Here is a 53,513-nt window from a genome sequence, read left to right as displayed (position 1 = left end):
CGTGGCCCAGGTGCCGGCCTCTTCGATCTGGCGGAAGATCAGGCCCTGGGTGGACCACAGGAGCCCGGCCGCAATCACCAGAACCATGCCGAGACCGTAGCGCATTCCATCCTCCTGCCCGTGGCGCCAAGGGGCCATGGGGCGGGGGCGGCGTCTGTTCCGTTCCCGACCGGGCGGGGTCGGGAAGCGGAGGGATCAGGCGAGCCGTGCGGCGGCGAAGGCGAGGGTGGCGGCCTCGGCCAGTTGCTGACTGGCGCCGAGGATGTCGCCGGTCTGGCCGCCGATGCGGGCCTTTGCGGCGCGGGCGAGGAAGGCGGTGGTGGCGGCGGCGGCGAGCGCCAGGGTGAGGACTGTCGCGCCGGTGGCGAGGAGGGCGAGGGTGAGGGCGATCCCGCAGGCGGCCAGCGCGGCGCGGCGCGGAGGCTGGCCGGTGAGGTGCGACAGGCCGGCGCCGCGTGCATTGGGCAGGGTGGCGATCAGCACCGCCATGGGGGCGCGGGACAGGGCGCCCGCCGCGATGAGGGCGGCCCAGTGCTGGCCTGCGGCGATGAGGGCGGCGAGCGCCGACCAGCGGATCAGGGTGACGAGGATCAGGGCCAGCGCGCCATAGCTGCCGATGCGGCTGTCCTTCATGATCTCGAGCCGGCGGTCCTTGTCGCGCCCGCCCAGGAGGCCGTCGGCGGTATCGGCGAGACCGTCTTCATGCAGGCCGCCGGTCAGGAGCGCGGTGAGGATCAGGGCCAGCGCGGCGGCGATGCCGGGGGCGAGGCCCAGCCAGAGCGCGGCGGATACGGCGGCTGCGGAGAGCCCGCCGAGGACGGCGCCCACAACCGGCCAGGCCCAGGCGGCGCGGGGGCTGGGGGTGAAGCTGCGTGCAGGCAGGGGCAGGCGGGTCAGAAGGCCGAAGGCCGCGACGAGATCGTCGAGCGCATGGGTGGCCATCCCGGCGGCCCCTTTGGCATCGGTGTCGCGGCTGGTCATGGATATGTCCTTTCGCGGCTGGTCATTGCCGCCCACCTTAGGTAGCCAAGCAGGGCAGACCCTTCAATGAGAGACCTCAGATGACCGCGCCCTTTGCCACGCTTTCCGACTTCCGTTCGATCCTGTCGCGGCTGCCGGGGCCGGATGCGGGGGCGCTGGCGGCGGCGGGGGCGCGCAACGGGCAGTTGACCAAGCCGCCGGGGGCGCTGGGTCGGCTGGAGGATCTGGCGATCTGGGTCGCGGGCTGGCAGGGGGTGGAGAAGCCGCGCTGCGAGCGGCCGCAGGTGGTGATCTTTGCGGGCAATCACGGGGTGGTGGCGCAGGGGGTTTCGGCGTTTCCGGCCGAGGTCACCGTGCAGATGGTGGCGAATTTCCAGCATGGCGGGGCGGCGATCAACCAGTTGAGCCGCGCCTTCGGGGCGAAGATGGCGGTCCATGCGCTGGACCTGGACCGGCCGACGGTGGATTTCACGGCCGGTCCGGCGATGAGCGAGGCAGAGGTCGTGGCGGCGCTGGCCTGCGGCTGGGAGGCGGTGGATGCATCGGCCGACCTGCTGGTGACAGGGGAAATGGGGATCGGGAACACCACGGCCGCAGCGGCGCTGGCGGCGGCGCTGTTCGGGGGCGATCCGGTGGGCTGGGTGGGGCGTGGCACGGGGGTGGACGATGCCGGGCTGAAGCGGAAGGCGGAGGCGGTGGCGCGGGGGCTTTCGCTGCATCGGGCCGCGCTGGGCGACCCGCTGGAGGTGCTGCGCTGCCTTGGCGGGCGCGAGCTGGCCGCCATGGCCGGAGCCGTCGCGCGGGCACGGGTGGAGCGGGTGCCGGTGGTGCTGGACGGGTTCATCTGCACGGCTTCGGCCGCGGTGCTGGAAAAGGCGGCGCCCGGCGCGCTGGATCATTGCGTGGCGGGGCATGTGAGCGCGGAGGGTGGCCATGCGCGGCTGCTGGCGGCGCTGGGCAAGGAGCCGCTGCTGTCGCTGGGGCTGCGGCTGGGCGAAGGATCGGGGGCGGCGCTGGCCCTGGGCGTGGTGAAGGGGGCGGTGGCCTGCCTGTCGGGCATGGCGACCTTTGCCGAGGCGGGCGTGTCGGGGGGCTGAGGCCCCACCGGCGCCCCCTCCGGCGCCCCCCCGTCAGGCGGTTTCGCCGCGTGCGGGACGGTCGGCGAGGGCGTCCTCTTCGGCCTCTTCCGCGCGGGTTTCGGTGTAGGGGGCGGGGACATCCTCGCCCGCCATCGGATTGGTTTCGTGCAATTCGTCGATCAAGGCGGTTTCCAGATCGCGGTCGAGTTGCTTGGCGCGTTCGACATAGGCGTCGTTGAGGTGGACGGGCTGGCCGGGAACCCAGAGTTCGGCCAGATCGCGCATGGCGGCGCGGTCCACCTTGAAATAGGTCTGCGAGAGTTTCGCCGCCTCGTATTCGGTGAAGCCCATGTTTTCCAGCACGTAGCGGCCGGCGCGGATGGATGAGTCGAAGGTTTCGCGGACGATGTCATTCGCCCCGGCCTGATAGAGTTCATAGACATGCACGCGGTCGCGGGCGCGGGCGACGATGTGCAGGTCGGGGCGTTCGGCGCGGGCATAGCGGACGATGCGGTTGGCATTGTCGCGGTCATCGACGGCGACGACGAGGATGGCGGCCTCCATCAGCCCGGCGGCGTGCAGCAGGGCGGGGTTGGAGGGATCGCCGAAGAAGCCCTTCACCCCGAAGCGGCGCATGGTTTCGATCGTGGCCATGTCGCTGTCGAGGACGGTGGTGGTGAGGCCCGACATGCGGACGAGGCGGTTGACCACCTGACCGAAGCGGCCGATGCCCGCGATGAGGACGCGGCCCTTCTCGTCGATCTCGTCCGGGGTCTGGCTGGGGGTGCGGGGGCGCAGGCGGCGGGCGAGGCGTTCATAGGCGATGAAGAGCGCGGGGGTGAGCAGCATCGAAAGCGAGATGACGAGGAGGGTCGTCTGGCCATGGCCGATGGAGAGGATGCCTTGCTGGCGCGCGAAGGACACGAGGACGAAGCCGAATTCCCCGGCTTGGGCGAGGCCGAGGGTGAAGAGCCAGCGGTCATGGTTGCGCAGTCTGAAGAGCAGGGCGAGGAGGTAGAGGATGGCGGCCTTGACCGCGATCAGGGCGATGGTCAGGCCAAGGATGGTGACCGGCTGGCCGAAGAGGGTGCGCGTGTCGATGCCGATGCCCACGGTCATGAAGAAGAGGCCGAGGAGCAGGCCCTTGAAGGGTTTGATATCGGCCTCGATCTGGTGGCGGAATTCCGAATTGGCCAGCACCACGCCCGCGACGAAGGTGCCGAGCGCGGGGGAAAGTCCCACCAGCATCATGAGGAAGGCGATGCCCAGCACGATGAGGAGGGAGATGAAGGTGGACATCTCGGGCAGGCGCGAGGCGTGGACGAAGCGGAAGACCGGGCGCGACAGGAAATGGCCGGCCAGCACGATGCCCGCCACGATGGCGAGGGTCAGGCCGGTGACGGCCCAGTTGGGCAGTTGTTCCACCAGGGTCAGCAGGGGTTCGGCGGCGCTTTCGGCGCCATGGGCGGCCTCTTCCACCTCGCCATTGGTGATGCCGAACTGATCGGCGGTGGGGCCGAGGATGGCGGGCAGGGCGAGAAGCGGCAGGAAGGCCAGCATCGGGATGACGGCGATATCCTGCGTCAGCAGCACCGAGAAGGAGGCCCGCCCGCCGGCGGTGCGCATCAGGCTTTTCTCTGACAGCGTCTGGAGGACGATGGCGGTGGAGGAGAGCGACAGGATCATCCCGAGCGTCAGCGCCACCTGCCAGACGAGGCCGAGCCAGACGAGGGCGGCGGCGATGGCGATGGTGGTCAGCAGGACCTGAAGCCCGCCGAGGCCGAGCAGGCGGTGGCGCATGTCCCAGAGCGTCTTTGGTTCCAGTTCCAGCCCGATGAGGAAGAGCATCAGCACGACGCCGAATTCGGCGAAATGCTGGAGATCGGCGGTATCGGCCCCGGCGAAGCCGAAGACCGGGCCGACAAGGATGCCTGCTGCCAGATAGCCCAGCACCGAGCCGAGGCCGATGCGCACCGCCAGCGGAACGACCAGAACGGCGGCGGCAAGATAGATGCTGGCTTCGAGGAGGAGTCCCTCCATCGCGGTTCCTTCGCGCTGTCCCGGTGATGGCCTGCTGACGGGCCGATTGCGGCAAGGATGCGCCGAAGCGGGGGGCGCGTGCAAGCGCCGCGCGCGGCCCGTTAGCTGTTGGGCAGTTCCAGCACCACCATCCGCCCGCGCTTCTCATAGCGCAGTTCCGAGGCGGTGATGGCCGCGACGCGGCCGCCATCGAGCCGGTCGCCCACTTCGACCTTCACGTAGCGGCCGTTGGGGTTGCGCACGAGGGCGTAGCGTTCGGCGGAGGTGCCATAGACGCCGATCAGGTTGATGTCGCGCAGGTCGATGGCGTTGCGGACGGTGGCCTGCTGGGCCACGTTGGCCGAACTGGGAATGCGCGGGGCGACGGCGGCGACTTCGGGTTCGTTCTCCTCGACCGCGTAGGGGGCGTCATCCTCGGGGACCGGGTCGAGCTGGCGGATCGCGGCGGCGACGGCCTCTTCCACGGCGCGGTTCATGTCTTCGGGACGGGCGGCGGGGCGGCGCGAGATGGCGAGGCCGAGCGGCGAAACGGCACCTTCGGGGGCGACCAGCGCGAGGCTGCCATTGTTCGAGGCGGTGGCGGGCGCGATCAGGCCGGAGGCCACGGCTTCGGCGGCGAGCGTGTCGGGGCGGGCGGCCGGGCGGACGCCGGCAAGGCGCGAGGCCAGTTCCGGCGAGAGGGCGGCATCATCGTCGGTCGCGGTTTCGGTCGGCTGCGGCGCGGGGACGAGGTTGGCGGGACGCGCCAGCGGGCGGTTGTCGGCCAGCGCCGGATCGGCGGGGATGACGAAATCTTCGCCCGTGGCGGGCGGCGCGGCGCCCGGTTCCGCCGCGTTGCGGGCGGCGAGGGCGGCGTCGATCGCGGCGGCGGCGGCGGCTTCGGCGATGGAGGCGGGGCGTTCGGGCGGCAGGCGGGGCGGCGGACCGGCGGTAAGCAGAACGCCCTCGGGGGTGACGATCCCCTCGGGCGTGGCACGGATCAGACCGTTTTCGTCGAATTGATACATGGTGCCGAAGGGCGGCGGCGGCAGTTGTGCCGCAGGCGGCGGATCGCCCTGCGCGGCAGGCAGGGGCAGGGCCACGGGATCGACGGTGCGCGGCGCGCTGTCGGCGGCGGCGAGGAAAATCTCGTCCTGCGGTTCGCTGCTGGGGGCGGTGCGGGCCGGATCGCCTGCGACCACGGTCGTCTGCGGGGCGGGTTCGGCGGGCGGTGCGGCGGCGGTCGCCGTTTCTGGTGCGGTGCTGGCGGGGAGGGTGGCGTTGGGGTCGATCGCCTCCATCACCACGCCATCGGCGGCGGCTTCGTCTTCGGGGGTGGTTGCGACCTCGGCCGGATCGACGAGATCGGCGAGCATCTCGTCCTCCGGGGCGGGGATCGCCTCTTCCGCGAAGGCGGGATCGGTGGCGGGATCTGAGGCGGGATCGGCGGCCCCTGCGGCGGCAGGGTCTGCGGCGGCGACATCGGTCACCGCTTCGTTGCCCTGGTCGCGCCAGCTTACGTAATAGGTGGAGAGCGCAGCCGCGAGGGCGAGCATGATCAGCAGAAGGCCGGTCAGGATCAGGCCCAGATGGCGCGGCTTGCCGCGAACGGGCATCGGGCGGGTGCCGAGCCCGGCGGGGCGCTTTGCCGTGGTGGTGGCGGCGGCGGCAGTGGTGGCCGTGGCGGCTGCGGCAGCAGCGGTGGCGGTGGCGACGGGGGCCACGACCTTGGCCTTGCGGCCACCCGGGATCGAGGGGGCGGTGACCAGCGCGCCGAGGCCGCGCAGCGCCTTGGGGGCGGTGGCGGCGGGTTTCTCGCCGGGGGTTTCATAGCTGAATTTCGGCGGCGGGCGGACGCCTGCGGGGCGTTCGGCCTTGCCTTCCTTGCGGGCGGGGGCTGCTGCTGCGGCGGCGACCGGCGCGGCGCGCGGCGACATGCGGTCGGCCATGGCCGGAGCCGAGGACGGCAGATCGACCGCGGCATCGCTGCCGCGCCGGTTATAGGCCGAGAGCGCCGCGCCCGAGGGCAGCGGCGGAAGGTCGTCTTCGACCGAGGGGTCGATGAGGACGGAGGTTGCCGGGCGGCGGCTGCGCGTGTCGTCGATTGTCTCTTCCGCCACGTCGATGGCCATCGGCGCCTCGTCCATGTCGGGAATGGTGCCGGCAAGGACAGAGGATGGCGCGGGCGCTTCGCTCGGGGCGAGGGTCGCGGCGATGGCGGCGGGATCGACCGGGCTTTCGGAGAGCGAGGTTTCGGGCCGGATCAGCCCGGCGAGATCGTCCTGGAGCACGCGCAGCGGGGCCGGGGCGGGTTCCTCGGCCAGCGGCGCGGTGGCCGGTTCGGGCTGCGGTTCCGGCTGCGTTTCGGGGGCGGCTTCGGGCAGTGGTTCAGCCTGCGCTTCGGGGGCGGCTTCGGCTGCGGGCGGCGGTTCCGGGGTCAGTGCAGGTGTCGGTTCGGGCTGGGCTTCGGCTGTCGCGGCCTCGGCGGGTTCCGGTTCGGCCTGGGGTTCGGCCTGCGGTTCGGGCGCAGCCTGCGCCTCGGGTTCCGGGGCGGGTTCGGGCGCCGGTTCGGGGTCCGCGTCGCCGGTTGCGGCGGGGAAGGGGGCGGCGGCGAGGCGGATCGGATCCTGGTCACGATCCACCTTCTCGCCGGGTTTCAGGATCGTCGCGGCATGGCTGGAGGGGCCGAACCAGGGTTCGCCGCCATAGGCCGCATCATCGGGGATGGCCACGAAGGAGACCGGGTTGAAGCCGTTGGCGGCGGCGAAACCTTCCGCCTCGTCCAGCGTTTCGCGGGCGAGGACGGCGACCTGAACGGTCGGCCCCTTGCCCCAGTGATCCCAGACGAGATCGGAGACGTCATAGGGGGTCTGGCCTTCCAGACCGGCCGCGATCTGGGCGCGGCGCTTGGCGGCATCGGGGCCGGGGGCGGCGATTTCCAGATATTTTATCTGGGAATTGGGGATGACGAGCTTGGTCGTGATGCCTGCGGGTTCCAGCGCCTCGGCCTTTTCGCGCAGGGTGGCGAGGGCGGCGGGGAGATCATCGACGGCGAAGGGAGTGGTGCCGATTTCGACCCAGCCACGCCGGGTGCGGTGCAGGAGCGCGATGCTGTCATCGGTGAAGTGCAGGGCGAAATTCGGCTTCATGGCGCGGGTCTAGCACAGCTTGCGGCACGGCGGGAATGACAGGCCGAGGTTGTGCAATTCTCTACAGCAGCTTTTTGCCGAAGGAAAGGCAAGGACACGATATCCTGACTGGACGGCCCGCCCCGGACGGGTGGAAAATGCAGAAATCGCATCATTGGAGTGTTCATCATGCGCGTTCTTTCGGCGGTTTTCCTTTCGGGGGCGCTTGCGGCTGTGGCCCTGCCCGTGCCGGTGCTGGCCGAGACGGCCCCGGCCACCATCACGGTGACCGGCGAGGGCACGGTGACGGCGGCACCGGACCTTGCCACGGTCAGCCTTGGCGTGACGACGCAGGGCGAGACGGCGGCCGAGGCGATGGCTGCCAATACGTCGGCGCTGACGGCGGTGCTGGACCGGGTGAAGGCGGCGGGGGTGGAGGATCGGGATATCCAGACCTCGACCCTGAACCTCAATCCCAACTGGTCGAACAGTGACGGGTCGTCGATGCCGGTGATCCAGGGCTATGTGGCGACGAATGTGTTGCAGATCCGGGTGCGCGACCTGCCGAAGCTGGGCGAGGTGCTGGATGCGGCGATCACGGACGGGGCCAATACGCTGAACGGGATCAGCTTCGGGCTGGCCGAGCCGGAACCCGCGATGGACGAGGCGCGCAAGGCGGCGGTCGCCAAGGCGCGGGCGCGGGCGGAGTTGCTGACCGGGGCGGCGGGCGTGGGGCTGGGGCGGATCGTGTCGATCAGCGAGAGCGGCTTCATGCCGCCGATGCCGATGTACCGGATGGAGGCTGCGCTGGCCGAGGCGCCGGTGCCGGTGGAGGGCGGCGAGGTCGGGGTGTCGGCCTCGGTCACGGTGACCTGGGAAATCGCGCAGTAAGGCGGATCGCCAAGGCAGGAGGGGCGCCCGGCCGGGCGCCCCTTTTTCGTTGCGGATCAGGCGGTTGCCTTGGCCAGCGCCTGATCGAGATCGGCGATGATGTCATCGGCATTCTCGATCCCGATGGAGACGCGGACGACATTGGGCGCGGCACCGGATTTGATCTGCTGCTCTTCGGTCAACTGGCGGTGGGTGGTGGAGGCCGAGTGGATGATGAGCGAGCGCGTGTCGCCGAGGTTCGCCACATGGGAGAAGAGCTTGACGTTGTCGATCAGTTTCACGCAGGCGTCATAGCCGCCCTTGACCGCGAAGGTGAAAAGCGCGCCCGCCCCTTTGGGGCAGATGCGCGCCACGCGGTGGTGATAGGGCGAGGAGGGCAGGCCCGCATAGGTGACATAGTCGATGCGGGGGTCTTTCTCCAGCCATTCCGCGACCTTGCGGGCGTTCTCGACATGCTTGTCCATGCGGAGGGAGAGGGTTTCGATGCCCATCAGGGTGTAATGCGCGCCCTGCGGGTTCATCGTCATGCCGAGGTCGCGCAGGCCGACGGCGATGGAGTGGAAGGTGAAGGCCATCGGGCCGAGGGCGGGGTGGAAGGCGAGCCCGTGATAGGCGGGTTCGGGTTCCGAGAGCGAGGGGAACTTGCCCGACTTGGACCAGTCGAACTTGCCCGAATCCACCACGATGCCGCCGGTGACGGTGCCGTTGCCGGTAAGGTATTTGGTGGCGGAATGCACCACCAGCGTCGCGCCATGTTCGATGGGGCGGCAGAGATAGGGGCTGGCCGAGGTGTTATCCACGATCAGGGGAAGACCGACCTTGTCGGCGACCTTGGCCACGGCATCGAGATCGGTGATGTAACCCCCCGGATTCGCGATGGATTCGCAGAAGATGGCGCGGGTGTCGTCATCGACGGCGGCCTCGATCGCGGCGAGGTCGTCGAAATCGACGAATTTGGTGGACCAGCCGAAGCGTTTGATGGTCTGGCTGAACTGGGTCATCGTGCCGCCATAGAGGCGGGTGGAGGCGATGATGTTCCGCCCCGGCCCCATCAGCGGGAAAAGCGCCATGATCTGGGCGGCATGGCCGGAGGAGCAGCAGATGGCCCCGGCGCCGCCTTCCAGCGCGCAGACGCGGTTGGCCAGTGCCGAGACGGTGGGGTTGGTCAGGCGGGAATAGATGTAGCCCACTTCCTGAAGGTTGAAGAGTTTGGCGGCGTGGTCGGCGTCGCGGAAGACGTACGCGGTGGTCTGGTAGATCGGCACCTGCCGGGCGCCGGTGGCGGGATCGGGGGCGGTGCCCGCGTGGATCTGGAGCGTCTCGAAGGCTAGCTGGCGGTCGTCGGACATCGGTTCCCCTCCCAAGGATTGTTGCGGGGCGGAGGGTAGGGGAAGGCGGACGGGCTGTGAAGGGGGGGCAGGAAGAAGAGAGAATTCATCCCGTTTTCCAAGGGTTTGCGAAACGGCGTTCTGCTGTGGCCCGGGCCGGGGGATTGTGCCAGCCGTCGCGCCTGTATCCGGGCGCGGGGCGGGGGAGGGAGCGGGAGGACGGGGGGGAAGGCGGCGGGGCTGCCGTGAGGGGTTTTTCCGTCAGGGCAAGGGTTTGGCCGGGAGGGGCTGTGCCGTGACCTGTGCCGCAAACTGTGCCGCAAAGTGTACATACAAATCCGGGCAGAGTGGGGCGGGGAGACATGGTTAAGGGTGCGCTGCTGCACAGGGGCGATGCCGTTGCCTCGTTGGGGCCGGTCTCTGCGGCAGTGGTTCGGGTGGGGAGGGGGAGCCCTTGTTCCATCGTCCGGGCTGGGGGTGGAGCATTGCGGCCCGGCCTTGCGCGGGGTGGCAGGCCGGGCTGTGAGTATTTGGGCCAAGATGAAGGGGCGGGCGCGTTAACCTTAATGCGAGCTTGAGCGGGAGGGGATGGGATTTGGCGTGAGCCCGGATTGCGGCGCAGGGTCGGGCCTTGGGGGCAGGCGTCAGGCGCGGTCGTCCTTGGGGCTGCCCATGACGACGAAGGTGGTGATGGATTGCACCTGCGGCAGGGTGCCGAGCACCTCGGTATGCCAATGCTTGTAGGCGGCGAGATCGGTGCATTCGACGCGCAGGAGATATTCCACCGTGCCGGTGATGTTGTGGCATTCGGTGACCTGCGGGGCGCGGGAGATGGCGCGTTCGAAGGCCTCTTGCGATGCCTTGGTATGGGTGTTGAGGCCGACGGTGACATAGGCTGTGAAGCCGATGCCGAGCTGTGCGGGGTCGAGCACGGCGCGATAGCCCTTGATGAGGCCGGTCCTTTCCATCTCTTGCACCCGGCGGAGACAGGCGGAGGGAGAGAGCCCGACCCGTTCGGCGAGGATCAGGTTGCTGACCCGGCCGTCCTGCCGGAGTTCGCGCAATATGCGGGCGTTTATGGCATCTATCTTCGTCATTTGTTGTGCAGGATGCGCCTGTGGCGCTGCATTTGCAATCCCGCAGCGCGGCTTGGGTGCTAGGAATTGCGCATGACATATGAGCTTTTCCTTGCCCTTCTGGGCTTTGCCTTCGTCACCTCGGTCACGCCGGGGCCGAACAACATGATGCTCCTGGCCTCGGGGGTGAATTTCGGGCTGCGGCGGACGGTGCCGCATATGCTGGGCATTTCCATCGGCCATTCGGTGATGGTGTTTCTGGTGGGGCTGGGGGTGGCGGGGGTGTTTCTGGCGCATCCGCTGGCGCTGACCGGGCTGAAGGTCGCGGCGGTGGGGTATATGCTGTGGCTGGCCTGGAAGATCGCGCAGGCGGGGGCGCCGGGGGCGGGCAAGGCCGGGGGGCGGCCGATGACCTTTTTTCAGGCGGCGGCGTTTCAATGGGTGAACCCGAAGGCCTGGGCGATGGCGCTGGGCGCGGTGGCGGCCTATGTGCCGGAGCCTTCGGTCGGGGCTTATGCGGCGGTGGCGGGGGTCTTTGCGCTGGTCAACCTGCCGTCGGTCGCGGTCTGGGCGGCGGCGGGGCAGGGGTTGCGGCGCTGGCTGGAGGGGCCGGGGCGGCTGCGCCTGTTCAACTGGGGGATGGCGGGGCTTCTGGTGCTGTCGTTGATCCCGGTGGTGGGGATGGAGATGTGAGACGGCCCTTCCCCGCGGGAGGGGAAGGGCTGGTGGGGAAGGGCTGGGCGTCAGTCGGTCACGACGTGATTCATGCGGAGGGCAAGGATCGCATCTTCGATGTCGGACGATTTGCCGCTCTTGATGGCGAGGATCAGTTTGCGCGCCTCGTCGCTGCCGATCGCGGTATGGTTCATGATGTCATGGTCGCGCACCTGTGAGGGGGTGAGGCGCTTGTTCGGATCCGAGCTGAGCATACCGTTCAGGAAGTTATCCAGATCCGTGCGACCGGTGCTTTCGCGCAGACCGCCCGGACCAATCGCATTGGTACCCGACTGTACCCATTTATTGATGAAGGGGGCATCTTGTCCCGTGTTGTTATTCTGGGTGAGGCGTCCGCCCAGAAAGAATTCCAGACCCGCCGATCCGAGACCGAAAGTGTCGAATGACGCCCCCACCTTGAGATCGGAGTTTGCCAAACGAGGGGCCGGTTTCTCCAGCCGGTTCTTGATGTCAGACAGGTTTGAAATGAAGTCTTCATGCACACGCGTCTTTTTTTGCAAGTCGAGGGAATTGAACACCTTGCCGAGGGAATGGAAGATCTGTGTGACGAAACCGTCCATCGTTTTGTATTCGTTCTCGAGCGTCTTTTTCTTTCTGACCTCCGCCTCGTCCTTCATTTGCCCGAATTCAGGTGCGCCGTAATCCACGTTTTGGGCGAGTCCATGGTAGTCGGGTGCGATCCGGGATGTCTCGATGCCGTCGCCAAGGTCGATCAGCACGGTCGTTCCGTCGCCGGACAGCATCATGTTGGGCGCCTTTACATCGCCGTGGGTCAGTCCCTTGCCGTTGATCATGGCGAGGCCCGTTGCTGCGTCCTTCAGGACGGTAAGGCTGATGATCCTGTGTTCGAAATCGCCGATAACTCCGTCTTCCCTCAGTTGCCGGACTTCCTTGGCAAGAGTGTCGATGTTTCCGTTCGGCATCAGGTCGCCGATCAGGGCGACGTAGCCGCCTTCAAGTTCGACATGGCTGGTGAAGCCCACGGCATTCGGGTTCTGCTCCATCATCCGGCTGGTGTTGTAAAGTTCGAGCGCCGCCTTCTTGCTCTGGTTCTCTGGCAGGGTCTCGTCGGATATGCCGCCTTTATTGGGCAACTTGACGGCCAAGGTGGTTTTGCCGTCCTCGGACGTGTAGCGGACCACAGCACCGAAACTGCCCATGCCCATGACGTTCTCGGGTTTAAACACGGTGTCGTTTATCAGCAGATTGGGGGCGTCGACGGTCAATTCCTTATTCTCCAGCGTGAATGGGAGCACGCGGGAGCCTTCGATTTGCTCGTTCCTGTTCGGCTGGAGGTCCGGGACCGTCTCGATCACGTTCATGTTGGCTTCGATCAGTTTGGTGACCCGAGTGGTGAGCGAGTCGAGATTGGAGAGAAGCCGTTGCATGGACCCAGAGTTCGAGGCGATGCCCTTATCCGCCATCGCGCCGACGAGTTCCTTGGCGCTGGCCCAGAGTTCCGAAACGGGCGCGCCGAGGTTCCACTGTTGTAATTCGCCGTTACGGTTCTTCGTGATGTTCTTGCTGTCGAGCTGTGAAAACTTCTCCTGGACCTCCTGGCCCACGGTTCCGATGAATTTCGCAAGGGTCTCGGTCGCCAGTTCGCGCTTCTTTTCGAATTTGGTGCCCCTGTGCTCGCCCTCGCCTTCAGAGCGGAGCCGATCCTTGATGTTGCGGAAGAAATCCTTGCCGGAGGTTCCGCGCGTGTAGAGGACGGTGTTGCCCTCATCGTCCTTGCGCGCGAGAACATCCTTGCCGGATCTCTGCGTTTCGAGAAAATCCTTGATGTCGCTGAGCTTGGTGTTTTGCGTGATGGTCAAAGACATGGCGTGGTCCTTCACAGGCGCATGAGGGAAGGGTCGAATTCCGGCGGCATGGTCGCGCCATCCGGTGCGGGCAGGTTCCCGGCGAGGAGGAGCGCCCAGCTTGCCGTATGGCCGGCGAGCGCGACGCAGCAGTCGGCGATGAGGCGGGGGGTGAGATCGACGGCGGCAAGGATCATGGACAGTTCGACTCCGCCGCTGTCGGGGCGAAGCGCGAAGCGCAGGCCGCCGCTGCTGCGCCAGAGCCCGTTGGCGGCCAGCATGGCCGTGTAGAGGGAGAGGAGATCGGCCGTTTCAGGGACGTCGATGACGGCGCTGAAGCCGATCAGGTCTTCCTCGGGGAGATTGACGATGAGGATGTCCAGATGCTCGAAGCGGACCGCCCAGAGCGCGGGCGCGTCTTCGATCGCGATGATTTCAAGAATGTGTTCGTCGAATTCCCCGGCCGCGCCGATGATCGGGTTGAGATCTTCGTTCCGCATGGTCCTGTCCCCGCTGTTATTGCGAGGGTCAGGCTAGCAGCGCGGGTCTTCGGGGGAGGTGCCGTTCGACACTGACGCGAGGCGCTGCCTAGCGCACCCAGAGCCCCGCGCGCTTGATGGCGTTGCGGAGGGCCTGTTCCTTGCGGGGGAGGTTGGTGCGGTCGAAGAGGGCGCGGACTTCCTGGCCCTGTCCCTTGTAGAGCATCTTCCGGAAGGGCGGGTATTGGGTGAGGACCTGCTTCACCTTCGGGTCGGCGGCGGCCTGTTCCATGGCGGCGACGGCCTGATCGCTTTCGCGGGCGAAGAAGAGGGGCAGGATGCGCCAGTGGCAGGTGAGCCCGCCATCCAGCCCGGCGAGATCGGGGCCGGGGCGGCCGCCGCCGAGGGCGTGGATCACGAGGGGCAGCGCCACCTGGTCGAGCCAGGGGTCGAGGGATTGGCAGGCCAGTTCGGGGCCGGGATTTGCCGCGATCTCGGTGGCGTATTTCAGGAAGAGCGCGCCGAAGCGGCGGGGGCTTTCATGCAGGAACCAGCCGGCGTTGAAATAGAGGTAGCGCTGCCAGTATTCATCGGGCTGCGTCAGGTCGAGGCTGGTGTCGAAATCGAGGCCGAAGCGGGTGTAGAGGCTGCGCCAGATGTCGGAGTAACCGGGGCCGTAGAGTTCGATCTGCGGCCAGGTGCCTTCGCGTTTCATCGAGGCGGAGGGGCGGGTGAAATCCGGTGACAGGGTGGCGATGTCGCCGGTGATGATCGTGTCTGTATCGAGGAAGAGGAAGGGCGCGTCGGGGATATGGGCCAGCGCCTCGATCTTGTTGCCATGGGGGTAGCGGGCGCCGAAGGCGCGGCTGTCGAAGGGGATGACCTCGGCCCCGAGATCCTGGAGGAGGGCGAGGGTCGCGGGATCGGTGATCTGGGGGTTTTCGGCCCCCCAGAGCGGGCCGGGGCGCGGGGTGGCGATCAGAAGGCGGCCCCGGAAGCCCGGCGCGTGTTTCCGCAGGGAGGCGGCGAGGAGGACGGCTTCGTATTGCAGCCGCCCCGCCTGACCGATGCAGAGGATGTTGAACGCGGGCAACGCGGAACGCCTTCGGCGATCAGGAGGGGGTGAAGCGGAGCGACAGGCAGGACATGCCGCCGTCGAGTTTCGCGCATTCGGAATTGCCGATTTCCACCACGGAGAAGCCCGCCCGTTCGATGCGCTGCTTCGTGCCGGGGAAGCCTGCGGGCATCAGCACCACGTCGTTGAAGCGGATGGTGTTGGCGGCGGCCTCTTCGCCCGGTGCGGTGTGGATGACGGTATAGCCGTCGAAGCAGCCCGAGGCGGAGAGGCGTTCGGTGGAGAGGATCGTATCGGCATCCAGAAGCGAGCAGTCGGTCTTGAAATGCAGGACGCCGGGGGGGGTGTGCACCTCGCGCAGGGCATGGCCCCAAGGGGTGACGATGGCGCGCAGTTCGGCGATGCCGGCGGCATCGGTGCGGGCGGATTGGCCGACGAGGATTTCGCGCCCCGTCACGAGGATATCGCCGCCTTCGATGGTGCCGGGGCCTTCGATGCGGGCGATGGTGCTGTAGAGGGCGCGGAGATGGGGTTCCATCTCGGCCGCCTCGCCCAGCCGGGTGGGGGCACCGGGGCGCATGATGATGGCGCCCTGGGGCAGGCAGAGGGCGGTGTCTTCGACGAAGACCGAGTCGGGATAGGCGTCGAGGGCGGGCAGTTCGATCACCGTGGCGCCGGTGGCGCGGAGGGTGGCGATATAGGCCGCATGATGGGCCTGCATCGTGGCAAGGTCGGGCGTGCCGGTATCGACGGCGCGCAGGCCCTGGATGATGGAGGCCGCGGGGCGGCGGGTGATGGCATGGGTGAAGCGGAAGGAGGCGTCTTGGGTCATGATGGGGCAGGAGTAGCAGAGGATGCGCGGCGGGGCGACAGGGGAATTGCGGGGGCGGGGTCGGCTGTGACAGGCTTTCGCCGAGGGCGCGGCCCTTGGGGGCGCGGAACGGGGGGGATGGAAATGGGATCTGGGCGCGGCGCAGTGGGCGCGTTTCTGGGGGCTGTGGTCGGGGCCGGGCTGGCGGGCTGTGTCCCGTCGATCGAGGGGGCGTGGCGGATCACGGCGGTTTGCCCGCCGCAGAGCCATTTCGGCGCGATCACCATCTTGGCGGAGGCCGAGGTGGCCGAGCGGGCGCGGGGGGAGTATTTCGGCATCATCACCAACAATCTGGGCGAGCGGGGGCAGTTCGCGGCGCAGATGGAGCGGTCGAACCTGCGGGTGCAGACGTCCTGGGAGGGGCAGTTGCCGACCGAGGCGCTGCTGGTTGCCGATCCGGGCGGGCGGTCGTTCCAGGGGATCGACAGCAATGGCTGCGACCTGACGGTGGTGCGGCCCTGAGCACGGTGAGTGATTGGGGGGAGTGGTGGGCGACCCTGGAATCGAACCAGGCATGGGTCTCCCCGGCGGAGTTACAGTCCGCTGCCGCACCTTGCAGCTCGTCGCCCGACGCGAGGCGGGGGATAGCCGAGGGGGGAAGGGGCGTCAAGGTGGAAAGCGGGGATTTGTGGCTTGCATCCGGGGCGGTTCGGGGGACATGGATGGGGGGAGGCGAGAAGGGGATGCGGGCATGAAGACCGGGGCCAAGAAACCGACCTGGGTGATCGACAAGGAACGCGCGAAGCGGGCCGAGGCGAAGGAGACGGTCTGGCTGTTCGGCATCCATGCGGTGCGGGATGCGCTGGTGAACCCGGCCCGTGAAAAGCTGCGGCTGGTGGTGACGAAGAACGCCCATGACCGGTTGGAGGCGGCGATTGCCGAAAGCGGGATGGAGGCGGAGATTGTCGATCCGCGCAAGTTCGATGTGCCCATCGACGAGGGATCGGTGCATCAGGGCGCGGCGCTGGAGGCGCGGCCGCTGAACTGGGGCAAGCTGGCCGATGTGGCAATCTCGGGCGCGGGGGCGCCCTTGGTGGTGCTGCTGGACCGGGTGACGGACCCGCACAACGTGGGGGCGGTGCTGCGGTCGGCGGAGGTGTTCGGCGCGCGGGCGGTGATCGCGCCGCGCCACCATTCCGCGCCGGAGACCGGGGCGCTGGCCAAGACGGCGAGCGGGGCGCTGGAGCGGCAGCCCTATCTGCGGGTGACGAACCTGGCCGATGCGATGGTGGAATTGAAGGAGATGGGGTTTGTCCTGATCGGGCTGGATGGCGACGGGACGGTCCCCTTGGCGGAGGCCATCGCCTCGGTCGGGACGCGGCCCGTGGGGCTGGTCCTCGGGGCGGAAGGGCCGGGGCTGCGGGACAAGACGCGCGAGACCTGTGACGTGATCGCGCGCATTCCCTTTGCCGGGGCTTTCGGGTCGCTGAACGTGTCGAACGCGGCGGCGGTGGGGCTTTATGCGGCGTCGCAGAGATAGGCGTTCAAGAGAAGGCGGTGTTCACGAATGCGGGAACAGGTCTTAAATCCCGGACTGCGCCATCTATGTCACAGGACAGGGAGCGGGTTCGGAACACCCGTGTCTCGTTCACTGTCCCTCGTTCCGCGACTTGGCGCCCGGCCGCAGAGGCCCGGGCGCCTTTTTCATTGGAGGTGAGCCATGACCGATGAGGATATCCGCCATCTGCTGCGCGAGGTGCGGACGATTGCCGTTGTCGGCTGGTCGCCGAAGCCGGAGCGGCCGAGCCATCGGGTGGCGGCCTTTCTGAAGGGCAGGGGGTTCCGGGTGATCCCGGTCAATCCGGGGCAGGCGGGGGAGATGGCGCTGGGCGAGGTGGTGCGCGCCTCGCTGGCCGAGATCGGCGGGGGGGTGGATATGGTGGACATCTTCCGGCGCAGCGAAGAGGCGGGCGCGGTGGTGGATGAGGCGCTGGCGGTTCTGCCGGGGCTGAAGGCGGTGTGGATGCAGCTTGGCGTGGTGGATGAGGCGGCGGCGGCGCGGGCGCGGGCGGCGGGCGTGGCGGCGGTGATGGACCGCTGCCCGGCGATCGAGATGCCGCGGCTGGGGATGTGAGGGGCATCCCGATCCCGAGACGGGGCCGGGATGCCGTGCGTTCCTAGCGGGACCAGGGCGGGGATTTCAGATTCCCCTTCTGCATCGCCATCATCAGCAGGATCACCCCGGTCAGGGTGCAGAAGACGAGCGCGAGGATCGACTGTTCCATGCCGAAGGTGCCGCCGGTCAGGATCGTGGGGCCGTCGATGTTGACTTGCAGCAGGCCGGGTTCGGCGACGCCGCCCGAGACGATGCCCGAATAGAGCGCCGATTGGACATAGTTCCAGCCGATGTGGAAGCCGATGCAGATCCAGAGGCGGCGGGTGACGAGATAGGCGGCGGCCAGAAGCAGCCCGGCCTCGATGCTGATGAAGAGGGCGCCGAGGAAGCTGCCGTCGGGATTGAGCAGGTGGAGGAAGCCGAAGACCGCGGAGGAGATGACGATGGCGATCCAGCTTCCGGCCATGTCCTCCAGCGATTTGAAGAGCACGCCGCGGAAGACCAGTTCCTCGAAGATGCCGGATTTGATGGCCATGGCGATGGCCGGGATCATGAAGGTGACCGGGTTCAGGCCCTGCACCTGATAGATGCCCATGAGCCAGAGGATCAGGACGCAGGCGCTGTAGAGGCCGACCCCGATCAGCAGGCCGATGCCGAATTCGCGGCCCGCGCCGGGGGTGGAGACTTCGGTCACCTCGCGCCGTTCGATGATGCGGCCCCAGGCGATGTAGAGGAGGATGGCGACCAGGCCGAGGGCGAGGGCGATGAGGGCGCCGAGGGCGGGGTTCTCTTTCGCGAGGATGAGGCGGCTTTCGGTCCAGCCCATGAAGTAGAAGAGCCCCCCGCCCAGAACGATCAGCCGGGTCAGGGGGAATTGCAGGGCGCGCAGCCAGATCGGCGCGGCGGTCGGGGATGTGTCTGCCATGGGACGGGGTCCTTTCTGCTGGCCGGTGGCGCAGCGGGGCGCGCGCGATCCGGTGGCGGAGGGAGGGGGCGTCGTTTGGCCGGGACGGGAGGCGGGTGGGTCACGCGGGCCTTCTCCATCTTGCCGTGCCGGCTGTCCGTGGCTGCGGGGCCACCGATGGCGGAGTTTAGGGGCAAGCCGTGGCGGCGGTCCATCGTTTTTGCGATGGCACAAGCGGGGCCGGACCCCTTCCCCAGGGGGGCGGGGTCAGCCCCGTGCGGCCTTTTCGGCAAGGCCCGACTGGCCCTCGCGGCGGGCGAGTTCGGCCAGCACCTCGTCCAGCGTCACGTCGCGGGCGGCGAGCATGACGAGGAGGTGGTAGAGGACATCGGCCGCCTCGGCCGTGAGGCGGTCGCGGTCGCCCTTCACGGCCTCGATGATGGCTTCGACGGCCTCTTCGCCGAATTTCTCGGCGCATTTCTCGGGGCCCTTGGAGAGGAGCTTGGCCGTCCAGGAGTTTTCGGGATCGGCCCCCTTGCGGGACTGGATCGTCGCGGCGAGACGGTGGAGGGGGGTCATGTCAGCCTCATCGGGATGCCGGCGGCGGCCATGTGATCCTTGGCCTGGCGGATGGTGTAATCGCCGAAATGGAAGATGGAGGCGGCGAGAACGGCGGAGGCCCCGCCGATGGTGACGCCTTCGACAAGGTGGTCGAGCGTGCCGACCCCCCCTGAGGCGATGACCGGAATGGGAACGGCATCGACGATGGCGCGGGTGAGGGGAAGGTTGAAACCTGCCCTTGTGCCGTCACGGTCCATCGAGGTGAGGAGGATTTCACCTGCGCCCTTTGCCGCCACGGTGCGGGCGAAAGCGACCGCGTCGATGCCGGTGGGTTTGCGCCCGCCATGGGTGAAAATCTCCCATCTGCCGGGAGAGACGGTCTTGGCGTCGATGGCGACGACGATGCATTGCGATCCGAAGCGGTCGGCGCTGCGGGCGACGACATCGGGATCGGCCACGGCGGCGGAGTTGAAGCTGACCTTGTCGGCCCCGGCAAGGAGGAGGGCGCGCACGTCTTCGGGCGTGCGGACGCCGCCGCCGACGGTGAGCGGCATGAAGCACTGTTCCGCCGTGCGGGTGACGAGGTCGAACATCGTGCCGCGGTTTTCATGGGTGGCGTGGATGTCGAGGAAGCAAAGCTCATCCGCCCCGGCGGCGTCATAGGCGCGGGCGGCCTCGACCGGGTCGCCGGCATCGCGGAGGTCGACGAAGTTGACGCCTTTCACCACGCGGCCATCGGCCACGTCGAGGCAGGGGATGATGCGGGTCTTGAGCATGGGCGCCACCGGGAGGATTGCGGCCTTCTACCCTTGCGGGGCAGAAAGGGCCAGTGGGTTGCAGGGGGGGTGCGATGCGGGAGGCCGGGGTCTATCTGCTGGCGTCGCTTGCGCTGGGTTGGATCGCGGTCTGGGCGGGGGAGAACCTGTTCTGGACGACGCCCGCGCCGGAGCTGCGGCTTTTAGAGATCGGGGTCACATGGCTGGCCTATGCGGTGGCGGCCGGGGCGGCGCTGTCGACGGTGATCTGGTCCGGGATCGGGGGATGGCGGGCGGCCTTTCTGGGCGGGGCGCTGCTGGGGTTCCAGATCGAGGGGGCGGTGGTGGGGACGATGTATGAGGCCTTTCCCCTGCAACTGGTCTGGACGCCCTTGGCGTGGCACGCCGTGGTGAGCGGGCTTTGTGTGCTGGCGGGCGGTCTGGCGCTGGCGCGCGGCGGGATCGGGCGGCAGGTGGCGGGGATGCTGGCGCTGGGGCTGTTCGGGGCGGTCTGGGGGCTCTACTGGCCGCTGGAGGGCAAGGCGCTGGCCGGGTTTGCCGGAGTGGGCGCCTATCTGGGGCTGGGCGGGATCGGGGCGGGGCTGGCGCTTGGGGTGCTGACGCGGCTGCCGACCCTGCCGCGCGGGCGGTGGTGGCTGTGGCTGATGCCGGGGGGCGTGGCGGCGCTGTGGATTGTGGGCACGGTGCTGACCCCGTCACCGCTGCGGCTGGCCGGGCCGGGGATGGTGGCGGTGACAGTCTGGGCGATGGTCCGGCTGGGGCGGGGCGGGGGGAGGGCGGCCAGGCCCGAGGCCGGGGCGAGGGGGGCCGGGCCGGGCCTGTTCGGCCCGCCGCTGCCCTGGCTGCGCTGTCTGGCCTTCGGGCTTGCCCCTTTGACGACCACGCTGCTGGTGGTGCCGGGCTGGGTCATCCTTGGCGGGGTTGCGGTGAATGTGCCGGTGGCGCTGGCGACCGGGGCGCTGGGGTTGGGGCTGTGGCTGTCGCTGCTGTGGAGGGCAGCGCGGGGGTGACGCGGTGGCCTGGCGTGGCGATGGGATCGCGCCTAGGATGCCGGGAAAGTGTCGCTGAATTGCTGGAAACCGGGGAAGATGACCAAGCTCGTTCTGCTTCACAAGGCGGACTCGATCTATGACGATGAACCGGACAGCCGCTATGACTTTCCCAAGGCCTACCTTAAGGCTGTCGAGGAGGGCATCGGGGATTGGGTCATCTATTACGAGCCGGTGAAGGCCGGTCCGCGCGGCTATTTTGCTGTGGCCCGGATCCAGCAGGTAATCCCGAAACCCGGTGAGACCGGGCGCTACCTGGCCCTGATCGAACCGGGAACCTTTCTTCCCTTCGACAAGGAGGTGCCGCGTCTGCATAAGGGGCGGGCCTGGGAGGCCGCCCTCATGGCAGAGGATGGCAGCGTCAAGTCGGGGGGCGCGCAGCAACTGGCCGTGCGGCGCCTGCCGGAGGCCGAGTTCGCCGCGATTGTGGCGGAGGGGTTGCCTGCGGACCTCGAAACAGTTGAGGCGCGGCGCTATGAGGGCGGTTGGGACGATGAGGCCGCGCCCTTTGACCGGCCCGTGATCGAGCGACTGCTGAGTAGGCCCTATCGCGACGTGGCCTTCCGGCGGAAGGTGCGCGCGGCCTATGACTACCGCTGTGCGATTTCGGGGTTGCGCCTGCGCAACGGCGGCGGACGGCCGGAGGTGCAGGCTGCGCATATCCGCCCGGTCGAGCATCGCGGGAGCGATTCCGTTCGCAACGGCCTAGCGCTGTCCGGGACCCTGCATTGGATGTTCGACCGGGGGCTGATCTCCGTTGCGGCGGATGGAACAGTGCTCGTCTCGCGAAACAAGGTGCCGGGCGAGGTGGTGGACCGGCTGATCCATCCGGGCGGGCGGCTGCTGCTGCCTGCGGAGGCGCGGTATCATCCCCATCCGGACAACCTGCGCTGGCATCGGGAAAATGTCTTCGGGCAGGTGGAGCTTGCCGGTCCTGCGCCCTGGGGGTGAGCCCGTTACCGGAACAGGCGGCGGAGGAGGTCGATCAGGGCGAGGAGGAGGAGGAGCGCGGCCAGCGCGGCGGCGATGGGCAGGGTGAAGAGGCCCAGCCAGTGCAGGGTGAGCGAGGTGGTGAGCGCCTCGGCCCAGTCGGTGCCGAGGATGCGGCAGGTGGTGAAGGTCATGCCTTCGGGGATGCATCCCGCCGCGCGGGCGATGAGCACAGCCGCCGCGGCCAGGAGGACCGGGAGAAGGCAGAGCAGCAGGAGGACACCGAGAACGAGATAGGCGACACGCATGGCGGCAGGTTAGCGGCTTCGGGGGCGGTTGTCGCGGGTCATCTGGGGGCCTTTGCGCGGCGGGATGGGAATTGTCCTGCTGTCGCTGCGGGGGGGGCGGCGCCCCTTAGCTGGCCTTGAGCGCGGCGAGCGCCGCCGCGAGGTCGATCGCGCCGTCATAGAGCGCGCGGCCGGAGATGGCCCCGGCGATGATGCCGGTGTCGCGCAGGGCGATGAGGTCCTCCATCCGGCTGACGCCACCGCTGGCGATGACGGGGATGGTCACCGCGCGGGCCAGCGCCTCGGTCGCCTCGATGTTCGGGCCGCCCATGGCCCCGTCGCGGTCGATATCGGTGTAGATCAGGGCGGCGACCCCGGCATCCTCGAAGCTGCGGGCCAGGTCGGTGGCCATGACATCCGTCTCTTCGGCCCAACCCTTGGTGGCGACGCGGCCCTTGCGGGCGTCGATGCCGACGGCGACACGGCCGGGGAAGGCGCGGGCGGCCTCGCGCACGAGGGCGGGGTTCTCGACCGCCACGGTGCCGAGGATGACGCGGGCGAGGCCCTTTTCAAGCCACATGGCGATGGTGGCCATGTCGCGGATGCCGCCGCCGAGCTGGGCCGGGACGGTGACGCGGGCGAGGATTGCCTCCACCGCAGCGGCATTGACCGGCGTTCCGGCAAAGGCGCCGTTCAGATCGACGAGATGGAGCCAGTCGCAGCCCGCTGCCTCGAACTTCGCGGCCTGGGCGGCGGGGTCGTCGCCGAAGACGGTCGCGGCGGACATCTCGCCGCGCAGAAGGCGGACGCATTGGCCGTCTTTCAGGTCGATGGCGGGGTAGAGGATCATGGGCGGGAACCTGCAATTGCTCTGTCCGGGGCTTTGGCATGGGGCGGCGGGCAGGGCAAGGGGCGGCGCGACCCAACGTCAGGCTTGATCGGCAGCGGGGCTTTGCGATGATGGCCCGAGGTTCGAGGCGTATCTGGGAGGAGTTGCCCGATGAAGCGGATGGTGATGGCGGTGGTGCTGGGCTTGGGCCTGGCGGGGGCGGCACAGGCGGCCGATCCGGTGGAAGGGGTCTGGAAGACCAAGCCGGATGACAATGGCAATTTCGGCCATATCGAGATCAAGCCCTGCGGGCCGGCCTTTTGCGGCACGCTGATCAAGGCCTTTGACAGTGCCGGGGCCGAGGTCGAGAGCCCCAATGTGGGCAAGCAGATCGTCTGGGACATGATGGCCTCGGGCGATGGCAATTACGAGGATGGCAAGGTCTGGTCGCCGGATCGGGACAAGACCTATAATTCCTACATGGTGTTGCAGGGCGATGGCCTTTCGGTGAAGGGTTGCGTGCTGGGCATCTGCCGCGACGGCGGGACCTGGACGCGGGTAGAGTGACAAGGCGCAAGCCTCGGGTCGCCTCTGCGGGCCGGGCAGGATAAGGGGGGTGCGGGGCGCGGGCCTTGCGCCCCCTTTTCACATGCCGGAGGGGCGGGGATGGGTGGGCGCAACTGGGGCTTGCTCATGGTGCTGGCGGTGCTGTGGGGCGGGTCGTTCTTCTTTGTCGAACTGGCGCTGCGGGGGATGCCGCCGCTGGCGGTGGTCTGGTGCCGGGTGGCGGGCGGGGCGGTCGTTCTGGGCCTGATGCTGCGGGCGGCGGGGGTGGCGCTGCCGCAGGGCTGGATCGAATGGCGGGCGGTTGCGGTGATGGGACTGCTGAACAATGCGCTGCCTTTCACCTTTTTCGCGCTGGCGCAGGGGCAGATCGGGGGTGGGGTGGCCGCGATCCTGAATGCGATGACCCCGCTGATGACGGTGCTGGCGCTGTTCCTGCTGGCGGGTGAAAGGCCGGGGCCGGGGCGCGTGATCGGGCTGCTGGTCGGGCTGGCCGGGGTGGCGGTGATGATGGGCGGCGCGGGAGAGGGGGAGGGTTGGGCCAAGCTCCTGTGCCTTGCTGCGGCGGGGTGCTATGCCTTGGCCTCGGTCTGGGGGCGGCGCTTGTGGCGGATGGGGATCGCGCCGATGGCGGCGGCCTTCGGGCAATGCCTGAGCGCGGCGGTGCTGCTTTTGCCCGTGGTGCTGGGGCTGCGGGTCTGGGAGGGGGTGTCGGCGGGAGCGGTGGAATGGGCGGCGGTGGCGGGGCTGGCGGTGCTGTCCACGGGGCTGGCCTATGCGATCTTCTTCCGGCTGTTTTCGGCGGTGGGGGCGGTGAATGTGCAGCTTGTGACCTTTCTGATCCCGGCGGTGGCGGTGGGGCTGGGGGTGGCTGTGCTGGGCGAAAGGCTGGAGGCGCGGCATCTGGTCGGCGCGGGGCTGATCGGGCTGGGCCTTGTCGCCATTGACGGGCGGGCCGGGGCATGGCTGCGCCGGATCAGCAGCTGATCCGGCCGCGCCTTTCGCCGCTGTCGCCCTGAAAGCTGCTGGCGACGGGCATGCAGCCGGTGGCGCGCTGGACGGCGACCAGCATCAGATCGGGAATGGCGCGGCGTTCGGCAGGGCCGGCATGGCCGTGGCGGATGACCTGCACGCGGTTTTCATCCCGGAAGATGGTGAAGCTGCGGCCCTCGACCGTGACCTCGGTCCGGGCGGCGCCGAAGAATTCCGGCGCGGGCGAGGCGCAGGCTGCAAGCACCAGCAGAAACGCCGGGACGGCGGGCGGGGGGACGCGTGCCATGGGGAACCTCTTCACTCGCATAACCAGCGCCCAGCATGCGCCGCCGGGGCTGTTCCGGCAAGGGCGCTGTGCTGCGGGCCGCCGGCCCAACAGGGGCCGGTCGCCTGCCGTGCCGATGTCGGGCGTCAGGGGGCCCAGCGGAGGAAATTGCCGATCAGCCGCAGGCCCATGGCCTGCGATTTCTCGGGGTGGAACTGGGTACCGATGATCGTGTCGCGCCCGACGATGGCGGTGATGTCGCCTGCGTAATCCACATGGGCGAGGCGATGGGCCGGGTCGGCGACGCGGAACTGGTAGCTGTGGACGAAATAGGCGTGATCGCCCGTGGCGATGCCCGCCAGCACTGGATGCGGGCGGTCGAGGATCAGGTCGTTCCAGCCCATATGCGGCACTTTCAGCGCCGGATCGGCCGGGGTGATGCGGGTGACTTCGCCGCCGATCCAGTCAAACCCGGGCGTGTCTTCGTATTCCCGCCCCCAGGTCGCCAGCATCTGCATGCCGACGCAGATGCCGAGGAAGGGCTTGCCCTGTGCCACGCCTTCGGAGATCGCCTCGAACAGCCCGCCATAGCTGCCGAGCGCGCGGCGGCAGGCCGGGAAGGCCCCGTCGCCGGGCAGGACGATCCGATCGGCGCGGGTGACATCCTCGGGGCGCGAGGTCACCAGGATGTCGCCCCCGCCCACCTCTTGCGCCATGCGCTGGAAGGCCTTTTCGGCGGAATGGAGATTGCCGCTGTCGTAATCGACGAGGACGGTCAGGGGCATGGCGGGGCTCCGGCGGGGACGAAGAATTTTCGGCGAAAATTCTTCGGGAGGGGGGAGAAGAGTTTTCGGCGAAAATTCTTCGGGGGGCGGGGGGCGAAGAATTTTCGGGTGAAAATTCTTCGCGGCCTGCGGATCAGAGCGCGCCCTTGGTGGAGGGCAGCGCGTTGCCCAGCCGCGGGTCAGGCTCTACCGCCATGCGCAGGGCGCGGGCGACGGCCTTGAAGGCGGCTTCGGCGATGTGATGGCTGTTCACGCCATGGACGAGGTCCAGATGCAGGGTGATCCCGCCATGGGTGGCCAGCGCCTGGAAGAATTCGCGCACAAGCTCGGTGTCGAAGCTGCCGATCTTCTGGGTCGGGAAGGGCAGGTTCCAGACCAGGAAGGGCCGCCCCGACAGGTCGAGCGCGCAGGCGACCTGCGCATCGTCCATGGCCAGGACGAAATGGCCATAGCGGCGGATGCCGCGCTTGTCGCCCAGCGCGGCGGCGAGGGCCTGGCCCAGCGCGATGCCGCAATCCTCGACGGTGTGGTGGTCATCGACATGCAGGTCGCCATCGGCCTTGACCGTCAGGTCGATGAGGGAGTGGCGGGCGAGCTGGTCCAGCATGTGGTCGAAGAAGCCGACGCCGCTGTGATTGTCATAGCTCCCCGTCCCGTCGAGCGCGACGGTGACGGCGATTTCGGTTTCGGCGGTCTGGCGGTGGATTTCGGCCTTGCGCATCGGGGGGCTCCGTCAGGTGTCGGGGCCTTATATGGGCTGGGGCGGGCTTTGGGAAGCGGGCGGCTCAGGCGGCGCCTTGCAGGGGATGGCGGCGCGGGCCGAAGGTGGCGGCGAGGGCGAGGAATAGGCCGGAGGTGGCGGCGATGGCGCCCGCTGCCGAGACGGCGAAGGGAAGGCCGAGGGCGAGGGGCAGGTAGCCCGCCGCAAGGGTGCCGAGGATCGCGGCGGCGGCGGCGCAGAGCAGCGAGAGGCCGACCTGGCGCGGCAGGCTGTCGGTCAGCAGCCGCGCGGTGGCGGGGGGGCAGACGAGCATGGCGATGGTCAGGATCGACCCCACGGCGGAGAAGGCCGCGACGGCGGCCAGGGCGGTGAGGCCGGTCAGCGCGGCGGAGAGGAGGCGGACGGGGATGCCCTGGGTGGCGGCGAATCCTTCGTCGAAAGTGGCGATGGTGAGCGGGCGCCAGAGCAGGGCGATGGTCGCCAGCACGGCGGCGGTGATGAGGGCGAGCTGCGGCAGTTCCGGGGGCAGGCCCGCCAGTGCCGCGGGATCGAGCAGCGAGGACCAGCCGGTCGCGTCGAGCCAGATCAGCGCCTCGAGCGAGCCATAGAGGGCGTGGTCCACGTCCAGATGGGTGCCGGAGGCGCCGGAGAGTTCAAGGAGCAGCACCCCGCCTGCGAACATGGTGGTGAAGGTGGCCCCCATGGCCGCGCCGGGATCGGCATTGGTGCTGCGCCGGATCGCCTCGATCATCAGGGCGGAGAGGGCGGCGGCGGCGAGGGCGCCGGCCAGCATCACGGGCGGGGCGGTGGAGCCGGTGAGGAGGAAGGCCGCGACGAGACCGGGCAGGACGACATGCGAGATGGCATCGCCGAGCAGCGCCTGGCGGCGCAGGAGCAGGAAGTTGCCCGGCGCGGCACATGCGAGTGCGGCGAGGGTCGCGATGACCAGCGGCGGCAGGGTGAGGGGGACGAATTCGGCGCCCATCAGTTTGGCCCCATCAGTTTGGCCCCGTTGGCAGGGCGCGGCGCAGGCGGGCGCGTGCGGCGGCCTGGGCGAGCAGGCCCTTGCCGGGGGCGACGAGGGCCGAGGCGGCGAAGAGGGTGAAGGTGATCATGACGATGGCCGGGCCGGTGGGCAGGTCGGGCAGGGCGACGGAAAGCGCCGCGCCGAGATAGCCGGCCAGGGCGCCGATGGCCCCGGCGAGGAGGGCGACCGTCTCCATCCGGTCGGACCAGAGCCGGGCGGCGAGGGCGGGGAGGATGAGCAGCGCCACGATCAGGATAAGCCCCACCACATGCAGGCCGAGGAGGACGCAGGCCAGGGTGAGGAGGAGCAGCGCGCGGTCCATCAGGGCGGTGTTCACCCCCATCAGCCGCGCATGGCCGGGGTCGAAGGCGGTCATGATCAGCGGGCGGCGCAGGATGAACAGAAGGCAGAGCGTGACCGCCGCCCCGAGGGCGAGGATGATCGCATCCCCCCGCAGCATTCCCGCCGTCGAACCCAGCAGCACCGAGTCGAGCCCGGCGGGGCGGCCGAGGGCGAGGTTCTGGATCACGGTCAGCAGCAGGATGCCTGCGCCGTAGAAGGTGGAGAGGGTCGCGCCGATGGCGGCATCCTCGGGCAGGCGGGTACGGGACAGCCGGTCGAGCCAGATCAGCCCCAGCGCGGCGGAGAGGCCCGCGCCGAGCATGAGGCCCGCCAGGTTGCGCCCGTCGCCCCCGGCGGCGGCCATGACGAGGAAGGCCAACGCGATGCCGGGCAGGGTGGCATGGGCCATGGCATCGGAGGTGAGCGCGCGGCGGCGCAGCGTCACGAAGGCCCCGATGCAGCCCGCCGCAAGCCCGAGCAGCGCCGCGCCGATGCCGACGAGGGCGGCATTGTAGCCGGCGTTGAGGATCAGGGCGTTGAGGACCGTGTCAAGCATCTGGAGGCCGGGGCCGATTCCTTCCCGTGGCGTCAGGCGGGGATGGCGGTCAGAAGCTGGTGACCATAGGCCTCGGCCACCACGGCGCGGCGGAAGGTGGCGGCGGTCGCGCCTTCGGCGATGACGCGGCGGTTCAGCAGCAGCACGCGGTCGAAATAGGCCGGGACGGTGGAAAGGTCGTGATGCACGGCGATGACGGTGCGGCCTTCAGCGCGCAGCCCGTGCAGGACGGCGATGATCGCGGCCTCGGTCGCGGCATCGACGCCGGCGAAGGGTTCGTCGAGGATCACGAGATCCGCCTCTTGCGCCAGGGCGCGGGCGAGGAAGACGCGCTGCTGCTGGCCCCCCGAGAGGGCGCCGATCTGGCGGGTGGCGAAATCGGCCATGCCGAGGCGGTCGAGCTGGGCCATTGCCTGCGCCCTGAGGCCGGGGGTGAGGCGGCCGAAAAGGCCGAGGCGGCGATAGAGGCCCATCTGCACCACGTCGATGACGCGGGCGGGGAATTCCCAGTCCACGGCGGCGCGCTGGGGGACATAGGCGATGCGGGGCATGGCGCGGGCGACCGGGTCGCCGAAGGCGCGCACCTCACCCGTCACGGCGGGGATGAGGCCGAGCGCGGCCTTGAGCAGCGTGGATTTTCCCGCGCCGTTGGGGCCGATGACGGCGGTCATCGACCCTTTGGGAAACCGGGCACTGACCGTGGCGACTACGGGGACTGAACCGTAGGCCACGGTCAGGCCTGAGATGGCGAGTGCCGTTTCCGGCATGGGGATTGGGGTTGGGCCCGCCATCATGTGCCTGTGTTACGTTCCTGCATTGAGCCGCCCCGCCATCCCGCGTTCGGGGGCGTCCCCGCCGAGGGCGCGGGCGATGGCGGTGATGTTGTGGTCGATCATCCCGGGATAGGTGCCTTCATAGGTGCCATCCGGACCCATCGCATCGGAGAAGAGTTCCGCCCCGATGGTGACATTGTGGCCGCGTGCGCCCGCCCCTTCGATCAGGGCGCGGATGGAGCGGTCGGACACGGAGCTTTCGACGAAGACCGCCGGGATTTCATTTTCGACGATCAGGGTGACCAGTTCCTCGATCCGGGCGAGGCCGGCTTCGGATTCAGTGGAGATGCCCTGGATCCCCTCCACCCGCCAGCCATAGGCGCGGCCGAAATAGGCGAAGGCGTCATGGGCGGTGACGAGGATGCGCTGGCGTTCCGGCACGGTGGCGAGGGACTGGCGGGCATAGACGTCAAGCTGCGCGATCTCTTCGAGATAGGTGGCGGCATTGTCTGCCGTGTCCACGCCTGCCCCGGTGAGCGCGGCATCCACGGCGCGGACGACATCGGACCAGAGGCGCGGATCGAACCAGACATGCGGATCGGGGCGGTCCGCATATTCGGGATCGGCCATCAGCCGGTCGCGCGGCAGGGTTTCGGCCACGGCCGCGACGGTGGTCTTGCGGGCGAGATCCTGAAGCACCTCGGTGAACTGCGCCTCGAGGTTGAGGCCGTGCCAGAGGATGACATCGGCGCGCGAGAGGGCGAGAATGTCGGTGCGGGTGGGGCGATGGCCGTGCGGATCCATCCCCGGACCCATCAGCGCCTGCACGGGCAGGCCGGACAGGCGGCGGGCGGCATCGGCGATCATGCCGGTGGTGGTGACGATGGTGGGGGTGGCACTGGCGGCCAGGGCGGGGGTGCCTGCGAAGGGGGCGAGGGCGAAGCATCCAAGCAGGGAGCGGCGGTCGATCATGGCAATCGGCTTTCGTTGCGGTGCGAGGGTGGGTTTACGCTCTGTAAGGCAAAGATGTGCGAACCGTTCTCAGAAGTCAACGGGAATGAGAAGCATTCGCAAGTTTGTGAGCGAAAAAGTGCCTGCTGCGTGATGGATTCTGCCTTTGGTTGTGCGATTTGCGGGGTTGCGGGAGGGTAAACTTTCCGTCAGCGCCTTAAACGCGAATTTTCCCTGCCGTCTTGCTCTTTCGGATGACCCCGGAATTTGGCCGGGACCGGAGGCCCCGCGATGCGCATTGTCTGTGTCGATGACGACCCGATCTTCCTGTCGATCCTGACGGAGTATCTGCGCGAGCTGAATCCGGCGGCGATCCGCACCTTCGGCGATCCGCGCGAGGCGGCGACGCTGGCGCAGGAGGGGGCGCTGTTGGCCGATGTTCTGCTGCTGGACATGGAGATGCCCGGCATGGATGGTACGGCGCTTTGCGCGGCGCTGCGGGCGACGGAACTGCATCGGAACACGCCGATCATCATGCTCTCGTCCGTGCAGGCGCGGGACCGGGTGAAGGGGGCGCTTGCGGCGGGGGCGAACGAGTTCCTGCACAAGCCGCTCGACCGGTTGGAACTGGGGGCGCGGCTGTCGATGGTGGCGCAGGTTCTTGAAGAGCGGAACCGGGCGGCGGCGCTGGCGGCCGATATCGGCAGCCTGCGGGACCAGCCGGATTTCGCCTTCCGCTTCGAGGACCCGGTCCTGCCGGGATCGGATGTGGGACTGGTGGATTTCCTTGCGCTGGAGAACCATCTGCTGGGTCTGGGCTGGGCGGGCCTGCCGGGGACGGTGGGCATGGGGTTCCGGCTGCGCAATGCGCCCTGGGCCTATGCCCATATGGACCGGCTGGAATATTGCGACTTCGTGTCGGAAGCGGCGGCGATGGTGATCCAGCATCTGTCGGGGCTGCGCTTCCACATGGCCTATGCGGGATCGGGCGATTTCATCGCCATCCTCGAACGCGGCCAATGGGTGGAGCGGGAGGAATTGCAGGTGGCGCTGGCGGCGGCGCGCGGGCCGATGTGGGCCGCCTATCGCGCGCTGGGCCTGCCGCCGCCGGATGTGGCGGCGGGGCCGCCGGTGCGGGCGCCGCTGATCGGCGCATCGGCCGGGCGTCTGTTGCAGCGGGTGCGGATGCGGCTGGATGCGGCGGTGCCGCTGATGCCGATGGGCGCCTGGGAGACGCTGCCGCCGGGATTGCCCTATTCGGGCGCGCCGGGGGGGCGGATTTCCGCCACCTTGCATTAGGTGCCACGGCGGCGCTTGACGGGCGGGCCAAGGTCATGCCCTGCTGGTGCCACAAAGAGAGGGCAGAACGCCCCGCAGTCCCCCGGTGAGGCGCCGGGAGGGTGAAGGCGAGCAAGGACAGGACATGAAGCATTTCATGAAGTTGCTGTGCGCAGGCGCAGCTTTCGCGGCAGGTGTGGGACCGGTCGCGGCGGGCGAGGTCATGTCGCGCTGGGGGGCCATCGCGATGGTTCCCGCAGCCTCGGGCGAGGGGCTCGAGGTGCGCGTGGAAAGCGTGCATGGCTGGGTCTGCGAGGGGCTTTACGCCCATCCGTCGAAGGCCGGGGCGGCGGTGGGCTTTCCGCTGACCTGTTCCGACCGGGTGGAGGGCGAGGCGCTGATGTCGGTCGAGGACGGGCTGGCCGTGATGGCCTTCAACCGCGACGACGGCACGCATGGCAGCGCGAAGCTGCGCCTGGAGTGATCCTTTCGTCAGGAAGGCAGGGGAAGGGGGCGGTGCCCCCTTTTTCGGCGTTGAGACAGGCCGAGGAGCGGGCCGTTGGCCCGGTATTGCCTGACATCTGCGCTGGAAGACTGGAGCGGGCGATGAGATTCGAACTCACGACCCTAACCTTGGCAAGGTTATGCTCTACCCCTGAGCTACGCCCGCACTCCGTGGCGGGGTGATAGTGCGGGGCGGGGGCGGGTGCAAGGGGAAAATCGGACAGGGCCCAATGCGAAAGGCCGCCCCGGAGGGCGGCCCTTTGCCTTGGTCCGACTGGAGCGGGCGATGAGATTCGAACTCACGACCCTAACCTTGGCAAGGTTATGCTCTACCCCTGAGCTACGCCCGCGCCGGTTGGACGAGGGGGATTTATTGCGCATTTCCGGGGGCCGCAAGGGGTAATTTGCGGCAGGGCAAAGTTTTTCCCTGCCCCCGGTTCGGCCGAGGGCCGCAGGAGGCCGCGCGGCGGGGCGTGCGGGCGCGCCGATAAATGTTCTTCTAATGTTCCCGCCTTCGTGGCAGACTGTCCGCAGGTCTGGCGAGGGAGGGTGGCATGGACGGGCGGGCGGATTTCGATTTCGAGGAAGGGTCCTGGACGGTGCGGCACCGGCGGCTGGGCACGCGGCTGGCGGGGGCGCAGGATTGGGAGGAGTTCTCCGGGACCAGCCGGATGCAGCGGGTGATGGGCGGGCTGGGCAATGTTGAGGACAATCTGCTGCACCTGCCGGGGGGAGAGTATCGGGCGCTGGCCCTGCGGACCTTCGATCCGGCGAGCGGGCTGTGGGCGATCTGGTGGGTGGACGGGCGGAACCCCCATATGCTGGACGTGCCGGTGAAGGGGCGCTTTGTCGAAGGCGTCGGACGGTTCCGGGCGGAGGACAGCTTTCAGGGGCTGCCCATCCTTGTGGAATTCGAATGGCGGCAGACGGCGGAGGGGCCGCGCTGGCAACAGGCCTTTTCGCCGGATGGCGGGGAAAGCTGGGAAGTGAACTGGATCATGGACTTCCGCCGCGCCTGAGGGGCGGGGTCGCCATCCTGTGCTGCGGCGGAAGGGATGGGCAGGCCTGCCCATCCTCCGGGGGGGTAGGATGGGCGATTGCGCCCATCCCGTGCGGGATCATTCCAGTTCGATCAGCAGGTCCTTCGCCTCGATCTGGCTGCCGGCATGGACATGGAGCGCCTTCACCACCGCCTCGCGGTCGGCATGGAGGCCCGTTTCCATCTTCATCGCCTCGATCGTGAGCAGGAGGTCGCCCGCGCGGACCTTGGAGCCGACGGTGACAGCCACGGAGGCGATGGAGCCGGGCATCGGCGCGCCGATATGGGCGGGGTTGCCGTCCTGCGCCTTGGGCCGTGCTGCCGTCTTGGCCTTCACGGCGCGGTTCGGCACGCGGATCACGCGGGGCTGGCCGTTGAGTTCGAAGAAGACGCGGACCTCGCCATCCTCGGTCGTTTCGCCCACGGCTTGCAGACGGATTTCAAGCTGCTTGCCGGGGTCGATCTCGGCCGTGATCTCTTCGCCGGGTTCCATGCCGTAGAAGAAGATCTTCGTCGGCAGGGCGCGCACCGGGCCGTAGAGGCGGTGGCGGCCCATGTAATCGAGGAAGACCTTGGGATACATGAGGTAGCCGTTGAGATCCTCGTCATCCACCGCCTTGCCGCCGAGTTCGGCGGAAAGCTTGGCCCGCGTTTCTTCCAGATCGACGGGGGGCAGGGTCTTGCCGGGGCGTTCGGTGAGGGGTTTTTCGCCCTTCAGCACCTTTTTCAGGATGCCGTCGGGCCAGCCGCCATGGGGTTGGCCGAGATTGCCCTTGAGCATGTCCACGACGGAGTCGGGGAAGGCCACATCGGTATTGGGGTCTTCGACCTGCGCGCGGGTCAGGCCCTGGGCCACCATCATCAGGGCCATGTCACCCACGACCTTGGACGAAGGCGTGACCTTGACGATATCGCCGAACATCTGGTTCGCGTCGGCATAGGCCTGCGCGACCTCGGGCCAGCGTTCCTCGAGCCCGAGGGAGCGGGCCTGCGCCTTGAGGTTGGTGAACTGGCCGCCGGGCATTTCGTGCAGATAGACTTCGGAGGCCGGGGCGGGCAGGCCGGATTCGAAGGCGGCATATTGCACGCGGACATGTTCCCAGTAGTTGGAAATCTCGCGGATCGCCTTGATGTCGAGCCCGGTATCACGGTCGGTGTGGCGGAGCGCCTCGACGATGGAGCCGAGGCAGGGCTGCGAGGTGCCGCCCGAGAAGGCATCCATCGCGGCATCCACGGCATCCACGCCCGCATCGCAGGCGGCGAGGATGGTGGCGGCCGCCGCACCCGAGGTGTCATGGGTGTGGAAATGGACCGGAAGGCCGATTTCCTGTTTCAGCGTCTTGACGAGGAGGCGGGCGGAGGCGGGTTTCAGAAGCCCGGCCATGTCCTTGAGGCCCAGCACATGGGCGCCTGCGGATTTCAGTTCCTTGGCGCGGTCCACATAGTATTTCAGGTCATATTTGGACCTGTTCGGATCGAGCATGTCGCCGGTATAGCAGATCGTGCCTTCGCAGACCTTGTTCGCCTCGATCACCGCATCCATGGCGACGCGCATGTTTTCGACCCAGTTGAGGCTGTCGAAGACGCGGAAGACATCGACGCCCGTCTTGGCGGCCTGAAGGACGAAGGCGCGGACGACATTGTCGGGATAGTTGGTGTAGCCGACGCCGTTCGAGGCGCGCAGCAGCATCTGGGTCATCAGGTTGGGCATGGCGGCGCGCAGGTCGCGCAGGCGCTGCCAGGGGCATTCCTGGAGGAAGCGGTAGGCCACGTCGAAGGTGGCGCCGCCCCAGCATTCGACCGAGAAGAGCTGCGGCAGGTTGGCGGCATAGGCGGGGGCCACGCGGACCATGTCGATGGAGCGCATCCGGGTGGCGAGGAGCGACTGGTGGCCGTCGCGCATGGTGGTGTCGGTGATGAGGACCTTCTTCTGCGCCTTCATCCAGTCGGCCACGGCCTGCGGGCCCTTCTGTTCTAGCAGGTTGCGGGTGCCGGTGGCGGGCGTTTCGGTCAGGAGCTTTGGCGGCTTTGGCATCTTCGCCTCGGCCGGGGGTTTGGGGCGGCCGACGGTTTCGGGATGCCCGTTCACCGTGATGTCGGCGATATAGGTGAGGATCTTCGTGGCCCGGTCGCGGCGTTTCTTGAAGGCGAAAAGCTCGGGCGTCGTGTCGATGAACTTGGTGGTGTAGCTGTCATCGAGGAAGGTGGGGTGTTTCAGGAGGTTGATGACGAATTCGATGTTCGTGGCCACCCCGCGGATGCGGAATTCGCGCAGGGCGCGGTCCATCCGCGCGATGGCCTTTTCCGGCGTCTGGGCATGGGCCGTGACCTTCACCAGCAGCGAGTCGTAATAGCGGGTGATGACGCCGCCCGCATAGGCGGTGCCGCCGTCCAGCCGGATGCCGTTCCCGGTTGCGGAGCGGTAGGCGGTCAGCCGCCCGTAATCGGGGATGAAGTTGTTGAGCGGGTCTTCGGTCGTCACCCGGCATTGCAGGGCGTGGCCGTTGAGTTTGACATCGGCCTGTGAGGGAACGCCGGTCGCTTCGGCCAGCGACTTGCCTTCCTCGATCAGGATCTGGGCCTGGACGATGTCGATCCCCGTGACCTCTTCGGTCACGGTATGTTCGACCTGCACGCGGGGGTTCACCTCGATGAAGTAGAACTTGCCCGTGTCCATATCCATCAGGAATTCCACGGTGCCCGCGCATTCGTAATCGACATGCTGGGTGATGCGCTTGGCCATGTCGCAGACCTCTTCGCGCTGGGCCTGCGTCAGGTAGGGGGCGGGGGCGCGTTCGACGACCTTCTGGTTGCGGCGCTGCACGGTGCAATCCCGTTCCCAGAGGTGCCAGACATTGCCCTGCTTGTCGCCGAGGATCTGCACTTCGACATGGCGGGCGCGCTGGATCATCTTTTCGAGATAGCCTTCGCCATTGCCGAAGGCGGCCTCGGCCTCGCGCCGGCCTTCGCGGACCTTCGATTCAAGCTCGTCTTCCGACAGGATCGGGCGCATGCCGCGCCCGCCGCCGCCCCAGCTTGCCTTGAGCATCAGGGGATAGCCCACGTCGGCGGCCTGTTTCTTGATGAGGGCCATGTCATCGCCCAGCACTTCGGTCGCCGGGATGACGGGGACGCCCGCCTCGATCGCCACGCGGCGGGCGGAGGCCTTGTCGCCCAAGGCGCGCATGGTTTCGGCGCGGGGGCCGATGAAGGTGATGCCGGCCTGATCGCAGGCTTCGACGAAATCGGGGTTTTCGGAGAGAAGGCCATAGCCGGGATGGATGGCATCCGCCCCCGACATCTTGGCCACGCGGATGATTTCCGGGATCGAGAGATAGGCGCCGACGGGCGAGAGGCCCTCGCCGATGCGATAGGCTTCGTCGGCCTTGAAGCGGTGGAGGGACAGCTTGTCTTCTTCGGCGAAGACGGCGACGGTCTTCTTGCCCATCTCATTGGCGGCGCGCATCACGCGGATGGCGATCTCGCCCCGATTGGCGACGAGGATCTTGCGGAACTCTGGCATCACTCTCTCCGGATATCGGCAGGTCAGGCGGGCTTTTCGTCTGCTCCGGGTGCGGGGGCCGGGCCAGACCGGGTCACTCTAGGCCTGCTGCAATGCAGCGCAAGGGCGGCGACCGGCGCAATATGCAAATTTTGCGAAATATGCAGGGATGGCTTTGCGGCTGCAAAGCGGGTGGGCGGCGCGGACAGGAAAAGTTGCGCCGGAACATTTGCGGAACCTTTTCCTTTGCCGCCGATGGCGCTAGGGTTTCGCGCATGAATGGTTGGGATGACGAAGCAGGGGCAGAGGCGGCGGTGGTGCCGCTGTCGCAGCGGGCCATGATGGCGGCGCGGCCTGCGCCATACCTGGATGACCTGAACCCCGCGCAGCGCGAGGCGGTGGAGGCGCTGGATGGCCCGGTGCTGATGCTGGCGGGCGCCGGGACGGGCAAGACCAAGGCGCTGACGGCGCGGATCGTGCATCTGTTGCGGATGGGCAAGGCGCGGCCGAACGAGATCCTGTCGGTGACCTTTACCAACAAGGCCGCGCGGGAGATGAAGCTGCGCGTGGGGCGGATGCTGGGCGAGGTGGCGGAGGGGATGCCCTGGATGGGCACCTTCCATTCGCTGTCGGTCAAGATCCTGCGGCGGCATGCGGAATTGGTGGGGTTGAAGTCGAACTTCACCATTCTGGATACGGATGACCAGATCCGGCTGCTGAAGCAGTTGATCGTGGCGGCGAATATCGACGAGAAGCGCTGGCCTGCGCGGATGCTGGCGGGGATGATCGATGGCTGGAAGAACCGCGCCCTGACGCCGGAGCGGGTGCCGTCCGGCGAGGCGGGCGGCTACGCCAATCGCGGGACGGAGCTTTACGCGCAGTATCAGGAGCGGTTGCGGACGCTGAACGCCTGCGATTTCGGCGATCTGCTGCTGCATTGCGTGGTGATCTTTCAGACCCATCCCGATGTGCTGGCGCAGTATCAGCGGTGGTTCCGCTACATTCTGGTGGACGAGTATCAGGACACCAACGTCTGCCAGTATCTGTGGCTGCGGCTTCTGGCGCAGGCGCATCGCAACATCTGCTGTGTGGGGGATGATGACCAGTCGATCTATGGCTGGCGGGGCGCGGAGGTGGGCAATATCCTGCGCTTCGAGAAGGATTTCCCCGGTGCCCATGTGGTGCGGCTGGAGCAGAACTACCGGTCCACCCCGCATATCCTTGCCGCCGCCTCGGGCGTGATTGCGGGGAATGCCGGGCGGTTGGGCAAGACGCTGTGGACGGATGTGAAGGAGGGCGAAAAGGTCCGTCTGATCGGCCATTGGGATGGTGAGGAAGAGGCGCGCTGGATCGGGGAAGAGATCGAGGCGCTGCTGCGCGGCGGGCGGGGGTTGGACCCTGTCGGGCTGGACGGGCAGGCGATTCTGGTGCGGGCGAGCCATCAGATGCGGGCCTTCGAGGACCGGTTCCTGACCATCGGGCTGCCCTATCGGGTGATCGGCGGGCCGAGGTTCTATGAGCGGCAGGAGATCCGCGATGCGATGGCCTATTTCCGGCTGGCGGTTTCGCCCGAGGATGATCTGGCCTTCGAGCGGGTGGTGAATGTCCCCAAGCGCGGGCTGGGCGACAAGGCGCAGGCGGATATCCAGCGCGCGGCGCGGCTGGCGGGGGTGTCGCTGCATGAGGGCGCGCGGGAACTGCTGGCCCATGGCGGGATCGGCGGCAAGGGCGCGGGGCAGTTGCGCGCCTTCGTGGAGGGGATCGACCGCTGGCACGCGCTGACGCGCGAGACGGTGCGGGTAGCGGGCGACGATGATGTGCTGGAACCGATCGCGGCGGTTGCGCCCGCGATGGATCATGTCCGGCTGGCCGAGATGATTTTGGAGGAGTCGGGCTACACGGAGATGTGGCAGAACGACAAGACGCCCGAGGCGCCGGGGCGGCTGGAGAACCTGAAGGAACTCGTCAAGGCGCTGGAGCAGTTCGACAATCTGCAAGGTTTCCTGGAACATGTCGCGTTGATCATGGACAACGAGACGGAGGAGGCGGGCGAGAAGGTGTCGATCATGACGCTGCATGCCGCCAAGGGGCTGGAATTCCCGGTGGTGTTCCTGCCGGGCTGGGAGGATGGGCTGTTCCCCAGCCAGCGGTCGATGGACGAAAGCGGGTTGAAGGGGTTGGAGGAAGAGCGGCGGCTGGCCTATGTGGGGATCACGCGGGCAGAGGAGCTCTGCACCATCTCCTTCGCCTCGAACCGCCGGGTCTATGGGCAATGGCAGAGCCAGTTGCCCAGCCGCTTCATCGACGAATTGCCGGCGGCGCATGTCGAGGTGCTGACGCCGCCCGGGCTTTATGGCGGGGGCTTTGGCGCGGCGGCGCCCTATGCGGTGTCCTCCGCGATGGATGAGCGGGTGGCGAAGGCGGATGTCTATAACTCGCCGGGATGGAAGCGGATGCAGGACCGGGTGCAGACGCGGGGCGTGTCGCAGCCGCGCGAGGCGAGGGGGGTGGTGATCGACGCGACGGCGGTGCCGGCTTTTGCCGAAGGGGACCGGGTGTTCCACCGCAAGTTCGGCTATGGGATCGTCATCGGGATCGAAGGGGGCAAGCTGGAGATCGACTTCTCCAAGGCCGGGATCAAGAAGGTCGTGGCGGGCTTTGTCGTGGATGCCGATGACGCGGATGAGGTGCCGTTCTGAGGCGCGCGGGGGGGAGCGTTTCCTGACGCAGGAAACGCGGCGATTTCTGCGCGCAGAAATCGGGATGCAGCGTTGCGCTTGCCATGCGTTTTCTGCGGGCAGAAATCGGGGCGATTTCTGCGTCAGAAATCGTCAGCGCGCGCGGTGTTCAAGGGCCCAGATCGCGAGGCCCGCCAGCAGCCCCCAGAAGGCCGCGCCGATGCCCGCGAAGGCCACGCCCGCGCCGGTGACGGCAAGGGTCATCGTGGCGGCAAAACGCTGGTCGGGGGCGGCGAAGGCCCCGGTCAGCGCGCCCGTCAGGGGGCCGAGCAGCGCCAGCGCCACCAGCGCGGTCATCAGGGCGGGGGGCAGGGCGGCGAGGATCGCGATGACGACGGGCCCGGTGAGGCCGAGGATCACCCAGACACCCGCATAGGCCAGACCGACCTTCCAGCGCTGTGCCCGGTCGGGATGCACGTCATCGCCCATGCAGATGGCCGCCGTGATCGCGGCCATGTTCACCGTATGCGCGCCGATCAGGGCGGTGGCGGCCGAGATCAGGCCGGTGACCGTCAGGGCCGGGGCGACGGGCGGCTCATAGCCTGCGGCGCGCATTGTGGCGAAGCCGGGCAGGTTCTGCGAGGCCATGGTGACGAGGTAGAGCGGCAGGCCGAGGCCGATGAGGGCGGCCCAGTGGAATTCGGGTGTGATGAGGGTGGGTGTGGGCGGAATGGGGGGCAGGAGCGGCAGAAGTGCCGCACCGCTGGCGAAGGCGGTGGCGAGGCCTGCGGCCAGGGCGGCAAGGACGGCCATGGCGGGGTTCTTGAGCCGGACAAGGGCAAAGAGCGCGACCATCGGGGCGACGAGCAGGGGGGCGGCCTGCGCTGCGCCTGCGCCTTTCAGGACGAAAGGCAGCAGGACGCCGGCCAGCATGGCGGCGGCGATGCCGTCCGGGATCTTGCCGACCAGCGTGCCGAGGGGGCGGATCAGGCCCGTGGCGGCGATCAGCAGGCCCGCCAGCAGGAAGGCCGCCACGCCTTCGGCCATGTCATAGCCTGACGACGCCGCGATCAGGGCCGCGCCGGGGGTGGACCAGGCCAGCACGACCGGCACGCGGTAGAGGCTGGAGAGGAGGGCGCTGCCAAGCGCCTTGGCGAAGCAGACGCCCATCACCCAGCTTGCGGTCTGTGCGGGCGTTGCGCCCAGTGCCTGGGCCGCAGCGAGGACGAGGGCAATGGTGGAGCCATAGCCGACGAGGGCGGCGACAAGGGCGGCGGACAGAAGGGAGGGGCGCATCGGGCCTGCCGGATGGGTGCGTTCGGCGGGGACTATCGGCGGGGGGCGGGGGGGATGCAAGCCGCGGAATGCAGAACGGCGGCGCCCGAGGGAGGGGCGCCGCCGCTTGCAGGCGTCCCGGCCAAGGGAGGAGGGGAAGGCCGGGTCGCGTCTTCGTCCCGGCCGAGGGAGGAGGGGATGGCCGGGTCCGAACCTGGCTGCGGCTTGCGAGATCGGGGAGCGGCGGTTCCCGGGAGGAGGTGGGAACCGCCGCTGGTCCGATGGCCCTCAGGGAGGAGGAGGAGGGCCTGTCGCACGCCGTTGGGGCCTTTTGGCCCCGAAACTTGGTGCGGCGACCCCAGGGAGGAGGAGGGGGTCGCCGCTGGTCCGATGGCCCCAGGGAGGAGGAGGGGGCCTGTCGCACGCCGTTGGGGTCTTGGCCCCGGAATTTGGTGCGGCGGTTCCTGGGAGGAGGAGCGGAACCGCCGCTTTTCCGTGTCCCCAGGGAGGAGGAGGGGGACTTCGGATCTGTCTGGGAAGCATACGCTGGAGCGCGGCTTCCGGATCAAAGTGCGGCGGCGCCAGGGAGGAGGAGAAGCGCCGCCGCTTTTGCTATGAACCCCGGGAGGAGGTGGGGTTCAGCAAGAAACTTACTTTCCGTAGGCGGCTTCGCGCGCCACGGTGGGGATATCGACCCGGGCGATGCCGAGATCGGCCAGTTCGCGATCGGTCAGTTGCACCAGTTCGCGGACGGTCTGGTTGTACACGGCGCGGCGAGCCATCTGCACCTTGAACTGGGCCAGGAAGCCAGAGATGCGGTCAGCCAGCGAGAAGGACGCGGCGCGGGAAGAGTTGACATAAGCCATTTCGATCAGCCTCAGTTTGTTACATCTGTTGTCAGGACAACGTTCTGTCGCGCTGTTACCGGAAACATGGGGCATATGCTGCACCTGCACAATAGACCGGGCCTGCAATGCTGCCATGCAGCAATCGCATGGCTGATTGTCACGGAAACGTCATTAATTTCAGAGGTTTCGCTGAAAACCTGAGCAATTGGTCAACTCGGTCTTGCCGAGTGCCGAAAAGATGACGAGGTTTGCCGAAAGCTTGGGCAGGAGAAGAACGCATGACGGTTACGAAAGAGGAAATCCTGCGGGCGCTTTCCGGGGTCGGCCTGCCCGGCGGGGGGGATCTTGTGTCCCGCGATCTGATTCGTGCGCTAACGGTTGAGGGCGGTCTGGTGCGCTTTGTCATCGAGGCGGAGAGCCCCGAGGCGGCCCGCGCCCTGGGCCCGGTGCCGGCGGCGGCGGAGGCGGCGGTGAAGCGGCTGGCCGGGGTGGAAACGGTGCAGGTGGTGATGACGGCGCATGGTCCGGCGGCGAAGCCTGCCGCGCCGCCGACCTTGAAGATCGGGCAGCATCCGACGCCGCAGCAGGGCGGGCCGCAGAAGGTTTCGGGGGTGGACCGGATCATCGCGGTGGCGAGCGGGAAGGGCGGCGTGGGGAAATCCACCGTGTCGTCGAACCTTGCCGTGGCGCTGGCGCGGCAGGGGCGGAAGGTGGGGTTGCTGGATGCCGATATCTATGGGCCTAGCCAGCCGCGGATGATGGGGGTTTCGAAGCGGCCGGCCAGCCCGGATGGCAAGATCATCGAGCCTTTGCAGGCACATGGCGTGACCATGATGTCGATCGGGCTGATGCTGAAGGAGGATGAGGCGGTCATCTGGCGGGGGCCGATGATCATGGGGGCCTTGCAGCAATTGCTGGGGCAGGTGGCCTGGGGGAAGCTGGACATCCTGATCATCGACCTGCCGCCGGGGACGGGCGATATCCAGTTGTCGCTGGCGCAGCGGACGCAGTTGACGGGCGCGCTGGTGGTTTCGACGCCGCAGGATGTGGCGCTGCTGGATGCGCGCAAAGCGCTGGACATGTTCAGCAAATTGAAGGTGCCGGTGCTGGGGCTGATCGAGAACATGTCCACCTTCTGCTGCCCCAATTGCGGGCATGAGACGCAGATCTTCGGCCATGGCGGGGTGAAGGCGGAGGCGGCCAAGCTGGGCCTGCCCTTCCTGGGGGAATTGCCGCTGGCGCTTTCGGTGCGGATGGCGGGGGATGCGGGAACGCCCATCGCGGCGACGGATGCGCCGGAGGCGGAGGCCTATGCGCGGTTGGCGCGGGGGTTGATCGCGGGCGGGATGGCGTAAGGATTTTCCAGCCGGAACGGGGGTTTGGGCGAAAACGGCTGTGCCGTGTTCCGTGCCGCATTCTGTGCCGCAAAGTGTACATACAAATCCCGGCAGAGATCGGGGCGGACTTATGGTTAACGGTGCGCCCGTGCAGAGGGTCTGGACGGAGGGCGCGGCGCTTCCCATCTCGGGGAGGGCGGCGCTCTGCCGCCCGGCACCGGAAAGGCCCGCGCATGAGCTTTGAACTTCCCCCCGTCCCGGATGTGGCAGCCCTGATTGCGCCGCAGGAGATCGAGAAGAAGAAGGGCGGCGGCGGCAGGGCCTCGACGGCGGCCATCGCCATCGGCACGGTGCTGATCCTGTCGGACGGATCGGAATGCGTGGTCGCGGGCTTTGACGCGGCGGGCCAGCCGATCTGCCATCCCTTGCAGAACTGACGGCACGGCGGGCGGCGCCCGGCCCCGGACTGGGCCTGCCCATGCGCCTGCCCAGGCGCCGGCCAGAGTGGCGGCGCGGCGGGATGAGGCCCGCGCCGCAGGACCTGCGCCCTTGGCGCGGGATCGGGTGGGACGGTTCGGGACCGTGCCTTGCGCCGAATCAATGAAGCGGGAAAACGTGGGATAGAGTGGTTCCCGGGGCGGAATCCGGCCCTTCCGGGCGTGATCCGACCCGTCCGGATGGAGTTTTTGGCCCTGTCCGGCTGCGGCCCGAAAAAAACTTGGGATCGCGTGGGAGACCGCGGCCATCACAAGCCATCACTAGATATTGTGATCATTTGAGGAATAGAGGCCAATCTGTTGGCTCTGGCCTGTGGATAACTCTACAAGATGCTGTGCGGTCCTGGGGGCTGAAACAAGATATGCCCGCTTCGTCCCAAAAATTCCCGTTGCGTGGGGGGAAATCCCGTGGCATCTAATGTTCACGACGATGAGGACGGGAAAACGAAAGCAGGGGCGGCACAAGACCCCGAACAGGCGAAAGCAGGCTTCATACAGGCCCCGCCTTCATCGAAACCAGAGATCCGGCGCGCGAGCGAGCAGACATCTCCCCCAGGTGGCGCGCGTAGCTGGACGCCCAGCGATGGGACAGGCGGCGGATCGAGCAGTGGCAGCAGCTCGGTCCGCCGTTTCCGTTTAAGGGCCCGGATTTCCGGGCAGGGGCCTGACGGAGCAGGGCAAACAAGCTGCGCGAGGAGGCCGGAAGGCCCATGTCGGAGGCGTTCAGAGGCGAGTTCACCCAGAAGGTGGACGGTAAGGCGCGGGTGTTGATCCCGGCGGCCTTTCGCCGTGTTCTGGAGGCCGGAGACCCTGACAGCCCCCGCAAGCGCATCGTGATCGTCTATGGTGACGAGCGCCGGAAATTCGCGGAATGCTATACGATCGCGGGCGCGCAGCGCCTTGAGGCGATGATCCGCAGGAAACCCATCGGGTCGCGCGAGCGGCGCATCCTTGAGCGCAACATGATCACCCTGTCGGCGACGGTGGAGATCGACGATGACGGGCGGATCGTGCTGCCGCCGAAGGTGCGCGAGAAGATCGGGATGACGGCATCGGAGGGCGGCGAGGCGGTGCTGGCCGGGTCGCTGGACACGTTCCAGCTCTGGAAGGCCGATATCTACGAGGACGATATCCTGGGCGCGGCCGAGGCCGATCTGGCGGCGCTGCCGGAGGACATGGACATCCTGTCGCTGTTGGGCGACCTGCCGGAGGTGTGAGCCTTGGCCGCCCGCGATCAGGAGATCGGTCGCATCCCCCATATCCCGGTGCTCCTGGGCCCGTTGCTGGCGGCGGTTGCCCCGGTGGAGGGCAACTGGCTGGACGGCACTTTCGGTGCGGGCGGCTATGCGCGGGGGCTTCTGGAGGCGGGGGCGGCGCGGGTGACGGGGGTGGACCGCGACCCGCTGGCCTTGCAGATGGCGGCGGACTGGGCGGGGGCCTATGGCGACCGGCTTCGGCTGGTGGCGGGGAACTTCGCAGAGCTTGACGCCCATGCGGACGGGCCGCTGGACGGGGTCGTGCTGGATCTGGGCGTGTCGTCGATGCAGCTTGATCGGGCGGAGCGGGGTTTTTCCTTCCAGAAGGACGGGCCTCTGGACATGCGGATGAGCCAGGAGGGGGAGAGTGCCGCCGATCTGGTGAATTCGGCGGGTGAGGGGCTGCTGGCGGATATCCTTTATCATTACGGCGAGGAGCGGGCCTCGGGGCGGATCGCGCGGGCCATCGTGGAGGCGCGGGCGGTGGAGCAGATCACCACGACGCTGCGGCTGGCCGAGATCGTGGCGAAATGCCTGCCGCGCCCGAAGCCGGGACAGAGCCATCCGGCGACGCGGAGTTTCCAGGCGATCCGGATTGCGGTGAACACGGAGTTCGACAGTCTGGCCGAAGGGTTGCAGGCGGCGGAGCGGGCGCTGAAGCCCGGCGGGCGGCTGGCGGTGGTGACGTTTCACAGCCTTGAGGACCGGATCGTGAAGCGGTTCTTCCAGATCGCCAGCGGGGCGGAGGCGAATGCCAACCGCTATGCGCCCGCGCGGGCCGACAGTGCGGCGCGGTTCGAGATGATCACCCGAAAGGCGGTGGGGCCGGATGCGGCGGAACTGGCCGCCAATCCGCGCGCCCGCAGTGCCAAGCTGCGCGTGGCGCGGCGGACGGCGGTGCCTGCGGCCCGGATCGCGCCTGCCGCGCTGGGCCTGCCCGAGTTTCAACCGAAGAAAGGACGCCGCTGATGCGCCCGGTGTTTTTCGTCTTTTCCTTCCTGGCCGTGATGGGGCTGGCCTTCTGGGCCTATCGCGAGAATTACGCCACCCAGGCGGCGCTGCGCGAGATGACGAAATTGCAGAACGAGATCGCGTCCTTGCGCGAGGCGCTGACGCTGCAACGGGCGGAATGGGCCTATCTGAACCGGCCGGAGCGGCTGCGCGAGCTGGCGACGCTGAATTTCGACCGGCTGGGTCTCTTGCCGCTGGAACCGGTGCAGTTCGGGGCGGCGGCGCAGGTGACCTATCCGGCGCCGACCATCCTGCCCGGGATGGAGGGTTTTCCCGATATCGACGCGCCGGTTTCGGTGACCGGACAGACCGATCCCCTGACCGGGGCGGAGATCGCCCCTTCCCCTGTTGACGGACAATTCCCATGATCCGCACACCCCTGCGCCCGCTGGCCCGCATCCTTTCGGCCCGTCAGAAGGGCGAGAATCCCGATACGATCGAGCGCGAGAACCTGCGCCTGCGGCATGAGGAGATTCGCGACAAGTCCCGCGCGCGGGCGGAGGTGCGGCTTCTGTTCCTGAGCCTGGGGTTCCTTGCGGCCTTTGCCACCATCGGGGCGCGGATGGGGCTCTTGGCCGCGACCGAGCCGATGGAGCCGCGCACGGCGGCGGCGGGGGCCGAGATCGTGGCGACGCGGGCCGATATCACGGATCGCAACGGGCGGATTCTGGCGACCAACATGCAGACCTATGCGCTTTATGCGCAGCCGCGGGACATGGTCGATCCGGGCCGGGTGGCGCGGGAATTGGCGAAGATCTTCCCCGAGATCGACCCTGTGGCGCTGGAACGGCGGCTGACCGACGGGCGGTCCTTCCTGTGGATCCGGCGGGTGATGAGCCCCGAGCAGATGCAGCGGGTGCATGAGATCGGCGATCCAGGGCTTTTGTTCGGGCCGCGCGAGATGCGGCTTTATCCCAATGGGCAGTTGGCGGCGCATGTGCTGGGCGGGGCGAGTTTCGGGGCCGAGGGCGTGTCTTCGGCGGAGGTGATCGGGACGGCGGGGATCGAGAAGGCGCTGGATGCGCGGCTGCGCGATCCGGCGCAGTCGGGCACGCCCTTGGCGCTGTCCATCGACCTGACCTTGCAGGCGACGATTGAAGAGGTGCTGGCCACCGGCAAGACGATGCTGAACGCCAAGGGGGCGGCGGCGATCCTGATGGATGTGCGGACGGGGGAGATCCTGTCGCTGGCCTCGCTGCCGGCCTTCGATCCGAATGACCGGCCCAATCCGCTTGTGAAAGGCGATCCCGGGGATAGCCCGCTGTTCAACCGTGCGGTGCAGGGGGTGTATGAGCTGGGGTCCACCTTCAAGATTTTTACCGTGGCCAATGCGCTTGAGCAGGGGCTGGTGGAGATGGATACGATGGTGGATGCCAATGCGCCCAAGCGTTGGGGCCGGTTCACCATCAAGGAATTCCAGAACAAGAACTATGGTCCGCTGCTGTCGGTCGAGGATGTGATCGTGAAGTCGTCCAATGTCGGCACGGCGAACCTTGCGCTGATGATCGGGGCGGAGCGGCAGGCGGCGTTCTTCCAGTCGCTGGGGTTCTTTGAGCCGACGACCATCGAACTGGTGGAGGCGCCGGGGGCGCGGCCCATCGTGCCGAAACGCTGGCCCGACATCACCACGATCACCACGAGCTATGGGCATGGCATTTCGGCCAGCCCGATGCATCTGGCGGTGGCCTATGCGGCGATTGCCAATGGCGGGGTGATGGTGAAGCCGACGCTGTTGCAGGGCGGCGTGCCGCAGAACGGGCCGCGCGTCATGTCGGAGCAGACGGCGGCGGCGTCCATCCGCATGTTGCGGCGCGTGGTGGGCGAGGGGACGGCGACGCTGGGCGATGTGCCGGGCTATCAGGTGGCGGGCAAGACCGGGACGGCGGAAAAGCCCAATGCGCAGGGCGGCTATGACACCGACAAGGTGGTGAACACCTTCGCCAGCCTGTTTCCGGCGGACAATCCGAAATATGTGCTTGTCGTGACGCTGGACGAGCCGGTGGAAACCTCGGGCAGCGAGCCGCGCCGGACGGCGGGCTGGACGGCGGTGCCGGTGGCGGGCGAGATCATCCGGCGCACGGCCCCGCTGATGGGGTTGCGACCGGTGGTTGAACCCCCGCCGGTGGATGAGCTAACAGCCGTCTCGAACTGAGGCGGGGGTCTGGGGCAGATGGCCGGGGCGAAGAAACTGTCGGAACTCGGCCTGACGGCGCGGGGGGGCGCGGACCCGGTGCTTTCGGGCGTGACGGTGGACAGCCGGGCGGTGAAGCCCGGCTTTCTGTTTGCCGCCCTGCCCGGCGCGCGGCTGCATGGGGCGGAGTTCATCGGGCCGGCGCTGCGGATGGGTGCGGCGGCGGTTCTGACGGATGCGGCGGGCGCGCGGATCGCGGGCGAGGCGCTGGCCGGATCGGGGGCGGCGCTGGTGGTGGCGGAGGATGCGCGGGCGGCCCTGTCGGGGGCAGCGGCCCTGTGGTTCGGGGCGCAGCCGGGGGTGATGGTTGCCGTCACCGGGACCAATGGCAAGACATCCGTCGCCACCTTCACCCGGCAGATCTGGGCCGCGCTGGGGCATGAGGCGATCAATATCGGCACGACGGGGGTGGAGGGGGCCTGGTCGGCGCCGTCGTCCCACACCACGCCGGATGCGATAACCCTGCATGCGATGCTGGCGCAGGCGGTGGCGGCGGGGGTGACCCATGCGGCGATGGAAGCCTCGTCCCATGGTCTTGACCAGCGGCGGATGGACGGGGTGCGGCTGGCGGCGGCGGGCTTCACCAATTTCACGCAGGATCATCTGGATTATCACGGCACGATGGAGGCCTATTTCGCCGCCAAGGCAGAGCTGTTCGGGCGGGTGCTCCCCGATGACGGCGTGGCGGTGGTGAACCTGAACGATCCGAACGGCGCGCGGATGGCCGAGGTGGCGCGGGCGCGGGGGCAGCGGGTGCTGACCGTGGGGCATGGGGCCGGTTGCGATCTGCGGATCACGGGGCAGAGGGCCGAGGCGACGGGGCAGGAGGTGCGTTTCGTCTGGCAGGGGGTGCAGGCGCATCAGGTGAAGCTGGCGCTGATCGGCGGGTTTCAGGCGGAGAATGTGGCGCTGGCGGCGGGGCTGGTGATCGCGGCGGGCGAGGAGCCTGCGGCGGTCTTTGGCGTGCTGCCGAAGCTGACGGGGGTGCGGGGCCGGATGCAACTGGCCGCGACGCGGGCGAATGGGGCGGCGGTCTTTGTCGATTACGCCCATACGCCGGATGCGATTGCGACGGCATTGAAGGCGCTGCGCCCGCATGTGATGGGGCGGATCGTCATCGTCTTTGGGGCGGGCGGGGACCGGGACCGGTTGAAGCGCCCGCTGATGGGGGCGGCGGCGCGGGAGTTTGCCGATGTTCTGTTCGTGACAGACGACAACCCGCGCAGCGAGGAGCCCGAGGTCATCCGTGCCGAGATTTTGCAAGCCTGCCCCGAGGCGAATGAGGTGGGCGACCGGGCGGAGGCCATCTTGCGCGGGGTGGATGCGCTGGGCCCGGGCGATGCGCTGCTGATCGCGGGAAAGGGGCATGAGACGGGGCAGATCATCAAGGGCGATGTCTATCCTTTCGACGATGTGGAACAGGCGAGCATCGCGGTTGCGGCGCTGGACGGGGTGATCTGATGGTGCTGTGGCGGTCCGAGGATGCGGCGCGGGCGACGGGGGGGCGGGTCACGCGGGCCTGGTCTGCGACGGGGGTGTCGATCGACACGCGGACCCTGCGGGCGGGCGAATTGTTCGTGGCGCTGAAGGATCTGCGCGACGGGCATGATTTCGTGGCGGCGGCGCTGGAGAAGGGGGCGGCGGCGGCGCTGGTGTCGCGCATCCCCGAGGGGGTGGCGGCGGATGCGCCGCTTCTGGTGGTGCCGGATGTGCTGCGCGCGCTGGAGGATCTGGGCCGGGCGGCGCGGGCGCGGACGCGGGCAAAGGTGGTGGGGATCACCGGATCGGTCGGCAAGACATCGACGAAGGAGATGCTGCGCGCGGTGCTGGGCGGGCAGGGGCGCGTCCATGCGGCGGAGGCGAGTTACAACAACCATTGGGGCGTGCCCCTGACGCTGGCGCGGATGCCGGAGGAGACGGAATTCGCGGTGATCGAGATCGGGATGAACCATCCCGGCGAGATCGCGCCGCTGGCACGGATGGCCGATCTGGATGTGGCGATGGTGACGACGGTGGCGCCGGCGCATCTGGAGGCCTTCGAGAGCGTGGAAGGTATCGCGCGGGAGAAGGCGTCGATCCTTGACGGTTTGCGGCCGGGGGGCGTGGCGGTGCTGAACGCCGATATCGAGACCGCGCCGATCCTGCGGGCAAAGGCCGAGGCGGTGGGTGCGCGGGTGGTGGGCTTTGGTGCGTCGGAAGCCGCGGATTGGCGCATCCAGTCGGTCAGCCTGTCGGACGGGGCGACGGTGGTGCGGGCGGTGCGGGGCGGCGAGCCGCTGCTGTTCAAGGTGCTGTCGCCGGGGCGGCATTTCGCGGCCAATGCCCTTGGCGCGCTGGCGGTGGCCGAGGCTCTGGGCTGCGATGCGGCGATTGCGGCCTGCGACATCGGGCGCTGGTCGCCGCCGGCTGGGCGCGGGACGCGCGAGCGGATCGTGATGGATACGCTGGAGGAGACGGGGTTTGACCTGATCGACGATGCCTTCAATGCCAATCCGGCCAGCCTTGCGGCGGCGCTGGATGTGCTGATCGCGGCGGAGCCGGAGAACGGCATCGGGCGGCTGGCGACGGGGCGGCGGATCGCGGTGCTGGGCGACATGCTGGAACTGGGGCCGCGCGAGGCCGAGTTGCATGCCGCCATCGCGCGGCATCCGGGGCTGGAGCGGGTGGCGGTGATCCATTGCGTCGGGCCGCGGATGAAGGCGCTGTGGCAGGTGCTGCCACGGGCGCAGCGCGGCGAGTGGGTGGAGACGGCGGCAGAGCTTGCGCCGCGGGCGCGGTCGATCATCGACGCCGGGGATATCGTGCTGGTGAAGGGATCGAAGGGGTCCAAGGTCAGTCAGGTCGTTGACGGCCTGCGCAAACTGGGGCAGGCGGTGGCGCCCAAGAACAAGGGGACGGACTGATGTTCTACTGGCTGAGCGCCTTTTCGGACGGGGGCGACGTGTTCAACCTGTTCCGCTATCAGACGGTGCGGGCGGGGGGGGCCTTCCTCACCGCGCTGATCTTCGGTTTCGTCTTCGGGCGGCCGCTGATTGATTTCCTGCGCCGCAAGCAGAAGAAGGGCCAGCCGATCCGCGATGACGGGCCGCAGAGCCATTTCGCCAAGGCGGGGACGCCGACGATGGGGGGGCTGTTGATCCTGTCGGCGCTGATGGTGTCCACGCTGCTTTGGGCGCGGTGGGACAATCCTTATGTCTGGATCGTGCTTCTGGTGACGCTGGCCTTCGGGTTGATCGGCTTTGCCGATGATTATGCGAAGGTCACGAAGCAGAACACCAAGGGCGTGCCGGGGAAGGTGCGCTTTGGCGCGGGGCTGGTGATCGCGGCGCTGGCCTCTTATGCGGCGTCGAGCTTTCATCCCGGCGACCTGACCCATCAGCTTGCCTTTCCCTTCTTCAAGGACCTTCTGCTGAACCTGTGGTGGTTCTTCATCCCCTTCGGCATGGTGGTGATCGTGGGGGCGGCCAATGCGGTGAACCTGACGGATGGTCTGGATGGCCTTGCCATCATGCCGGTGATGATCGCGGCCGGCACATTCGGGGTGATCGCCTATGTGGTGGGGAATGCGAATTACACCGAATATCTGGGCGTGCATTTCGTGCCCGGCACAGGGGAGTTGCTGATCTTCTGCGCGGCGCTGTTCGGGGGGGGCATGGGCTTCCTGTGGTACAACGCGCCGCCGGCGGCGGTGTTCATGGGCGATACCGGGTCGCTGGCGCTGGGGGGCGCGCTGGGGGCGATTGCCGTCTGCACCAAGCATGAGATCGTGCTGGCCATCGTGGGCGGGCTGTTCGTCGTCGAGGCGATGAGCGTGATCATCCAGGTCGCCTATTTCAAGCGGACCGGGAAACGCGTCTTCCTGATGGCGCCGATCCACCATCATTTCGAGAAGAAGGGCTGGGCCGAGCCGCAGATCGTGATCCGGTTCTGGATCATCTCGCTGATCCTGGCGCTGATCGGGCTGGCGACGCTGAAGGTGCGGTGAGGATCGCGGGATGGGCGGTATCGCCCATCCTACGGGGTGCCGCGCCCCCGGAAGGGCGCGGGCAGGCCGAAGGCCTTGGTCGCCGTGCCGCTGCGGAGGGCTTCCGTCCACCGCTCTTCCAGCGCGAGTTTGGCGCGGGCGGGGGCGAGGCCCGTCTGCCATGTCTCGGGCGGCAGGCAGACGAGGCCGTCATCATCGCCGAGGATGAGGTCGCCCGGATGAATGGTGATGCCGCCGAAGGCGACGGGACCGTTCACGCCGCCTGCCTCGGCCCCGGTCGGACCGCAGGGAGTGACGTGGCGGGCGAAGGCGGCGAAATCGTCCCAGCGGCCGAGGGTTCCCGTGTCGCGGATCGCGCCATCGACGATGACGCCCGCCGCGCCCTTGTCGCGCAGATGGCCGGACAGGATATCGCCGATCATGGCATGGTCGCGGTGGCCGCGGGCGGCAATGACCAGAACCTCGCCCCGTTGCACGAGATCGAGCGCGTGCAGCACCGCGCCGAAATCCGGGGCGTGACAGTCCACGGTGACGGCGCGGCCCGTGAGGCGGGGCTGCTGTCCTGCCGGGCGCAGGGGGCGGATGGCCGGGTCGATCTGGTGCGCGCCGGGGACGCAATCCACCGCCACGGCGACGGGGATCGCGCCCCAGTCGGAAAGATCGGGGGCCGGGGGAAGGCTGCTGCGGTGCAGGGTGACGTGGTGCTGGGGGTCGGCCATCACAGATGATCCTTCAGGCAGGCGCCGAGGGCGGCGATGCCCTGGCGGATGCGGTCTTCGGATTGGGCGGAGAAGTTGATCCGGGCGTGATTGGGGCGGGGATGCGTGGCAAAGAAGGTCCCGCCCGGGACATAGGCCACGCGCGCCTCGGGAAGTGCATGGTCGCGCAGGAAGGCGGTGGCGTCGAAGCCTTCGGGAAAGCGCGCCCAGGTGAAGAGCCCGCCATCGGGATCGGTCACCGTCACCTCTTGCGGGAAATGCTGGCGGATGGCGTCGAGCATCACCTCTTTCTTCCGGCGATAGGCGGCGCGCAGGGTGGCGATATGGGCCTGGAGGTCGTGGCGGTCGAGGAAGAGCGAGGTGGCGGCCATGTTGAGGGTGGAGGTCTGGGTATCGGCCGCGACCTTGAGGAGCGAGAGCCGTTCGAGGAGCGGGGGCGCGGCCACGGCCCAGCCGAGGCGGAGCGCGGGGACGAGGATCTTGGAGAAACTGCCCAGATGGATGACGCGGCCTTCGGTATCGAGGGATTTCAGCGTGGGCAGGCTGTCGCCTGCGAAGCGTATGTGGCGGTAGGGGGTATCCTCCAGCAGGATCAGGTCGTGGCGGTTGGCGAGGTCGATCAGCCGGTGGCGGCGGGGGAGGGAGAGGGTGGCCCCGGTCGGGTTCTGGAAATCGGGCACGGTGTAGAGAAGGCGGGCATCGGGGGTTTCCGCGAGCGTCCTTTCCAGAGCGTCGAGATCCATGCCCTCCGCGTCCATCGGGATGGCGGCGTAGCGGGGCTGGGCCGGGGCGAAGGCGATCAGCGCGCCGAGGAAGGTGGGGTCTTCGACGAGGATCGTCTCGCCGGGGTTCACCAGCATCTTCGCCGCGAAGTCGAGCCCCTGCTGGGAGCCTTGCAGGATGAGCACCTCGTCAGGGGTGGTGGGGGTGCCATCAGCCGTCATCAGGGCGGCGATCTGGGCGCGGAGGCGTGGCAGGCCGTCGGAGGGGGCATATTGCAGCGGATCGCCGGAGGGATCGGCAATGGCGTCGCGGAAGACGCCTTGCAGGAGGTCGCGCGGGAAGAGCGCGGCATCGGGATAGCCGCCGCCGAAGGAGAGGATCGACGGGTCGGCCCCGAGGGCGAGGAGATCGCGGATGGCGGAGGGGCGGACCATGTCCATCCGGCGCGCGAAGGGGGGGAGCGTGTTCGGCATGGGCGAAGGAGATACCGGAACGGGGCGGGGCGCAAGTCTTGGGCCGGGTGGGTGAGCCGGAGCGGGGGGCTGTCCCCGGCTTTCGGGATCGCGGGGGGGTGTCTGTCTGGCGGGGCGCGGGGTGGAGGCGGCGGAGGGGGGGGGGGGCCCCCCCCCCCCCCCCCCGGCGGGGGGAGGAAGGAGGGGGGGGGGGGGGGGGGGGGGGGGGGGGGTGGGGGGGGGGGGGGGGGTGGGGGGGGGGGGGGGGGGGGGGGGGGGGGGGGGCGGCCCCGGGGGCGGGGGCGGGGGGGGCCGGGCCGGGCCTGTTCGGCCCGCCGCTGCCCTGGCTGCGCTGTCTGGCCTTCGGGCTTGCCCCTTTGAC

The 53,513-nt window shown here is 68.3% G+C and carries 50 protein-coding genes and 3 tRNA genes (1 of these 53 running past the window's edge); 23 read left to right on the top strand and 30 right to left on the bottom strand.

The genetic code is table 11. The features are described 5' to 3' along the window. A protein-coding gene (locus C0V75_RS17055) for a DMT family transporter (RefSeq protein WP_101922184.1) crosses the window boundary here: on the bottom strand, positions 1 to 105 show its beginning. Its footprint begins 765 nt before the window's first position; only the first 105 of its 870 coding nucleotides appear in the window; the start codon lies at positions 103 to 105; the stop codon falls past the left edge of the window. 90 nt (positions 106 to 195) lie between these two features. Further along, the gene (gene cobS / locus C0V75_RS17050) at positions 196 to 981 is read right to left on the bottom strand and encodes an adenosylcobinamide-GDP ribazoletransferase (protein ID WP_371410699.1); all 786 of its coding nucleotides are present in this window, start codon (positions 979 to 981) and stop codon (positions 196 to 198) included. Positions 982 to 1,061: 80 nt separating this feature from the next. Here cobS and cobT point away from each other — a divergent pair, with 80 nt between their 5' ends. Further along, positions 1,062 to 2,078: a nicotinate-nucleotide--dimethylbenzimidazole phosphoribosyltransferase gene (gene cobT, locus C0V75_RS17045; RefSeq protein WP_101922183.1), complete on the top strand. Its 1,017-nt coding sequence runs from the start codon at positions 1,062 to 1,064 to the stop codon at positions 2,076 to 2,078. A gap of 33 nt (positions 2,079 to 2,111) precedes the next feature. Here cobT and C0V75_RS17040 read toward each other — a convergent pair whose 3' ends face one another. Next, entirely contained in the window at positions 2,112 to 4,100 is a 1,989-nt protein-coding gene (locus tag C0V75_RS17040) for a cation:proton antiporter (RefSeq protein ID WP_101922182.1), read from the bottom strand. A 101-nt stretch (positions 4,101 to 4,201) separates the two neighbouring features. Continuing rightward, a complete protein-coding gene (locus tag C0V75_RS17035) occupies positions 4,202 to 7,228 on the bottom strand; it encodes a translation initiation factor 2 (protein ID WP_101922181.1) in 3,027 nt (1,008 codons plus the stop codon). 168 nt (positions 7,229 to 7,396) lie between these two features. On the opposite strand from C0V75_RS17035, the gene C0V75_RS17030 reads away from it, so the two are divergent. Further along, a complete protein-coding gene (locus C0V75_RS17030; RefSeq protein ID WP_101922453.1) occupies positions 7,397 to 8,098 on the top strand; it encodes an SIMPL domain-containing protein in 702 nt (233 codons plus the stop codon). A 56-nt stretch (positions 8,099 to 8,154) separates the two neighbouring features. Here C0V75_RS17030 and C0V75_RS17025 read toward each other — a convergent pair whose 3' ends face one another. Continuing rightward, positions 8,155 to 9,447, bottom strand: coding sequence for an O-acetylhomoserine aminocarboxypropyltransferase/cysteine synthase family protein (locus C0V75_RS17025; RefSeq protein WP_101922180.1), 1,293 nt, complete (start codon positions 9,445 to 9,447; stop codon positions 8,155 to 8,157). Between the two features lie 623 nt (positions 9,448 to 10,070). Continuing rightward, entirely contained in the window at positions 10,071 to 10,523 is a 453-nt protein-coding gene (locus tag C0V75_RS17020; protein ID WP_101922179.1) for an Lrp/AsnC family transcriptional regulator, read from the bottom strand. Between the two features lie 72 nt (positions 10,524 to 10,595). On the opposite strand from C0V75_RS17020, the gene C0V75_RS17015 reads away from it, so the two are divergent. After that, positions 10,596 to 11,195, top strand: coding sequence for a LysE family translocator (locus C0V75_RS17015; RefSeq protein ID WP_101922178.1), 600 nt, complete (start codon positions 10,596 to 10,598; stop codon positions 11,193 to 11,195). 50 nt (positions 11,196 to 11,245) lie between these two features. Here C0V75_RS17015 and C0V75_RS17010 read toward each other — a convergent pair whose 3' ends face one another. From C0V75_RS17010 to C0V75_RS16995, 4 genes are all read right to left on the bottom strand, one after another. Beyond that, a complete protein-coding gene (locus tag C0V75_RS17010) occupies positions 11,246 to 13,063 on the bottom strand; it encodes a protein kinase (RefSeq protein WP_101922177.1) in 1,818 nt (605 codons plus the stop codon). 11 nt (positions 13,064 to 13,074) lie between these two features. Further along, a complete protein-coding gene (locus C0V75_RS17005) occupies positions 13,075 to 13,542 on the bottom strand; it encodes a type III secretion system chaperone (protein WP_101922176.1) in 468 nt (155 codons plus the stop codon). 88 nt (positions 13,543 to 13,630) lie between these two features. Further along, positions 13,631 to 14,614 carry a hypothetical protein gene (locus C0V75_RS17000; protein WP_101922175.1) on the bottom strand — a complete coding sequence of 328 codons (984 nt, stop codon included), beginning with the start codon at positions 14,612 to 14,614 and terminating at the stop codon, positions 13,631 to 13,633. Positions 14,615 to 14,633: 19 nt separating this feature from the next. Further along, positions 14,634 to 15,428, bottom strand: a complete 795-nt coding sequence (locus C0V75_RS16995; RefSeq protein WP_101922174.1) for a dimethylarginine dimethylaminohydrolase family protein — start codon at positions 15,426 to 15,428, stop codon at positions 14,634 to 14,636. Positions 15,429 to 15,545: 117 nt separating this feature from the next. Here C0V75_RS16995 and C0V75_RS16990 point away from each other — a divergent pair, with 117 nt between their 5' ends. Next, positions 15,546 to 15,929, top strand: coding sequence for a hypothetical protein (locus C0V75_RS16990; RefSeq protein WP_101922173.1), 384 nt, complete (start codon positions 15,546 to 15,548; stop codon positions 15,927 to 15,929). 23 nt (positions 15,930 to 15,952) lie between these two features. Here the strand turns inward: C0V75_RS16990 and C0V75_RS23040 are convergent. Continuing rightward, a tRNA-Tyr gene (locus C0V75_RS23040) sits at positions 15,953 to 16,036 on the bottom strand. A gap of 122 nt (positions 16,037 to 16,158) precedes the next feature. Here C0V75_RS23040 and rlmB point away from each other — a divergent pair. Together rlmB and C0V75_RS16980 are read left to right on the top strand one after the other, a co-directional pair. After that, on the top strand, positions 16,159 to 16,947 hold the full coding sequence (gene rlmB, locus C0V75_RS16985) for a 23S rRNA (guanosine(2251)-2'-O)-methyltransferase RlmB (protein ID WP_101922172.1): 789 nt from the start codon (positions 16,159 to 16,161) through the stop codon (positions 16,945 to 16,947). 180 nt (positions 16,948 to 17,127) lie between these two features. Further along, a complete protein-coding gene (locus C0V75_RS16980) occupies positions 17,128 to 17,541 on the top strand; it encodes a CoA-binding protein (protein WP_101922171.1) in 414 nt (137 codons plus the stop codon). A 43-nt stretch (positions 17,542 to 17,584) separates the two neighbouring features. Here the strand turns inward: C0V75_RS16980 and C0V75_RS16975 are convergent, their stop codons facing one another. From C0V75_RS16975 to hisF, 3 genes are all read right to left on the bottom strand, one after another. Beyond that, complete coding sequence (locus C0V75_RS16975) at positions 17,585 to 18,448, bottom strand: CPBP family intramembrane glutamic endopeptidase (RefSeq protein ID WP_101922170.1); 864 nt, start codon at positions 18,446 to 18,448, stop codon at positions 17,585 to 17,587. Positions 18,449 to 18,694: 246 nt separating this feature from the next. Beyond that, positions 18,695 to 19,006, bottom strand: coding sequence for a phosphoribosyl-ATP diphosphatase (locus C0V75_RS16970; protein WP_101922169.1), 312 nt, complete (start codon positions 19,004 to 19,006; stop codon positions 18,695 to 18,697). Continuing rightward, positions 19,003 to 19,764 carry an imidazole glycerol phosphate synthase subunit HisF gene (hisF, locus tag C0V75_RS16965; protein ID WP_101922168.1) on the bottom strand — a complete coding sequence of 254 codons (762 nt, stop codon included), beginning with the start codon at positions 19,762 to 19,764 and terminating at the stop codon, positions 19,003 to 19,005. Before hisF ends, C0V75_RS16970 begins: the two co-directional genes overlap by 4 nt. A gap of 74 nt (positions 19,765 to 19,838) precedes the next feature. Between hisF and C0V75_RS23035 the strand changes: the two genes are divergently transcribed. Beyond that, positions 19,839 to 20,774 (top strand): hypothetical protein, encoded by a 936-nt coding sequence (locus tag C0V75_RS23035; RefSeq protein WP_101922167.1) that lies wholly within the window; start codon positions 19,839 to 19,841, stop codon positions 20,772 to 20,774. A gap of 78 nt (positions 20,775 to 20,852) precedes the next feature. Then, the gene (locus C0V75_RS16955) at positions 20,853 to 21,764 is read left to right on the top strand and encodes an HNH endonuclease (protein ID WP_101922166.1); all 912 of its coding nucleotides are present in this window, start codon (positions 20,853 to 20,855) and stop codon (positions 21,762 to 21,764) included. Between the two features lie 5 nt (positions 21,765 to 21,769). Here C0V75_RS16955 and C0V75_RS16950 read toward each other — a convergent pair whose 3' ends face one another. Together C0V75_RS16950 and hisA are read right to left on the bottom strand one after the other, a co-directional pair. Next, positions 21,770 to 22,051: a hypothetical protein gene (locus C0V75_RS16950; protein WP_101922165.1), complete on the bottom strand. Its 282-nt coding sequence runs from the start codon at positions 22,049 to 22,051 to the stop codon at positions 21,770 to 21,772. 106 nt (positions 22,052 to 22,157) lie between these two features. Further along, positions 22,158 to 22,880 carry a 1-(5-phosphoribosyl)-5-[(5-phosphoribosylamino)methylideneamino]imidazole-4-carboxamide isomerase gene (hisA, locus tag C0V75_RS16945; protein ID WP_101922164.1) on the bottom strand — a complete coding sequence of 241 codons (723 nt, stop codon included), beginning with the start codon at positions 22,878 to 22,880 and terminating at the stop codon, positions 22,158 to 22,160. Between the two features lie 150 nt (positions 22,881 to 23,030). Here hisA and C0V75_RS16940 point away from each other — a divergent pair, with 150 nt between their 5' ends. Continuing rightward, complete coding sequence (locus C0V75_RS16940; RefSeq protein ID WP_101922163.1) at positions 23,031 to 23,426, top strand: DUF2147 domain-containing protein; 396 nt, start codon at positions 23,031 to 23,033, stop codon at positions 23,424 to 23,426. Positions 23,427 to 23,525: 99 nt separating this feature from the next. Beyond that, a complete protein-coding gene (locus C0V75_RS16935; RefSeq protein WP_101922162.1) occupies positions 23,526 to 24,410 on the top strand; it encodes a DMT family transporter in 885 nt (294 codons plus the stop codon). Here C0V75_RS16935 and C0V75_RS16930 read toward each other — a convergent pair. From C0V75_RS16930 to C0V75_RS16900, 7 genes are all read right to left on the bottom strand, one after another. Next, complete coding sequence (locus C0V75_RS16930; protein ID WP_101922161.1) at positions 24,400 to 24,702, bottom strand: hypothetical protein; 303 nt, start codon at positions 24,700 to 24,702, stop codon at positions 24,400 to 24,402. The two genes, C0V75_RS16935 and C0V75_RS16930, sit on opposite strands and share 11 nt — an antisense overlap. Positions 24,703 to 24,827: 125 nt before the next feature. Next, positions 24,828 to 25,466 carry an imidazole glycerol phosphate synthase subunit HisH gene (gene hisH, locus C0V75_RS16925; RefSeq protein WP_101922160.1) on the bottom strand — a complete coding sequence of 213 codons (639 nt, stop codon included), beginning with the start codon at positions 25,464 to 25,466 and terminating at the stop codon, positions 24,828 to 24,830. Between the two features lie 133 nt (positions 25,467 to 25,599). Beyond that, positions 25,600 to 26,187 (bottom strand): imidazoleglycerol-phosphate dehydratase HisB, encoded by a 588-nt coding sequence (gene hisB / locus C0V75_RS16920; RefSeq protein WP_101922159.1) that lies wholly within the window; start codon positions 26,185 to 26,187, stop codon positions 25,600 to 25,602. A 64-nt stretch (positions 26,188 to 26,251) separates the two neighbouring features. Further along, the gene (locus C0V75_RS16915) at positions 26,252 to 27,175 is read right to left on the bottom strand and encodes a metal ABC transporter permease (protein WP_101922158.1); all 924 of its coding nucleotides are present in this window, start codon (positions 27,173 to 27,175) and stop codon (positions 26,252 to 26,254) included. A 10-nt stretch (positions 27,176 to 27,185) separates the two neighbouring features. Next, a complete protein-coding gene (locus C0V75_RS16910) occupies positions 27,186 to 28,112 on the bottom strand; it encodes a metal ABC transporter permease (protein ID WP_101922157.1) in 927 nt (308 codons plus the stop codon). Positions 28,113 to 28,144: 32 nt separating this feature from the next. Next, positions 28,145 to 28,879: a metal ABC transporter ATP-binding protein gene (locus tag C0V75_RS16905; protein WP_101922156.1), complete on the bottom strand. Its 735-nt coding sequence runs from the start codon at positions 28,877 to 28,879 to the stop codon at positions 28,145 to 28,147. Positions 28,880 to 28,915: 36 nt separating this feature from the next. Then, complete coding sequence (locus C0V75_RS16900) at positions 28,916 to 29,857, bottom strand: metal ABC transporter solute-binding protein, Zn/Mn family (RefSeq protein ID WP_101922155.1); 942 nt, start codon at positions 29,855 to 29,857, stop codon at positions 28,916 to 28,918. 270 nt (positions 29,858 to 30,127) lie between these two features. On the opposite strand from C0V75_RS16900, the gene C0V75_RS24150 reads away from it, so the two are divergent. Beyond that, entirely contained in the window at positions 30,128 to 31,135 is a 1,008-nt protein-coding gene (locus C0V75_RS24150) for a response regulator (RefSeq protein ID WP_101922154.1), read from the top strand. A gap of 124 nt (positions 31,136 to 31,259) precedes the next feature. Next, a complete protein-coding gene (locus C0V75_RS16890; RefSeq protein WP_101922153.1) occupies positions 31,260 to 31,598 on the top strand; it encodes a hypothetical protein in 339 nt (112 codons plus the stop codon). A 111-nt stretch (positions 31,599 to 31,709) separates the two neighbouring features. Here C0V75_RS16890 and C0V75_RS16885 read toward each other — a convergent pair. Beyond that, positions 31,710 to 31,784: transfer RNA gene (locus C0V75_RS16885), tRNA-Gly, on the bottom strand. Between the two features lie 109 nt (positions 31,785 to 31,893). After that, positions 31,894 to 31,968: transfer RNA gene (locus tag C0V75_RS16880), tRNA-Gly, on the bottom strand. A 204-nt stretch (positions 31,969 to 32,172) separates the two neighbouring features. On the opposite strand from C0V75_RS16880, the gene C0V75_RS16875 reads away from it, so the two are divergent. Beyond that, a complete protein-coding gene (locus C0V75_RS16875; protein WP_101922152.1) occupies positions 32,173 to 32,637 on the top strand; it encodes a DUF1579 domain-containing protein in 465 nt (154 codons plus the stop codon). Positions 32,638 to 32,736: 99 nt separating this feature from the next. Here the strand turns inward: C0V75_RS16875 and C0V75_RS16870 are convergent, their stop codons facing one another. Beyond that, positions 32,737 to 36,180, bottom strand: a complete 3,444-nt coding sequence (locus C0V75_RS16870; protein WP_101922151.1) for a pyruvate carboxylase — start codon at positions 36,178 to 36,180, stop codon at positions 32,737 to 32,739. A gap of 254 nt (positions 36,181 to 36,434) precedes the next feature. Between C0V75_RS16870 and C0V75_RS16865 the strand changes: the two genes are divergently transcribed. Then, positions 36,435 to 38,858, top strand: a complete 2,424-nt coding sequence (locus C0V75_RS16865; RefSeq protein ID WP_101922150.1) for an ATP-dependent helicase — start codon at positions 36,435 to 36,437, stop codon at positions 38,856 to 38,858. Positions 38,859 to 38,990: 132 nt separating this feature from the next. Here C0V75_RS16865 and C0V75_RS16860 read toward each other — a convergent pair whose 3' ends face one another. Beyond that, positions 38,991 to 40,133 carry a benzoate/H(+) symporter BenE family transporter gene (locus tag C0V75_RS16860; RefSeq protein WP_101922149.1) on the bottom strand — a complete coding sequence of 381 codons (1,143 nt, stop codon included), beginning with the start codon at positions 40,131 to 40,133 and terminating at the stop codon, positions 38,991 to 38,993. A 629-nt stretch (positions 40,134 to 40,762) separates the two neighbouring features. Continuing rightward, positions 40,763 to 40,978, bottom strand: coding sequence for a DUF1127 domain-containing protein (locus C0V75_RS16855; protein ID WP_101922148.1), 216 nt, complete (start codon positions 40,976 to 40,978; stop codon positions 40,763 to 40,765). Between the two features lie 260 nt (positions 40,979 to 41,238). Here C0V75_RS16855 and C0V75_RS16850 point away from each other — a divergent pair, with 260 nt between their 5' ends. The 9 genes from C0V75_RS16850 (at position 41,239) to mraY (ending at position 51,237) form a co-directional block, all read left to right on the top strand. Then, the gene (locus tag C0V75_RS16850; protein WP_101922147.1) at positions 41,239 to 42,315 is read left to right on the top strand and encodes an Mrp/NBP35 family ATP-binding protein; all 1,077 of its coding nucleotides are present in this window, start codon (positions 41,239 to 41,241) and stop codon (positions 42,313 to 42,315) included. 215 nt (positions 42,316 to 42,530) lie between these two features. Continuing rightward, positions 42,531 to 42,734, top strand: a complete 204-nt coding sequence (locus tag C0V75_RS16845) for a hypothetical protein (RefSeq protein ID WP_101922146.1) — start codon at positions 42,531 to 42,533, stop codon at positions 42,732 to 42,734. A 770-nt stretch (positions 42,735 to 43,504) separates the two neighbouring features. Then, a complete protein-coding gene (locus tag C0V75_RS16840; protein WP_101922145.1) occupies positions 43,505 to 44,011 on the top strand; it encodes a division/cell wall cluster transcriptional repressor MraZ in 507 nt (168 codons plus the stop codon). Between the two features lie 3 nt (positions 44,012 to 44,014). Further along, complete coding sequence (gene rsmH / locus C0V75_RS16835) at positions 44,015 to 45,019, top strand: 16S rRNA (cytosine(1402)-N(4))-methyltransferase RsmH (protein WP_101922144.1); 1,005 nt, start codon at positions 44,015 to 44,017, stop codon at positions 45,017 to 45,019. Then, positions 45,019 to 45,429: a cell division protein FtsL gene (locus C0V75_RS16830; protein ID WP_254216511.1), complete on the top strand. Its 411-nt coding sequence runs from the start codon at positions 45,019 to 45,021 to the stop codon at positions 45,427 to 45,429. The genes rsmH and C0V75_RS16830 overlap by 1 nt, the downstream gene beginning before the upstream one ends. Then, the gene (locus C0V75_RS16825) at positions 45,426 to 47,213 is read left to right on the top strand and encodes a penicillin-binding protein 2 (protein WP_101922143.1); all 1,788 of its coding nucleotides are present in this window, start codon (positions 45,426 to 45,428) and stop codon (positions 47,211 to 47,213) included. Before C0V75_RS16830 ends, C0V75_RS16825 begins: the two co-directional genes overlap by 4 nt. Positions 47,214 to 47,231: 18 nt before the next feature. After that, the gene (locus tag C0V75_RS16820) at positions 47,232 to 48,713 is read left to right on the top strand and encodes a UDP-N-acetylmuramoyl-L-alanyl-D-glutamate--2,6-diaminopimelate ligase (protein WP_101922142.1); all 1,482 of its coding nucleotides are present in this window, start codon (positions 47,232 to 47,234) and stop codon (positions 48,711 to 48,713) included. Then, complete coding sequence (gene murF, locus C0V75_RS16815) at positions 48,713 to 50,155, top strand: UDP-N-acetylmuramoyl-tripeptide--D-alanyl-D-alanine ligase (RefSeq protein ID WP_371410698.1); 1,443 nt, start codon at positions 48,713 to 48,715, stop codon at positions 50,153 to 50,155. Before C0V75_RS16820 ends, murF begins: the two co-directional genes overlap by 1 nt. Continuing rightward, positions 50,155 to 51,237 carry a phospho-N-acetylmuramoyl-pentapeptide-transferase gene (mraY, locus tag C0V75_RS16810; RefSeq protein WP_101922140.1) on the top strand — a complete coding sequence of 361 codons (1,083 nt, stop codon included), beginning with the start codon at positions 50,155 to 50,157 and terminating at the stop codon, positions 51,235 to 51,237. The genes murF and mraY overlap by 1 nt, the downstream gene beginning before the upstream one ends. A 29-nt stretch (positions 51,238 to 51,266) precedes the next feature. Here the strand turns inward: mraY and C0V75_RS16805 are convergent, their stop codons facing one another. Together C0V75_RS16805 and C0V75_RS16800 are read right to left on the bottom strand one after the other, a co-directional pair. Next, the gene (locus tag C0V75_RS16805) at positions 51,267 to 51,956 is read right to left on the bottom strand and encodes an RraA family protein (RefSeq protein ID WP_101922139.1); all 690 of its coding nucleotides are present in this window, start codon (positions 51,954 to 51,956) and stop codon (positions 51,267 to 51,269) included. Further along, the gene (locus C0V75_RS16800; RefSeq protein WP_254216525.1) at positions 51,956 to 53,152 is read right to left on the bottom strand and encodes a PLP-dependent aminotransferase family protein; all 1,197 of its coding nucleotides are present in this window, start codon (positions 53,150 to 53,152) and stop codon (positions 51,956 to 51,958) included. The genes C0V75_RS16805 and C0V75_RS16800 overlap by 1 nt, the downstream gene beginning before the upstream one ends. Between the last annotated feature and the right edge of the window lie 361 nt (positions 53,153 to 53,513).

The sequence above is a fragment of the Tabrizicola sp. TH137 genome, from assembly GCF_002855575.1.
Classification (GTDB): Bacteria; Pseudomonadota; Alphaproteobacteria; order Rhodobacterales; family Rhodobacteraceae; genus Paragemmobacter.
This window is presented reverse-complemented; position numbering and strand designations above follow the sequence as displayed.

Excerpts from the sequence above, each read along its gene's own strand:
- C0V75_RS23035 (WP_101922167.1), top strand. The coding sequence starts at position 19,839 with ATGCGGGAGGCCGGGGTCTATCTGCTGGCGTCGCTTGCGCTGGGTTGG.
- C0V75_RS16990 (WP_101922173.1), top strand. The coding sequence starts at position 15,546 with ATGGAAATGGGATCTGGGCGCGGCGCAGTGGGCGCGTTTCTGGGGGCT.
- C0V75_RS16905 (WP_101922156.1), bottom strand. The coding sequence starts at position 28,879 with ATGCCGGAAACGGCACTCGCCATCTCAGGCCTGACCGTGGCCTACGGT.
- C0V75_RS17035 (WP_101922181.1), bottom strand. The coding sequence starts at position 7,228 with ATGAAGCCGAATTTCGCCCTGCACTTCACCGATGACAGCATCGCGCTC.
- C0V75_RS16975 (WP_101922170.1), bottom strand. The coding sequence starts at position 18,448 with ATGGCAGACACATCCCCGACCGCCGCGCCGATCTGGCTGCGCGCCCTG.
- C0V75_RS17020 (WP_101922179.1), bottom strand. The coding sequence starts at position 10,523 with ATGACGAAGATAGATGCCATAAACGCCCGCATATTGCGCGAACTCCGG.
- C0V75_RS16930 (WP_101922161.1), bottom strand. The coding sequence starts at position 24,702 with ATGGCACGCGTCCCCCCGCCCGCCGTCCCGGCGTTTCTGCTGGTGCTT.
- C0V75_RS16800 (WP_254216525.1), bottom strand. The coding sequence starts at position 53,152 with ATGCCGAACACGCTCCCCCCCTTCGCGCGCCGGATGGACATGGTCCGC.
- C0V75_RS16910 (WP_101922157.1), bottom strand. The coding sequence starts at position 28,112 with ATGCTTGACACGGTCCTCAACGCCCTGATCCTCAACGCCGGCTACAAT.
- cobS (WP_371410699.1), bottom strand. The coding sequence starts at position 981 with ATGACCAGCCGCGACACCGATGCCAAAGGGGCCGCCGGGATGGCCACC.
- C0V75_RS24150 (WP_101922154.1), top strand. The coding sequence starts at position 30,128 with ATGCGCATTGTCTGTGTCGATGACGACCCGATCTTCCTGTCGATCCTG.
- hisA (WP_101922164.1), bottom strand. The coding sequence starts at position 22,880 with ATGATCCTCTACCCCGCCATCGACCTGAAAGACGGCCAATGCGTCCGC.
- C0V75_RS16955 (WP_101922166.1), top strand. The coding sequence starts at position 20,853 with ATGACCAAGCTCGTTCTGCTTCACAAGGCGGACTCGATCTATGACGAT.
- hisH (WP_101922160.1), bottom strand. The coding sequence starts at position 25,466 with ATGCCCCTGACCGTCCTCGTCGATTACGACAGCGGCAATCTCCATTCC.
- C0V75_RS16860 (WP_101922149.1), bottom strand. The coding sequence starts at position 40,133 with ATGCGCCCCTCCCTTCTGTCCGCCGCCCTTGTCGCCGCCCTCGTCGGC.
- C0V75_RS16900 (WP_101922155.1), bottom strand. The coding sequence starts at position 29,857 with ATGATCGACCGCCGCTCCCTGCTTGGATGCTTCGCCCTCGCCCCCTTC.
- C0V75_RS16970 (WP_101922169.1), bottom strand. The coding sequence starts at position 19,006 with ATGACCCCCCTCCACCGTCTCGCCGCGACGATCCAGTCCCGCAAGGGG.
- rlmB (WP_101922172.1), top strand. The coding sequence starts at position 16,159 with ATGAAGACCGGGGCCAAGAAACCGACCTGGGTGATCGACAAGGAACGC.
- C0V75_RS16980 (WP_101922171.1), top strand. The coding sequence starts at position 17,128 with ATGACCGATGAGGATATCCGCCATCTGCTGCGCGAGGTGCGGACGATT.
- C0V75_RS16820 (WP_101922142.1), top strand. The coding sequence starts at position 47,232 with ATGGCCGGGGCGAAGAAACTGTCGGAACTCGGCCTGACGGCGCGGGGG.
- C0V75_RS17005 (WP_101922176.1), bottom strand. The coding sequence starts at position 13,542 with ATGCGGAACGAAGATCTCAACCCGATCATCGGCGCGGCCGGGGAATTC.
- C0V75_RS16830 (WP_254216511.1), top strand. The coding sequence starts at position 45,019 with ATGCGCCCGGTGTTTTTCGTCTTTTCCTTCCTGGCCGTGATGGGGCTG.
- C0V75_RS17015 (WP_101922178.1), top strand. The coding sequence starts at position 10,596 with ATGACATATGAGCTTTTCCTTGCCCTTCTGGGCTTTGCCTTCGTCACC.
- C0V75_RS16805 (WP_101922139.1), bottom strand. The coding sequence starts at position 51,956 with ATGGCCGACCCCCAGCACCACGTCACCCTGCACCGCAGCAGCCTTCCC.
- C0V75_RS16845 (WP_101922146.1), top strand. The coding sequence starts at position 42,531 with ATGAGCTTTGAACTTCCCCCCGTCCCGGATGTGGCAGCCCTGATTGCG.
- murF (WP_371410698.1), top strand. The coding sequence starts at position 48,713 with ATGGTGCTGTGGCGGTCCGAGGATGCGGCGCGGGCGACGGGGGGGCGG.
- cobT (WP_101922183.1), top strand. The coding sequence starts at position 1,062 with ATGACCGCGCCCTTTGCCACGCTTTCCGACTTCCGTTCGATCCTGTCG.
- C0V75_RS16840 (WP_101922145.1), top strand. The coding sequence starts at position 43,505 with ATGTCGGAGGCGTTCAGAGGCGAGTTCACCCAGAAGGTGGACGGTAAG.
- C0V75_RS16875 (WP_101922152.1), top strand. The coding sequence starts at position 32,173 with ATGGACGGGCGGGCGGATTTCGATTTCGAGGAAGGGTCCTGGACGGTG.
- C0V75_RS16950 (WP_101922165.1), bottom strand. The coding sequence starts at position 22,051 with ATGCGTGTCGCCTATCTCGTTCTCGGTGTCCTCCTGCTGCTCTGCCTT.
- C0V75_RS16850 (WP_101922147.1), top strand. The coding sequence starts at position 41,239 with ATGACGGTTACGAAAGAGGAAATCCTGCGGGCGCTTTCCGGGGTCGGC.
- mraY (WP_101922140.1), top strand. The coding sequence starts at position 50,155 with ATGTTCTACTGGCTGAGCGCCTTTTCGGACGGGGGCGACGTGTTCAAC.
- C0V75_RS16940 (WP_101922163.1), top strand. The coding sequence starts at position 23,031 with ATGAAGCGGATGGTGATGGCGGTGGTGCTGGGCTTGGGCCTGGCGGGG.
- hisF (WP_101922168.1), bottom strand. The coding sequence starts at position 19,764 with ATGCTCAAGACCCGCATCATCCCCTGCCTCGACGTGGCCGATGGCCGC.
- C0V75_RS16995 (WP_101922174.1), bottom strand. The coding sequence starts at position 15,428 with ATGACCCAAGACGCCTCCTTCCGCTTCACCCATGCCATCACCCGCCGC.
- C0V75_RS16865 (WP_101922150.1), top strand. The coding sequence starts at position 36,435 with ATGAATGGTTGGGATGACGAAGCAGGGGCAGAGGCGGCGGTGGTGCCG.
- C0V75_RS16890 (WP_101922153.1), top strand. The coding sequence starts at position 31,260 with ATGAAGCATTTCATGAAGTTGCTGTGCGCAGGCGCAGCTTTCGCGGCA.
- C0V75_RS16825 (WP_101922143.1), top strand. The coding sequence starts at position 45,426 with ATGATCCGCACACCCCTGCGCCCGCTGGCCCGCATCCTTTCGGCCCGT.
- C0V75_RS16855 (WP_101922148.1), bottom strand. The coding sequence starts at position 40,978 with ATGGCTTATGTCAACTCTTCCCGCGCCGCGTCCTTCTCGCTGGCTGAC.
- C0V75_RS16870 (WP_101922151.1), bottom strand. The coding sequence starts at position 36,180 with ATGCCAGAGTTCCGCAAGATCCTCGTCGCCAATCGGGGCGAGATCGCC.
- hisB (WP_101922159.1), bottom strand. The coding sequence starts at position 26,187 with ATGCGCAAGGCCGAAATCCACCGCCAGACCGCCGAAACCGAAATCGCC.
- C0V75_RS17040 (WP_101922182.1), bottom strand. The coding sequence starts at position 4,100 with ATGGAGGGACTCCTCCTCGAAGCCAGCATCTATCTTGCCGCCGCCGTT.
- C0V75_RS17030 (WP_101922453.1), top strand. The coding sequence starts at position 7,397 with ATGCGCGTTCTTTCGGCGGTTTTCCTTTCGGGGGCGCTTGCGGCTGTG.
- C0V75_RS16935 (WP_101922162.1), top strand. The coding sequence starts at position 23,526 with ATGGGTGGGCGCAACTGGGGCTTGCTCATGGTGCTGGCGGTGCTGTGG.
- C0V75_RS17010 (WP_101922177.1), bottom strand. The coding sequence starts at position 13,063 with ATGTCTTTGACCATCACGCAAAACACCAAGCTCAGCGACATCAAGGAT.
- C0V75_RS17025 (WP_101922180.1), bottom strand. The coding sequence starts at position 9,447 with ATGTCCGACGACCGCCAGCTAGCCTTCGAGACGCTCCAGATCCACGCG.